Origin of the sequence: Sphingomonas sp. TX0543 (assembly GCF_048565505.1) — a bacterium.
GTDB lineage: Bacteria > Pseudomonadota > Alphaproteobacteria > Sphingomonadales > Sphingomonadaceae > Sphingomonas.
The window spans coordinates 276179-329067 of the sequence record NZ_JBLZUS010000003.1 but is presented as its reverse complement, the minus strand read 5'-3'; the positions used below and the strand labels follow the sequence as shown (position 1 = coordinate 329067).

Annotated in this window: 65 protein-coding genes and 4 pseudogenes (2 of these 69 running past the window's edge); 53 read left to right on the top strand and 16 right to left on the bottom strand. The window is 65.8% G+C overall.

Annotated features, from left to right (window positions below):
• A protein-coding gene (locus ACM61V_RS19465) for a hypothetical protein (RefSeq protein WP_419714559.1) crosses the window boundary here: on the bottom strand, nt 1-811 show its beginning. It extends 1541 nt beyond the left edge of the window; 811 of the gene's 2352 nt are visible here — the first part of the coding sequence; it begins with the start codon at nt 809-811; its stop codon lies beyond the left edge, outside the window.
• A gap of 186 nt (nt 812-997) precedes the next feature.
• On the opposite strand from ACM61V_RS19465, the gene ACM61V_RS19460 reads away from it, so the two are divergent.
• From ACM61V_RS19460 to ACM61V_RS19430, 7 genes and pseudogenes are all read left to right on the top strand, one after another.
• Nucleotides 998-3067: a ParB/RepB/Spo0J family partition protein gene (locus ACM61V_RS19460; protein ID WP_419714558.1), complete on the top strand. Its 2070-nt coding sequence runs from the start codon at nt 998-1000 to the stop codon at nt 3065-3067.
• An 84-nt stretch (nt 3068-3151) separates the two neighbouring features.
• Nucleotides 3152-4102: an ArdC family protein gene (locus ACM61V_RS19455; RefSeq protein ID WP_419714557.1), complete on the top strand. Its 951-nt coding sequence runs from the start codon at nt 3152-3154 to the stop codon at nt 4100-4102.
• Nucleotides 4103-4133: 31 nt separating this feature from the next.
• Nucleotides 4134-4400: pseudogene (locus tag ACM61V_RS19450) on the top strand (hypothetical protein); the annotation flags it as partial.
• Between the two features lie 612 nt (nt 4401-5012).
• Complete coding sequence (locus tag ACM61V_RS19445; protein ID WP_419714556.1) at nt 5013-6935, top strand: reverse transcriptase domain-containing protein; 1923 nt, start codon at nt 5013-5015, stop codon at nt 6933-6935.
• 20 nt (nt 6936-6955) lie between these two features.
• Nucleotides 6956-7297 (top strand): annotated as a pseudogene (locus ACM61V_RS19440) (DUF6927 domain-containing protein); the annotation flags it as partial.
• Nucleotides 7298-7337: 40 nt separating this feature from the next.
• Nucleotides 7338-7544, top strand: a complete 207-nt coding sequence (locus ACM61V_RS19435; protein WP_419714555.1) for a hypothetical protein — start codon at nt 7338-7340, stop codon at nt 7542-7544.
• Nucleotides 7541-8047 (top strand): thermonuclease family protein, encoded by a 507-nt coding sequence (locus ACM61V_RS19430; RefSeq protein WP_419714554.1) that lies wholly within the window; start codon nt 7541-7543, stop codon nt 8045-8047. Before ACM61V_RS19435 ends, ACM61V_RS19430 begins: the two co-directional genes overlap by 4 nt.
• Nucleotides 8048-8065: 18 nt before the next feature.
• On the opposite strand, the gene ACM61V_RS19425 is transcribed toward ACM61V_RS19430, so the two are convergent.
• Nucleotides 8066-8704 (bottom strand): cation transporter, encoded by a 639-nt coding sequence (locus tag ACM61V_RS19425; RefSeq protein ID WP_419714553.1) that lies wholly within the window; start codon nt 8702-8704, stop codon nt 8066-8068.
• Nucleotides 8705-8861: 157 nt separating this feature from the next.
• Nucleotides 8862-9356: a hypothetical protein gene (locus ACM61V_RS19420; RefSeq protein ID WP_419714552.1), complete on the bottom strand. Its 495-nt coding sequence runs from the start codon at nt 9354-9356 to the stop codon at nt 8862-8864.
• 29 nt (nt 9357-9385) lie between these two features.
• On the opposite strand from ACM61V_RS19420, the gene ACM61V_RS19415 reads away from it, so the two are divergent.
• From ACM61V_RS19415 to ACM61V_RS19350, 14 genes are all read left to right on the top strand, one after another.
• A complete protein-coding gene (locus ACM61V_RS19415) occupies nt 9386-10420 on the top strand; it encodes a DUF7221 family queuine tRNA-ribosyltransferase-like protein (protein ID WP_419714551.1) in 1035 nt (344 codons plus the stop codon).
• A gap of 123 nt (nt 10421-10543) precedes the next feature.
• The gene (locus tag ACM61V_RS19410; protein ID WP_419714550.1) at nt 10544-10852 is read left to right on the top strand and encodes a hypothetical protein; all 309 of its coding nucleotides are present in this window, start codon (nt 10544-10546) and stop codon (nt 10850-10852) included.
• Nucleotides 10853-10942: 90 nt separating this feature from the next.
• Complete coding sequence (locus ACM61V_RS19405) at nt 10943-11587, top strand: hypothetical protein (protein ID WP_419714549.1); 645 nt, start codon at nt 10943-10945, stop codon at nt 11585-11587.
• Between the two features lie 12 nt (nt 11588-11599).
• Nucleotides 11600-12052, top strand: a complete 453-nt coding sequence (locus ACM61V_RS19400) for a hypothetical protein (RefSeq protein ID WP_419714548.1) — start codon at nt 11600-11602, stop codon at nt 12050-12052.
• Nucleotides 12049-13383: a hypothetical protein gene (locus tag ACM61V_RS19395; protein ID WP_419714547.1), complete on the top strand. Its 1335-nt coding sequence runs from the start codon at nt 12049-12051 to the stop codon at nt 13381-13383. The genes ACM61V_RS19400 and ACM61V_RS19395 overlap by 4 nt, the downstream gene beginning before the upstream one ends.
• 96 nt (nt 13384-13479) lie before the next feature.
• A complete protein-coding gene (locus ACM61V_RS19390) occupies nt 13480-14013 on the top strand; it encodes a hypothetical protein (protein ID WP_419714546.1) in 534 nt (177 codons plus the stop codon).
• Nucleotides 14014-14041: 28 nt separating this feature from the next.
• A complete protein-coding gene (locus ACM61V_RS19385; RefSeq protein ID WP_419714545.1) occupies nt 14042-14476 on the top strand; it encodes a DUF4262 domain-containing protein in 435 nt (144 codons plus the stop codon).
• An 80-nt stretch (nt 14477-14556) separates the two neighbouring features.
• Nucleotides 14557-14883: a hypothetical protein gene (locus ACM61V_RS19380; RefSeq protein ID WP_419714544.1), complete on the top strand. Its 327-nt coding sequence runs from the start codon at nt 14557-14559 to the stop codon at nt 14881-14883.
• A gap of 94 nt (nt 14884-14977) precedes the next feature.
• Complete coding sequence (locus tag ACM61V_RS19375) at nt 14978-15271, top strand: hypothetical protein (RefSeq protein WP_419714543.1); 294 nt, start codon at nt 14978-14980, stop codon at nt 15269-15271.
• 298 nt (nt 15272-15569) lie between these two features.
• Entirely contained in the window at nt 15570-15830 is a 261-nt protein-coding gene (locus tag ACM61V_RS19370; RefSeq protein ID WP_379501374.1) for a type II toxin-antitoxin system Phd/YefM family antitoxin, read from the top strand.
• Between the two features lie 467 nt (nt 15831-16297).
• Entirely contained in the window at nt 16298-17131 is an 834-nt protein-coding gene (locus tag ACM61V_RS19365; protein WP_107396241.1) for an NYN domain-containing protein, read from the top strand.
• A gap of 101 nt (nt 17132-17232) precedes the next feature.
• Complete coding sequence (locus tag ACM61V_RS19360) at nt 17233-18444, top strand: helicase HerA domain-containing protein (RefSeq protein WP_107396242.1); 1212 nt, start codon at nt 17233-17235, stop codon at nt 18442-18444.
• Complete coding sequence (locus ACM61V_RS19355) at nt 18441-19652, top strand: hypothetical protein (RefSeq protein ID WP_419714542.1); 1212 nt, start codon at nt 18441-18443, stop codon at nt 19650-19652. The genes ACM61V_RS19360 and ACM61V_RS19355 overlap by 4 nt, the downstream gene beginning before the upstream one ends.
• A gap of 88 nt (nt 19653-19740) precedes the next feature.
• The gene (locus ACM61V_RS19350; protein ID WP_419714541.1) at nt 19741-20559 is read left to right on the top strand and encodes an N-6 DNA methylase; all 819 of its coding nucleotides are present in this window, start codon (nt 19741-19743) and stop codon (nt 20557-20559) included.
• On the opposite strand, the gene ACM61V_RS19345 is transcribed toward ACM61V_RS19350, so the two are convergent.
• The 3 genes from ACM61V_RS19345 to ACM61V_RS19335 are packed head-to-tail and all read right to left on the bottom strand — an operon-like array spanning nt 20556 to nt 22178.
• Nucleotides 20556-21365, bottom strand: coding sequence for a sulfite exporter TauE/SafE family protein (locus ACM61V_RS19345; protein WP_419714540.1), 810 nt, complete (start codon nt 21363-21365; stop codon nt 20556-20558). The two genes, ACM61V_RS19350 and ACM61V_RS19345, sit on opposite strands and share 4 nt — an antisense overlap.
• Nucleotides 21344-21859 (bottom strand): rhodanese-like domain-containing protein, encoded by a 516-nt coding sequence (locus ACM61V_RS19340; protein ID WP_107396244.1) that lies wholly within the window; start codon nt 21857-21859, stop codon nt 21344-21346. Before ACM61V_RS19340 ends, ACM61V_RS19345 begins: the two co-directional genes overlap by 22 nt.
• A 4-nt stretch (nt 21860-21863) precedes the next feature.
• Nucleotides 21864-22178 carry an ArsR/SmtB family transcription factor gene (locus tag ACM61V_RS19335; protein ID WP_107396245.1) on the bottom strand — a complete coding sequence of 105 codons (315 nt, stop codon included), beginning with the start codon at nt 22176-22178 and terminating at the stop codon, nt 21864-21866.
• A gap of 72 nt (nt 22179-22250) precedes the next feature.
• On the opposite strand from ACM61V_RS19335, the gene ACM61V_RS19330 reads away from it, so the two are divergent.
• From ACM61V_RS19330 to ACM61V_RS19320, 3 genes are all read left to right on the top strand, one after another.
• Nucleotides 22251-23138, top strand: coding sequence for an MBL fold metallo-hydrolase (locus tag ACM61V_RS19330; protein WP_419714539.1), 888 nt, complete (start codon nt 22251-22253; stop codon nt 23136-23138).
• A 117-nt stretch (nt 23139-23255) separates the two neighbouring features.
• Complete coding sequence (locus tag ACM61V_RS19325) at nt 23256-24125, top strand: helix-turn-helix domain-containing protein (protein ID WP_107396247.1); 870 nt, start codon at nt 23256-23258, stop codon at nt 24123-24125.
• 36 nt (nt 24126-24161) lie between these two features.
• Entirely contained in the window at nt 24162-25298 is a 1137-nt protein-coding gene (locus ACM61V_RS19320; protein ID WP_419714538.1) for a GGDEF domain-containing protein, read from the top strand.
• A 14-nt stretch (nt 25299-25312) separates the two neighbouring features.
• On the opposite strand, the gene ACM61V_RS19315 is transcribed toward ACM61V_RS19320, so the two are convergent.
• Both ACM61V_RS19315 and ACM61V_RS19310 read right to left on the bottom strand, forming a co-directional pair.
• Nucleotides 25313-25804 carry a MucR family transcriptional regulator gene (locus ACM61V_RS19315; RefSeq protein WP_419714537.1) on the bottom strand — a complete coding sequence of 164 codons (492 nt, stop codon included), beginning with the start codon at nt 25802-25804 and terminating at the stop codon, nt 25313-25315.
• Between the two features lie 181 nt (nt 25805-25985).
• Nucleotides 25986-26495, bottom strand: a complete 510-nt coding sequence (locus ACM61V_RS19310) for a hypothetical protein (RefSeq protein ID WP_419714536.1) — start codon at nt 26493-26495, stop codon at nt 25986-25988.
• Nucleotides 26496-26553: 58 nt separating this feature from the next.
• On the opposite strand from ACM61V_RS19310, the gene ACM61V_RS19305 reads away from it, so the two are divergent.
• A complete protein-coding gene (locus tag ACM61V_RS19305; RefSeq protein WP_419714535.1) occupies nt 26554-26844 on the top strand; it encodes a hypothetical protein in 291 nt (96 codons plus the stop codon).
• A 21-nt stretch (nt 26845-26865) separates the two neighbouring features.
• Here ACM61V_RS19305 and ACM61V_RS19300 read toward each other — a convergent pair whose 3' ends face one another.
• Nucleotides 26866-27102, bottom strand: a complete 237-nt coding sequence (locus tag ACM61V_RS19300; protein WP_419714534.1) for an acyl carrier protein — start codon at nt 27100-27102, stop codon at nt 26866-26868.
• A gap of 239 nt (nt 27103-27341) precedes the next feature.
• Here ACM61V_RS19300 and ACM61V_RS19295 point away from each other — a divergent pair, with 239 nt between their 5' ends.
• The 3 genes and pseudogenes from ACM61V_RS19295 to ACM61V_RS19285 all read left to right on the top strand — a co-directional run bounded on the left by ACM61V_RS19295 (nt 27342) and on the right by ACM61V_RS19285 (nt 28921).
• Nucleotides 27342-27584 carry a hypothetical protein gene (locus tag ACM61V_RS19295; RefSeq protein ID WP_419714533.1) on the top strand — a complete coding sequence of 81 codons (243 nt, stop codon included), beginning with the start codon at nt 27342-27344 and terminating at the stop codon, nt 27582-27584.
• 86 nt (nt 27585-27670) lie between these two features.
• Nucleotides 27671-28616 (top strand): annotated as a pseudogene (locus ACM61V_RS19290) (hypothetical protein).
• The gene (locus ACM61V_RS19285; protein WP_419714532.1) at nt 28613-28921 is read left to right on the top strand and encodes a DUF3768 domain-containing protein; all 309 of its coding nucleotides are present in this window, start codon (nt 28613-28615) and stop codon (nt 28919-28921) included. Before ACM61V_RS19290 ends, ACM61V_RS19285 begins: the two are co-directional and overlap by 4 nt.
• Nucleotides 28922-29177: 256 nt before the next feature.
• On the opposite strand, the gene ACM61V_RS19280 is transcribed toward ACM61V_RS19285, so the two are convergent.
• Nucleotides 29178-30329 (bottom strand): IS110 family transposase, encoded by a 1152-nt coding sequence (locus ACM61V_RS19280; protein ID WP_022684655.1) that lies wholly within the window; start codon nt 30327-30329, stop codon nt 29178-29180.
• Nucleotides 30330-30390: 61 nt separating this feature from the next.
• Between ACM61V_RS19280 and ACM61V_RS19275 the strand changes: the two are divergent.
• The 16 genes and pseudogenes from ACM61V_RS19275 to ACM61V_RS19200 form a co-directional block, all read left to right on the top strand.
• Nucleotides 30391-30486: pseudogene (locus ACM61V_RS19275) on the top strand (DUF3768 domain-containing protein); the annotation flags it as partial.
• A 168-nt stretch (nt 30487-30654) separates the two neighbouring features.
• Nucleotides 30655-32298 (top strand): PRTRC system ParB family protein, encoded by a 1644-nt coding sequence (locus ACM61V_RS19270; protein ID WP_419714531.1) that lies wholly within the window; start codon nt 30655-30657, stop codon nt 32296-32298.
• A gap of 36 nt (nt 32299-32334) precedes the next feature.
• Complete coding sequence (locus tag ACM61V_RS19265) at nt 32335-32760, top strand: PRTRC system protein E (RefSeq protein WP_419714530.1); 426 nt, start codon at nt 32335-32337, stop codon at nt 32758-32760.
• Nucleotides 32761-32807: 47 nt separating this feature from the next.
• Complete coding sequence (locus ACM61V_RS19260; RefSeq protein WP_107396143.1) at nt 32808-33014, top strand: PRTRC system protein C; 207 nt, start codon at nt 32808-32810, stop codon at nt 33012-33014.
• Nucleotides 33015-33146: 132 nt separating this feature from the next.
• Nucleotides 33147-34181, top strand: a complete 1035-nt coding sequence (locus ACM61V_RS19255) for a hypothetical protein (protein ID WP_419714529.1) — start codon at nt 33147-33149, stop codon at nt 34179-34181.
• A gap of 7 nt (nt 34182-34188) precedes the next feature.
• Nucleotides 34189-35010, top strand: a complete 822-nt coding sequence (locus ACM61V_RS19250; RefSeq protein WP_419714528.1) for a PRTRC system protein B — start codon at nt 34189-34191, stop codon at nt 35008-35010.
• The gene (locus ACM61V_RS19245; protein WP_419714527.1) at nt 35007-35666 is read left to right on the top strand and encodes a PRTRC system protein A; all 660 of its coding nucleotides are present in this window, start codon (nt 35007-35009) and stop codon (nt 35664-35666) included. The genes ACM61V_RS19250 and ACM61V_RS19245 overlap by 4 nt, the downstream gene beginning before the upstream one ends.
• Nucleotides 35656-36414: a PRTRC system ThiF family protein gene (locus ACM61V_RS19240; protein WP_419714526.1), complete on the top strand. Its 759-nt coding sequence runs from the start codon at nt 35656-35658 to the stop codon at nt 36412-36414. The genes ACM61V_RS19245 and ACM61V_RS19240 overlap by 11 nt, the downstream gene beginning before the upstream one ends.
• A gap of 62 nt (nt 36415-36476) precedes the next feature.
• The gene (locus ACM61V_RS19235; protein ID WP_419714525.1) at nt 36477-36956 is read left to right on the top strand and encodes a hypothetical protein; all 480 of its coding nucleotides are present in this window, start codon (nt 36477-36479) and stop codon (nt 36954-36956) included.
• A 120-nt stretch (nt 36957-37076) separates the two neighbouring features.
• The gene (locus tag ACM61V_RS19230) at nt 37077-38738 is read left to right on the top strand and encodes an ATP-binding protein (protein ID WP_419714524.1); all 1662 of its coding nucleotides are present in this window, start codon (nt 37077-37079) and stop codon (nt 38736-38738) included.
• Between the two features lie 25 nt (nt 38739-38763).
• Nucleotides 38764-38958 carry a hypothetical protein gene (locus ACM61V_RS19225; protein ID WP_419714523.1) on the top strand — a complete coding sequence of 65 codons (195 nt, stop codon included), beginning with the start codon at nt 38764-38766 and terminating at the stop codon, nt 38956-38958.
• Nucleotides 38955-39281: a hypothetical protein gene (locus tag ACM61V_RS19220; RefSeq protein WP_419714522.1), complete on the top strand. Its 327-nt coding sequence runs from the start codon at nt 38955-38957 to the stop codon at nt 39279-39281. The genes ACM61V_RS19225 and ACM61V_RS19220 overlap by 4 nt, the downstream gene beginning before the upstream one ends.
• Nucleotides 39282-39641: 360 nt before the next feature.
• Complete coding sequence (locus tag ACM61V_RS19215; protein WP_419714521.1) at nt 39642-39920, top strand: hypothetical protein; 279 nt, start codon at nt 39642-39644, stop codon at nt 39918-39920.
• A gap of 127 nt (nt 39921-40047) precedes the next feature.
• Complete coding sequence (locus ACM61V_RS19210) at nt 40048-40371, top strand: hypothetical protein (RefSeq protein WP_419714520.1); 324 nt, start codon at nt 40048-40050, stop codon at nt 40369-40371.
• An 11-nt stretch (nt 40372-40382) separates the two neighbouring features.
• A complete protein-coding gene (locus ACM61V_RS19205; RefSeq protein WP_419714519.1) occupies nt 40383-40691 on the top strand; it encodes a hypothetical protein in 309 nt (102 codons plus the stop codon).
• Between the two features lie 141 nt (nt 40692-40832).
• The gene (locus ACM61V_RS19200; protein WP_107396160.1) at nt 40833-41375 is read left to right on the top strand and encodes a DUF736 domain-containing protein; all 543 of its coding nucleotides are present in this window, start codon (nt 40833-40835) and stop codon (nt 41373-41375) included.
• A gap of 102 nt (nt 41376-41477) precedes the next feature.
• Here the strand turns inward: ACM61V_RS19200 and ACM61V_RS19195 are convergent, their stop codons facing one another.
• The 4 genes from ACM61V_RS19195 to ACM61V_RS19180 all read right to left on the bottom strand — a co-directional run bounded on the left by ACM61V_RS19195 (nt 41478) and on the right by ACM61V_RS19180 (nt 43850).
• A complete protein-coding gene (locus ACM61V_RS19195) occupies nt 41478-41801 on the bottom strand; it encodes a c-type cytochrome (protein ID WP_419714518.1) in 324 nt (107 codons plus the stop codon).
• Nucleotides 41802-41841: 40 nt separating this feature from the next.
• The gene (locus ACM61V_RS19190; RefSeq protein ID WP_419714517.1) at nt 41842-42234 is read right to left on the bottom strand and encodes a UrcA family protein; all 393 of its coding nucleotides are present in this window, start codon (nt 42232-42234) and stop codon (nt 41842-41844) included.
• Nucleotides 42235-42353: 119 nt separating this feature from the next.
• Nucleotides 42354-43415 (bottom strand): tyrosine-protein phosphatase, encoded by a 1062-nt coding sequence (locus ACM61V_RS19185; RefSeq protein ID WP_419714516.1) that lies wholly within the window; start codon nt 43413-43415, stop codon nt 42354-42356.
• A gap of 135 nt (nt 43416-43550) precedes the next feature.
• Complete coding sequence (locus ACM61V_RS19180) at nt 43551-43850, bottom strand: DUF1153 domain-containing protein (RefSeq protein WP_419714515.1); 300 nt, start codon at nt 43848-43850, stop codon at nt 43551-43553.
• A gap of 717 nt (nt 43851-44567) precedes the next feature.
• Here ACM61V_RS19180 and ACM61V_RS19175 point away from each other — a divergent pair.
• The 5 genes from ACM61V_RS19175 (at nt 44568) to ACM61V_RS19155 (ending at nt 48691) form a co-directional block, all read left to right on the top strand.
• On the top strand, nt 44568-44897 hold the full coding sequence (locus ACM61V_RS19175) for a single-stranded DNA-binding protein (protein WP_107396164.1): 330 nt from the start codon (nt 44568-44570) through the stop codon (nt 44895-44897).
• A gap of 53 nt (nt 44898-44950) precedes the next feature.
• Nucleotides 44951-45346: a hypothetical protein gene (locus ACM61V_RS19170; RefSeq protein ID WP_419714514.1), complete on the top strand. Its 396-nt coding sequence runs from the start codon at nt 44951-44953 to the stop codon at nt 45344-45346.
• On the top strand, nt 45312-45914 hold the full coding sequence (locus ACM61V_RS19165; RefSeq protein WP_419714513.1) for a hypothetical protein: 603 nt from the start codon (nt 45312-45314) through the stop codon (nt 45912-45914). The genes ACM61V_RS19170 and ACM61V_RS19165 overlap by 35 nt, the downstream gene beginning before the upstream one ends.
• A 1013-nt stretch (nt 45915-46927) precedes the next feature.
• Nucleotides 46928-47929 carry a DUF2493 domain-containing protein gene (locus tag ACM61V_RS19160; protein ID WP_107396168.1) on the top strand — a complete coding sequence of 334 codons (1002 nt, stop codon included), beginning with the start codon at nt 46928-46930 and terminating at the stop codon, nt 47927-47929.
• Between the two features lie 195 nt (nt 47930-48124).
• Nucleotides 48125-48691: a hypothetical protein gene (locus ACM61V_RS19155; protein ID WP_419714512.1), complete on the top strand. Its 567-nt coding sequence runs from the start codon at nt 48125-48127 to the stop codon at nt 48689-48691.
• A gap of 37 nt (nt 48692-48728) precedes the next feature.
• On the opposite strand, the gene ACM61V_RS19150 is transcribed toward ACM61V_RS19155, so the two are convergent.
• Entirely contained in the window at nt 48729-48920 is a 192-nt protein-coding gene (locus ACM61V_RS19150) for a hypothetical protein (RefSeq protein ID WP_419714511.1), read from the bottom strand.
• Nucleotides 48921-49482: 562 nt separating this feature from the next.
• Here ACM61V_RS19150 and ACM61V_RS19145 point away from each other — a divergent pair.
• Nucleotides 49483-49974, top strand: coding sequence for a hypothetical protein (locus ACM61V_RS19145; protein ID WP_419714510.1), 492 nt, complete (start codon nt 49483-49485; stop codon nt 49972-49974).
• Nucleotides 49975-50350: 376 nt separating this feature from the next.
• Nucleotides 50351-50575, top strand: a complete 225-nt coding sequence (locus ACM61V_RS19140; RefSeq protein WP_419714509.1) for a hypothetical protein — start codon at nt 50351-50353, stop codon at nt 50573-50575.
• A 121-nt stretch (nt 50576-50696) separates the two neighbouring features.
• Here ACM61V_RS19140 and ACM61V_RS19135 read toward each other — a convergent pair whose 3' ends face one another.
• Nucleotides 50697-50915, bottom strand: a complete 219-nt coding sequence (locus ACM61V_RS19135; RefSeq protein ID WP_419714508.1) for a hypothetical protein — start codon at nt 50913-50915, stop codon at nt 50697-50699.
• Nucleotides 50916-51406: 491 nt separating this feature from the next.
• Here ACM61V_RS19135 and ACM61V_RS19130 point away from each other — a divergent pair, with 491 nt between their 5' ends.
• Together ACM61V_RS19130 and ACM61V_RS19125 are read left to right on the top strand one after the other, a co-directional pair.
• Nucleotides 51407-51697: a hypothetical protein gene (locus ACM61V_RS19130; RefSeq protein ID WP_419714507.1), complete on the top strand. Its 291-nt coding sequence runs from the start codon at nt 51407-51409 to the stop codon at nt 51695-51697.
• On the top strand, nt 51687-52889 hold the 5' portion of the coding sequence (locus tag ACM61V_RS19125) for a type IV secretion system DNA-binding domain-containing protein (protein WP_419714506.1). Its footprint extends 1104 nt past the window's final position; only the first 1203 of its 2307 coding nucleotides appear in the window; its start codon is at nt 51687-51689; its stop codon lies beyond the right edge, outside the window. The genes ACM61V_RS19130 and ACM61V_RS19125 overlap by 11 nt, the downstream gene beginning before the upstream one ends.

The following is a 52889-nucleotide window of genomic DNA, read 5'->3' as shown; positions in this document are numbered from 1 at the left end:
TCGACTTGGCATGGAGCGGTCTGTCATCGTGGCCGAACACATCAACGACATCGACCGGCTGCCACTTGGGTCCGCCCTCGAAGGGCCAGGCATTCGAGCCCGGACCGCGGACCGTTCCTGCGGGATGGGCATGGAGATGCGCTTTTTCGATACCCAACAGTGTCGCGAGCGCATCCAGGCCGTCGGCGCGTAGATCGTAATAGGGCGAGACCGCCGTAAGACGGGTCACACCGCCAAGATCCTCGGCATAGAGCGCCAGCTGTTCCGCGATCGGCGCATCGAGGCTGTGCACCATGTGGATATTCCCCGCCCGCGGCTGGCCCTGCGCCGATCGTCGCAGGGAACCGGCAATGGTCTCGCAGGCAGGCCCTGCCGCGATGATGATCTGAGCCGACGCGGCGAGCTGTTCGAAAAACGCCGCCGCATCGTCGAAGGCGTCCGCGGCGAAGCTCGGATGCAGATGCTCGACCAGCTCGAGATTGCCGCCCCAGCCAGCGAAAGTCAGGTTGCCCGATCCGACGAGAAGATGGGCATCGTCATCGCCGAACAGCGCGCCCACTTTTGCGTGGAACACCCCGTGATTTGCGCATGCCACGGCTTCGATCTCATAGTCGCGGCCGACCCTGCGCGCGCCTTCCTCGCTCAGGCCGGCGCGCACACCTTCCGGATCGGCCAGGATGAGGGCATTGCGACCACCCCCGCGAAGCAGCGCGTCGAGAAGCACCGCCTCGAAGAACGACAGCGAAAGCGCATAGGTCGTGAAGGCAGCGCGCTTCCACGGCGCTGCCGAGATCAGATCAAGCGGATTCACACGCACCCCCTTGGTTCAAGCCTAATCGCTCGCCAGTTCACCGACAGTAAAAATCGAGGCTTGCCCGAAAGGCGATCGCTCGGCGGCTCAGCCGCCCGCAGGTTCGCCGCAAGCCAATCGGGGAAAGGGAAGGGGGGACGGAGCTGGTGTCCGGGATGATCCGGACGCCAGATGGAGCTCCTTCCCATGACCGCATCCGTTAAGCTCGCCAAGCTCACGCTTTCGCCCATCAACGTCCGCAAGCGACCCGACGAACTGCTCGAAATCCCGCAGATGGCGGCCGATCTCGAAGCGCGCGGCGTCCTGCAGAACCTGCTCGTCACACCCGTCCGGAAACCGCGCGGCACCTTCGAGGTGTTTGACGGCGGTCGCCGCCTGCGCGGCCTGCGCCTGCTCGCCGAGCGCGGCGTGATCGACCCCGAGACCTATGACGTTCCCGTGAAGGTCCTGGTCGGTGACGAGGCGACCCTGTCCGAGACGTCGACGGCGGCCAACTTCCACCAGCTCAAGATGACCCCGGCCGAGGAATGCCGGGCGTTCCAGTATTTCATCGGGCTGACGGGCGACATCGACGGCGTCGCCAAGCGCTTCGGCCTCACCCGCCGCTTCGTCGAGGGCCGCCTGCGCCTTGCGACGCTCGCCGAACCGATCTTCGAGGCGCTGAGCGAAGGCACGATCACGCTCGACGTCGCCAAGGCCTATGCGTCGACCGAGAACCAGGAGAAGCAGCTGCTCGTCTGGAACAGCTACGGGACCAGCTACTCCAACGCCGACACCATCCGCCGTGTCATCGCCAACGAGACCATGAACTCGACGGATCCTGTCGCCATCCTGGTCGGCGAGGACCGCTATGCGGACGCGGGCGGCAAGGTCGACCGCGACCTCTTCAGCGACAGCGGCGACAAGTGGGTCAACCCCGAGATCGCGCAGCGGCTCGCCGCGGACATCATGGAGGCGGAAGCCAAGCGCGTCGGTGAGGAACTGGGCCTCGGCTGGATCCGTCCGATCGCGTCCAACTATACCCACAGCGCCGCCGCCGGCCTCTATCGCGTCATCCTGCCCGCCGCGGACCTGACCGAGGAACAGCAGGCCCGGCTCGAGGCGATCGCGGAACGCCAGCAGGTGATTTCCGTGGCGATGGACGACGAAGCCATCGGCGAGGACGCCTATAAGGCGCTGGACCAGGAATATGACGCGCTCAGCGCCGAGGAGCATGCGATCCGTAACGTCGCGCCGGTCCTGCCGGACGAACTGCGGCCGCTGGTCGGCGCCTTCCTCAAGCTGACGCCCAAGGGCGAAATGGTGCTCGACGCCGAATATTACAGCGAGGAGCCGATCCGGATCGGCGGCACCGAGGACGAGACGGGCGACACCCCGGACAAAGGCTCGCGCAGCCGGCCGAGCGGGGCCGGCAGGGAATCCGCGACCCCGGCCTCCCGGCCGGAAGCGGTGGCACCGGGCGGCAAGCCGCTCAGCGCCCGGCTTTACGACGAACTCGCGATGCAGCGGCGCGACGTCCTGGCAGCGACGCTCCTCAGCCACCCGGCCCTCGCGCTCGACTATGCGCTCTTCGTCATGATCGACGATCGCATGACCGCCGAAAGCGCCTATGGCTCGACAATTCGCGCGCGCTCGCCCCAGGACCCGGTCACCGGCGAGCAGCCTGCGACCCGCGCCCGTAGCTATCTCGCCGAAGCCCATGACGGGCTCGATGCCGGCTGGACCGAGTACCAATCGCAGGTCGACCGGTTCGAGGCCTTCCGCGGTCTCGACGACGACGCCAAGGCAGCCTGGCTCGCCTATATCGTCGCGATGTCGCTCGAAGCGCCGAATTCCCGCGCCGAGCAGTCCCCGCTGCACAACCGGCTTGCGACCATCATGGAAATCGATGTCGCAAGCTGGTGGCGGCCGACCTCGGAGAACTTCTTCGACCGGGTCAGCAAGGGTTCGATCCTGACCTTGCTCGCCGATGTCGGCGGTGCGGCGCTCACGGCGCGTCACGCAACGATGAAGAAGACCGAAATCTCGGAATCGTGCACCAAGCTCTTCGCCGGGGAGGCGATCGTCGAGCCGGAGGTTCGCGACGCGGCGCTCGCCTGGGTCCCGAACGCGATGAAGTTCCTCGATTCTGCGCCCGCCGACGATCTCGATGTCGACGACGAGCCCGAGGACCAGGGCGGCGATCAGGAGACGGTCGCGGTGAACGACGCCGATGGCGAACCTCAGCTGGACGATCAGGACGCGCTCGCGGCCTGACGCCTCTCACCTCCTGGAGTGCTGACCGCCGGCGCGCAGACACGCGTCGGCGGTTTCCTTCTCGTCCGCACGGGAGTTCCCAACATGTCAGCTTCACGTCGATCCAGCCGCGACGTCGCCGCGGAAATCACGGACCTCATCATCCGCAAGCTCGAGGAAGGCGTTCCGCCCTGGTCGAGACCCTGGCGGTGCAGCGGCGCCGGCGGCCGCCCGCTCCGGCACTGCGGGACGCCTTACACCGGGATCAACACGCTCTATCTCTGGGCGCTCGGCGATGCGATGGGCTACCGCTCGCGCTTCTGGATGACCTATCGCCAGGCCGAGGCGCTCGGCGCCAATGTCCGGCGCGGCGAGACGGGCGCGATCTCGGTCTATTATTCCTCGTTCAAGAAAACCGAGGAGCATCCCGAAACCGGCAAGGAGGTCGAGAAGAACATCCGCTTCCTTCGCCACTACGTCGTCTTCAATGCCGACCAGATCGACGCGCTCCCCGCCTATTTCTACGCGCCCGAAGAGCCGGAAACGCCGGTTGAACCCTCCACGCGGCAAGCGGCGATCGACGCCTTCTTCGACGCGATACCTGCCGACGTCCGCCATGGCGGCAACCAGGCTTACTTCACGCCGACCTTCGACCATATCCAGATGCCGAGCCGCACCTCGTTTCGCAGCATGGACCTGTACGCGTCGACGAGATGTCACGAGACCGTCCATTGGTCGGGCCACTCCGACAGGCTGGCCCGCACCTTCGGCAAGCGCTTCGGCGACAAGGCCTATGCGTTCGAGGAGCTCGTCGCCGAAATCGGGGCGGGGCTCTGCTGCGCAGATCTGGGCCTGCCGAATGTGCTGCACGACAGCCATGCGAGCTATGTCGGGCATTGGCTCGGCATCCTGCGCGACGACAAGACCGCGATCATTCACGCGGCATCCAAGGCCGAGCAGGCCTTCAATTATCTGTGCGGGTTTGCGGACGACCAGATCAGTCCGGCCGAGTCCGCGCCCCTCGAGGCCGTCGAGCCGCTGGCCGAAGCCGCCTGACCCCACTTCCTCTTCGCCAAGGAGACCAGCCATGGGATGGCTGACCATGCCGTTCGCCTCGATGGGCGGACATCCGACTGCCAAGGCCTATCTCGACGCGCAATTCACCTACACGCGCGATGTCGAGGGCGGGACGAAGGGACTGAGGATCCTCGCCTCGTCCTGCCCCAAGAACCGCACCTATTACGCCGCTGCCCAAGTCCTGACGAATGGCATCGGGGGCGAGATCTTCGCGATCGTCTGCAAGGTCCTCTGGAGCCCCAACAGCAAGACCGGCGAAAATTTCGGCTACAAAGACAGTGCGCCGTTGCGGCGCTGAAATGGAGTATCAGTGATGATGAGGTAAGTTGAGAATGCCTCTGCTCGCCGGACTAACCTCGGGCCTCACAAGGTCTGAAATCCCGAAAGGGACGGGGAACAATAGCATGTTCGGAAAAGGCCAGATGCGTCTTAGTCGCAAATGGAGGCGATGACGGTCAGGGCAAGGTGCGTATGGTGAAGGCTACACTGCTTAAATCCCAGTCTGCAGCAATCTATATAGCGATACTGGCGAAAGCGACTGTCACGCCAGGTCCGGATGATGACAGCGGTCTCATGTCTTGGCCGCCTGTTTCTCAGCCCATCCGGTGCGCCTCTCGTCGAGGGGTTTAGTGGACGAACGGGACACCTAACCGCGCCGCATCTCCATTCAGCGTAACTACGGGATGCCCTAAACAGGCGGCTTCTGCCGGCCTGCATGGGTACGGAGCCGCCATATTACTCAAATGCCCGGGGTAATGCCCGGGACATCGACCTCTTCGGAGGCGGCGGTGCAACTGTATAAGGTCTCGAGCGATCGGGCCGAAAGCGGGGAAGACCGGGGGAAGGGCGGCAGCTGTGATTCTTCAACCACCGATCATGGGGTGTGCTGATGCTGCCAGAAACTGTGAAAGGCCGGTTGGAGGCCATTCCGGCGCTCGTTGCGTCGGGCAAAAGGGTGAATGGACTCTATCGTCTGATGGGGTCTCGCCTCCTTTGGGAGGAGGGGCTCCAGAAGATCGGATCCAACAAGGGTGCGATGACGCCGGGTATTGACGGCGAGACCTTCGCGGACTTCGGACCGGAAGACCTCGACCCGATTATCGCCAGCGTGACGGCAGGGACCTATGATCCCAAACCAGTGCGTCGGGTGTTTATCCCGAAAGGCAAGGGCAAACGGCGTCCGCTGGGCATTCCCACGCGCGACGACCGCCTCGTTCAGGAAGTGGCGCGGCAACTGCTCGAACGGATCTATGAACCGGTGTTCTCGAACGCCTCCCATGGATTCCGGCCGGGCCGGTCGTGTCATACGGCGCTTGAACACGTCAAAGCCGTATGGACGGGGGTGAAATGGCTCGTAGATGTGGATGTCGCGGGGTTCTTCGAGAACATCGACCACGACATCCTCCTGCGGCTGTTGCGGAAAAGGATCGATGACGAGAAATTCATCGGCTTGATCGGCAGCATGCTTAAGGCGGGTGTTATGGAAGACCGGGTTCACACCCGGACCTACAGCGGCACTCCGCAGGGCGGTATCGTCTCTCCAATCTTGGCCAACATCTACCTCCATGAACTCGATATGTTCATGGCGGAACGGATCGCGGCTTTCGAGAGGGGGAAGGTCCGTGCCACGAACCCGGAATATGGGCGACTGGCTGGGCGCATCCAGAAACAACGGAAGCGCGTCACCATGCTGCGGGCCAAAGACAATGTCGACGAGGTGAAGGTTGCGGCCTCCTTGGCCAAAATCCAAACCTTACTGCCGCAAAAGCGGTCCATCCCGTCGAGAGACGCGATGGACCCCGGTTATCGCCGACTTCGTTACTGTCGCTACGCGGACGACTTCATGATTGGGGTTATCGGTAGCAAGGAGGATGCACGAAGCGTGTTCGCCGAAGTCAGGGCATTCCTGACCGAGGCGCTGGCGCTCACGGTGTCCGAGGAGAAAAGCGGTATCCGCAAGGCGAGCGATGGAGCCGCCTTCCTTGGATATGAGGTCCGCACATATACGACACGCCAACGGGTTGTCCGGAGCCGACAAGGTTCCGTCAGCTTCCTTCGTAGGCCGCCGTCGGAAGTGATGCAGCTGCATGTCCCTTGGGAGAAGGTCCACGCGTTCGCTTCTGCAAAAGGTTATGGTGATCTGTCGGTGTTGAAGCCGCGTCATCGTAGCCTGCTGCTCAGCTGCAGCGACGTTGAGATCGTCCTAGCTTACAACGCCGAATTGCGGGGTTTTGCGAACTACTATGCTCTCGCCAAGGATGTGAGCTTCAAGCTGAACAGGCTTGAGTTTCTCCAGCGGTGGAGCTTGTTCAAGACCTTGGCCAGCAAGCACAAAACCAATGTGCGAGCGGTCGTGGCCGGCATGAGGACGGGGCAGGAATTCACCATCGGCTACGACGTCGATGGCCAGCCCCGATCGGTCAAAGTCTGGAAACTGGCTCATCTGAAACGTGATCCGGCCACCTCGTCCAGGATTGATATCCAGCCTTGGACGCAGGTGTTCACCCACTCACGTACGGACTGGGTTGATCGTCAGAATGCCAAGCAATGCGAGGCTTGCGGTCGATCCGATGTTCCGTGTCAGGTGCACCATATCCGGGGGATGGCCGATGTTTCGCACCGCGGTTTTGTCGTGAGAATGAAGGTGGCACGCGCCCGCAGGACGGTGGTCCTGTGCGAGCAATGCCACTGGGATACTCACAGAGGCCGCCTGCCCGATCTACGGCAAAGTGATGGTTCGTCACAGTGGAGAGCCGCATGCGGTGAAAGCTGCACGTGCGGTTCGGCGGGGGGATCAGGGCTGACTCCATGAGCAGCACCAATCCTACCCGACTGAGCGAAAACATGGGACCGTGCGAAGCCGACTGTCCCGCTTCCATCCTCGACCTCCTGTCGCCGACCGACAACAAGCATGCGCTCGACTGGCGCGAACGGTGCCGCGCCAACATCGCCCGGCGCACGCGCAAGCTCTCGGACGGCGACCGCATCCGGCTCGAGCAGCCGGTCACCTTCACCGACGGCCACGTCGCGCAGGAGTTCGTCGTCTGCAAACGCCAACGCAGCCTCATGCTGCGCGACCCGGAAACCGGCTGCTTCTATCGGATCAGCCGCCTGATGGAGCGGGCCTGGTCGATCGTGCCCGTCACCAAAATCCACAAGACGGTGTTCGCCTGAGCATCAATCCGTATATCCTCGTGATGAAGTGGATCATGTCATGACAATCGCCATCGAAAGGAACAGCCTGTCGTCCAAGCGCGGATTGCTCTGCAGCCGCGAGAACGCCATGCGCGTCGCGGGCCGGATTTTCGATCATTCGCACGAACGGGTAAGCATCCTGCGCACCGCGGACCCGCTGCAACCCTTCCGTGTGTCGACCGACCCGGCTCCGCCGGGCCTCATCGTACTCGAAATGGTCGCATGAACCGCCTTGTCGTCCTGGCGCTCCTGCTGTCAGCCGCCTGCACGCCCAGCGATGCCGCCGAGGACACCTCGTTCAGCGCCAAGGCGCGCGCCCTCGATGGCGATACCGTCGCCACCGACTTCCGCCTGCTCGGCGTCGATGCCTTCGAGCGGCATCAGCTATGCGAACGCGCCGGCGCCTGCTGGGAATGCGGGAAGGCCGCGCAGGATCTCGCCGCGCGCACCTTGCGAGGCGGCGACGCGCAAATCCATCTCTCTTCGCGCTCGAGCTATGGCCGCCCGGTTGCCACCGTCTCGATAGATGGGCGAGACCTCGGCGAAGTCATGATCTCCGCCGGGCTCGCCATTCCGCAGCCGCAGTATCTGCGATCCGATCCCGCACGCTCGGCGCGCTATACGGCCGCGTTCACCGAAGCGCAGCGGCGGCGCGCCGGTGCCTTCGCCGGAAGCTGGCTGGAACCCGCCCGGTGGCGGCGAGGCGAGCGGCTAACCTGCGAACGCTGAGGGCCGGCTACGCTCGCTTCATTCAGCCGCGACCACCTCTGCAGCCGTCTTGAGCTCGCGCATGGCGTGACCAATGATCTGCCAGCCGCCGCTGACGCCGAGACCGGCCAGGATGATGGCGACGCCGATGTCGGGCCAAGCGGTCCCTGTTCCGAACACGCCGCCCGCGGCGGCGACGACAGCCACGTTGCCGATCGCATCATTTCGCGAGCAGATCCACACCGAGCGGCGGTTCGCGTCACCCTTGCGGTGACCCCACAGCAGTAGCGCGCACCAAAGATTGGCGACAAGGGCCATCACTCCGATTACGCCCATCGTCTCGGCCTGGGGGAGGCTTCCGGCATAGGCCATCCAGAGCGTGCCCCCGAGCACCCAAAGTCCGACAAGGAGAAGGGTCAATCCTTTCAGCAAGGCTGCCCGCGCGCGCCAGCGCAAGGCGAGCCCCGCGACGACAAGGCTGATCAGATAATTTGCGGCGTCCCCCAGGAAATCGAGCGCGTCGGCCATAAGCGACGCAGACTGGGCGGAAACGCCGGCGATCATCTCGATCGCGAACATGCCGGCGTTGATCCCGAGCGCGATCAGCAGGACGCGTTCCCACCTTTCGTCCCTGGAGCGGTCCGAGCCACATCCGCCACCGCAGCAATCACCGGCCATCGCGCCAACCTCGATTCGACTGACGCCGTCATTATGCACCCGGCACCCGTCAAAGGGTCAAGCAAAGCCTATGGGCCGGTCGGCAGCACGTGCCTCCGGCGCGAAATTTGACCCTGGATCGACCGGACAGCCACATTCTGCCCGATCGATCCGAATTTCAGGCACGCAGGCCGGGATCGGCCCACCATGACTGGCCCTGCTGGAAATCGTCGGATGTGGACACGACCGGGCCATCCGGCTCGTCCGCAACATAGGGCCGAACAAGCGGGCGGGCCTTGACCTTGCGGCGATGCATCTCCCCCGCGATCCGGCCGCGCGCCTCGAGCAGCTCTTCCAGCCACAGCAGATCGTCGATCATCTCGACCACGCCGCGGCCCGCAAGGCAGAAATAGATACAGCGCTGGAAGTCATCGCCGGCCGGATTGCTGAGGATCGAGGCCAGCTTGCGCTTGCCGCCCTGTTCGCCCTCATGGATCCAGCTCACCGCCTCGCGAAGTTCGCGGACCGAATAAAAGGCGTCCTCGACATGCATGCCGATCGCCGCATTGGCGATCATCCGCCGGGTCGGGCGGTTCTGCTCGTCCAGGGCCGCATCGCGCAGCGTCACGTCGAGATCGAAATGGTCAAGATAGCGGGCGGCGGAATCGGTCATCGGGAATCTCCTTTCGCAGGGAACATAATATGAACACGGTGAGGGTCAAGCCGAGTACGATCGCGGTCATGATCGGGCTGCCCCATCTGTCCGAGGGCAAGCTGCTCGATCGGGCAAGGCGGCTCCAGCAACCCGTCCTGATTTCGGCGAACGCCCTGTCGCGCTGGTCGAGGCGCCGCGGCTGGCGGGAATGGACCGGCTGGTCGCTTCGCCCGCTCGGCAACGCGGCGGGCCTTCACAGCCTGTGCCTCGACAGCGCCGGGTTCAGCGCGATGGTCACCTATGGCGGCTATCCGTGGACCGTGGACGATTATATCCGCCTTGCGGCGGCGTATCCGTTCGGCTGGTGGGCCAGCCTCGACTATTGCGTCGAGCATCAGGTCGCCGGCGACCGCGACGAGGTGCTCGACCGCATTTCGCGCACCGTCCGGGCCAATATCGAGTGCCGGCTGCGCGGCGACAACGAAGGAATTCTCGACACCTTCATGCCAGTCATCCAGGGGCGCCTGCCGTCCGACTATGAGCGCTGCGCCGAGGCCCTGTCCCTGACGATCGAGCGGGCAGGACTGATCGGCGTCGGATCCATGTGCAGGCGGCCTATCCATGGGCCTGAAGGTCTGATGGCCGTCGTCGATCATCTCGACCGCGTGCTCCCGCGCCTTACGCGGCTGCACCTTTTCGGCGTGAAAGGGGAAGCGCTCCCCTATCTTTCAGCCTTCCGCCACCGCGTCGTCTCGATCGACAGCCAGGCTTACGGGGTCGCAGCCAGGACTGCGGCAAGGCGCCATAACCTCGCGAAGACCGACGCCGTCGTCGCCGATCATATGGAACACTGGGTCCACACCCAACATGCGCGCCTGCGCCAGCCGCAGCGCCAGATTCCCATGCAGCCGCCGACGCCGGATGCCGGGCCGCCCGACGATCCCTGGGAGGCCGCGATTGCCGAAGCGCGGCAGCAAATCCGCGAACTCATCGAATCCGGTGACCTCGATCATGACGAGACAACCGCCCCGTGGATCGAGCAATGGGCTGCCGACATCTATCGCGAGCGCATGACGGGCTGAGCATGCCCCGACGGCCGATGCGCACGATGCCTGCCGAGACGACCGCCGCGCAGCCAAAGAAAAGACGGAAAAGGGGAAGGGCGATCGACAGGCGCGTGAGCACCTGCAGCCCGAGGAGCCACAATGCCCCAACCCTTCATCGTCACCGAGCGGGTTACCGCACGCTCGAACCGCGCCGAAGTGCGCAATCCGATCCTCACATTGCCTGCGGTCGCCAAGCTGCGGGCGCTCGATCCTGAAACACGCCGCGTGCTGCACGACCTGCTCCTCGAACTCCAGCAGGATGCGAGGCAGCGTGCCGAGGCGAGCTGGCGCAGCCGCAAACCTCCACTCGCATCATATTGGGCGGCCTGCGGTGTCTATGCCGGCCATGTTGCGCGCGCGATCGGGCCGCGCGCCTGTCGGCGGACTGGGCGTGAGCGACCGCGCTGAGCCCCAACCTTCGCGGCGACACGGACGGGGAGAGGGAAGGGGGGCCGGAGACGCGAGCGGAGGAACCGCTCGAGATTCCCGGAGAACCCCATGACCTATGATGTGGCATTTCGCTACGGCCAGGCGCTCGACCCGAGTGCCCTGTCCACCATCGGCACCACGCTCCACGCCATCCACGCGGCGATCACCGATTGCCGCAACGCCGGCATCGAGGTCGAAACCGACCCCGCCGTCATCCTGCTGGCCCGCCACCTCATGCAGGTCTGTTCCGATCGGCCCGCCGATGCCGAACTGCGCCGCGAATGCATGGCCCGGATCGCGGACCTTCGAAACCGGCCCATGCTCAAGACGCTCGCCCTGCGCGGGGTCGCCTATGACGAACCCGCCAAGCGCCTCTTCCACTCCGAAGGCCGCGCCGCGATGCGGCGCCTTGCCGACGCGCTCGGCCTCGAAGAAGGCAGCTTCGACATCCGCTCCAACAAGGCGGGGCCCGCCGTGTCGGGCGAGATCACGCTCCACGCCGATATGCTCTGGGTCCAGTTCTCGCTCGGGCCGTTCGGACCCGACCGCGAGGTCTGTTTCCGCAAGGTCCGTGACCGCCAGGACCATATCGGCGAGCGCAACCATTGGGCGTCTGTCCGCGAACTGGTCGAGCCCGACCGCTTCGCCGAGCGCATCCGCCGCGATCTCAAACTTCCCGCATCCGTTCCCGCCGCCCCGCGGCTGGTTGCCTGACAGGAGAGTTCGATGCGCATATTGCTCACGCGCACCCGGATCGGCGTCGAAGCGCCGAGCTATTCGTATCGGGTGCAAGTCCCCTTCACCGAAATCTCGCTCGAGCGGCAGGCGCTCATCGCGATGCATTCGGACTATGGCCTTGGCGCCGGACTGCTCGCCCGGCTCCCGGACGTCATCGCGCCGATGACCCACCTCGAAGCCGCGCCCGGGCTCGACAAGCATCGGATCGGCAAGCTCGTCGATGGCGTCGCCGACCGCGTCGGCGCGATTCTGCTCGGCGCGGTATTCCCCGAGATGGCGGAGCGCACGGTTCCGTTCCGTCTGGATGTGCCGTCGGCGCCGCCCAACGCGCGGATCATCGGCGAAATCGAGAATCTCTCGGGCCGCTACGAAGCCCTCGCGCGCGAGATCGACAGCCTGGCCGCCTCCGACCTCGGCTTTCGCGCGGAGGGGGACCGATGATCTCCGAGCCCTTCGACCCCGCCGACGCGGCCACCTGGGTCGCGCGCGGCCGGCGGCCGGATCATGCGGAAATTCTGGCTGACGCCTGGCGGCGCTTTCCGGACCTGCCGAATCCGGCCGACGCGCAAGCGAGAATGGCGCGCATGCGCGAGCGCGCTTTGGCGCTCCGCCCGGTCATGGAAGCCATGTCGAAAGCGTCGGATGAGGAACGCCAGCTCCGCAATTTCGCCTTCACCGAGGCGCGCGTCGGCCGCGGCGAGGGCGACGCTCGCGATGCGGCGATCCTGCGGGGGCGCGCGGTCCACGGCTATGACTGGGACCGCGCCGTTCGGTACGCCTCGGGATGGTATGCGGCCCATGCCGGATGGGAGCCGGAAGTCCGGCGGCCCGGGTGCGCGACGCCCGGATCTCTCGCCTACGAGCAGGGCTTCTCCGATGGCGGCGGCAATCGCGACGACCTTTTCGATACCGCGCGCCGCGCCTTCGAAGCGGCACCGCCACCTGACGACCCGCCGGTGCCGACAGCCGGCCGACCCCTCCCGAGCGCCTGGCCCAGACCGACCGACGAGCCGCTCCCCGCCCGATGGACGCGGCGGCTCCTCATTCTCGGCGCGCCCGAAGCCGGATTGCTCGGCGCGAGTGCAACGCTGCAAACCGATGCCGCTCTGCTTCTCCCGGCCCTGCGCGACTGTCCCGGATCGGACGAGCTCACCGTCATCGTGATCACCGGAGCCGGATTTCATGCACTTGGCGACATCGGTGCGCCAAGGCCGGCGAGCGAGCCCCTGTGCGGCGTCGACCTGCCGATGGATCCACGGTTTGGCGTCCAGCTGCGCGCCCTCATCGCGGGCCGCGATTTCGACGATATCCTTGTCGCGGCCCAGCACGGCTACCTCTCGCTGCTCGATGCCCATGCGAGCGCGCTGCCGCTGTGCCGGACCATGGAGCGCACCCGAAACACCGTTCTTCAGCAGCGCGGACATTTCCGCATCTGGCTCGACCGCGGACTCGTGGCGGGCGAGAGCCTCGGCGCCGGACACATCCGCTGGGGCAAGGCGACGAAGGGCCTCACCGGCAAACTCGGCGAGTTCACCGCGCGCTATGCCGGAAAGCAGCCGGGCGGAGGCCATCGTATCATTGTCGAGACACCGGACGGCCGCCCAGCCACGGGCTATGTGACGGTCCAGGGCGAAGCGCTGCCCCCCGAAACCGTGATCGGCAACCGCGCCCATCTTCGCAAGGCAATGGCGGTCCGCCTGCGCGCCTTCGGCGGCGCCACCCGGCTCACGGCACAGCCTGCTCCCGATCTTCTCGACCTCGCGGCGGCCTGATCCAGCGCGCGTGCGAGGAGAGGAGGGTGTCCGGGACATGTGCCGGACGATTGAGCAGCCGGCGCTCCTTCTTCTTCCACCTATGGGAACCCCTTCATGCCTGAAACCTCCGTCATCTCGCGTCTTCCCGCTGCCGGCGATGCCGACCTCGTCCGGCAACTCCCCCACCTTTCCATCGCGCTTGGCGAGAGCGAATATCATGCCGCGACGATCCTCGCGTTCGACCCGGACGCCCATATCTCGGCCGGGCAGCTCGCCGGGCATGACGAGGAGCGTGACCGCCTGCTCGCCGGCGATGCGATGGGACCTCGCGCCTGGACGATGCTCGCCCGCGCCTGCCGCCCCCAGCCGGACAGGCTGGATGACACGGCGTGCCTGGCACAGTTCCTCGCCGAGCGTGCTGTACCGGCCGAACCAATCCTCGCGCACCGGATCGGATCGCGCGTCCGCATCGGGCCCCGCCAGCGCATCGGCGGGGACCGCTACGCCGGCCGCGAGGGCGTGATTGTGAAAACGCATTTCGCGGGCTTCTACGTGAAGCTCGACATGACGCCGCGTGAGCGCAGCCAGAAGACCGAGCTGGTCGAGACAGACTATCTCGAAGTCCTGACTCAGCCCGCGACCGCTTGAATTCGCTCCCGTCGCGGAGGAGGATCTCATGATCGATTCTTCAGACTTCTACGCCGCCATCGAGCGCAACATCGCGCGGAGCGGTCAGCATCTCTTCCTGATCTTCGCCGACGGCGAGACGCCCGCCTTCGCCTACAGCATCGGGAACGCGCTGCAGGGCCTGCCGGAACTCCTGCTCATCGGCAACTTCTCGCCCCGCTTCGCCGGCTCGATCATCAACGAGCTCGGCCGGAAAATGCGCGAAGCGCGCAGACCGCTCGAAGGCGACATCGACGTTGGCGGCCGCTTTCCTGCCCGCGTGCGGCAAGCCTCGGCCCAGGCCCGCCAGCGCTTTACGCTCCAGGTGGGGCGCTACCTTCGCCACGAGGAATATGACGTGCTGCAGGTTCTGCTATGCGATCCGGACGGGGTCTATCCAGACGAACCGGGCTGCGTGCCCGCCTACGACGTGCCGCTGGCCTGAGGTTCGCCGCTCGGCACCCCCCAACTATTGGCCGAGGATCTACAGGAATCCGTCGGTGCAAATGCGAAGGAGCTTCGCTCTTGAACCCCGCTCTCGCCAATGAACTGGCCGCCCGCGCCGCCGATGGCTGGCATCCCATCACGCTCATCGAAATCAAAGCGCAATTGCGCGGTCTGGGCTATGCGCTCGATCGCACGCTGGACTGCCGGTCCACGGCCCAGATCATGACCGGTCCACGTGCCGGCAAGACCTACCCCACGTTCTCGACCGGCATCAAGGAGGCCGACACCGGCCGCAGCGCGTTCCATGTCGAGGCTCGGCGCGACGCCAAGTTTCGAGCCCTGCAGAACCTTCGCTTTGAGGTCGGCCTTTATACCGTTCTGCGCGGCGCAATCATGGATCTCTGATCCTGGGCCGATCAGTGCAGAATTACCGGGACGAGGTTCGTCGAACGCTTCGACCCTGCTGGCCCACACCCCCCAAATCCTCAGCTGGAGACCAATGATGTCGGAGCCCACCCATTTCGTTCACGTCTATGCGACCGTTCGCGTCAAGATGGCCGTCACGGCAGCGAACCACGAAGACGCCATGCGCGCCGCCGACGAGGCCCTGTTCGCAAGGGGGTTCGGCGTGCGGTTGATCCCGACCGCCGAGGGCGCGCTCGACGCGGACTATGCCGAGGAAGTGACCGGCTATCTCGTCGACGAGGCCGGCGACACGGAATATCTGCGCAGCGCGAACTATGGCCAGGACTATGCGCCCGACTGGGGCATGCGCAGCCGCTCGAGCGGATGACCAGAAAGCTGCAACATTCTCCCGCCAAAGCGGCGGGCAGGTTCCACAAACCCGCATCTTGACGATTTCCCGGATTTTCCCTATGTTCCATATTACCGGGCAAATACGAGCCCTCATGATCCGGGAAAATCGTAAAACATAGTCGGGACGGTAAAATCAGTACGAAGGCGCGACAGGTATCCCAAGCGGTGGATCAGAAAATTCGGCCTAAATCGTTGGTAGTTATATCCGAACCTATTTTCGCACAGGCATCACTTCCGGACGTAGAGATTGGAGCCCAAAGCTTATGGCGAAGAGCATGGAAATCGTTCCTTCAGGTGAATTGCAGAAACAATTCGGCCGCTACTCTGACGAGGCGATGATCCGTCCCGTCGGCGTCAGCAGGAACGGGCGGTTGCGTTTCGTCATGGTTCCTATTGACGACTATGAGCGCCTGCGTCGCCGTGAACGAGTTGCAGGCCGTGCGGAGGATTTGGATGAAGAAACCCTCGACGCGATCCGGGCCGTCGAGCCCGCGCCCGAGTGCGACGAAGCGGAAGCTCGACTTAGCGCTTCCTAAGCCGGGCGAGGTTATCAATTACAGCTATCTTTGGGAGTACGAATACAAGGACGGTCGCGACGAGGGCGTCAAAGATCGCCCCGTTGCCGTCGTGCTAGTCACCCAATCCGACGATGGGTTCGATCAAGTTCATGTCGTGCCCATGACGACCCGGCCTCCCACCCGTGGTCAGCAAGCGGTGGAAGTTCCCCAGGCAGTAAGACGTCAGCTTGGTCTCTCGGGCGAACGCTCATGGGTCATCGTCACCGAATGGAACAGGTTCACTTGGCCTGGTTACGACATACGGCCGGTGCGCGGCCGAGAGCCGTCGATAAGTCATGGCTTTCTCCCCTCGGGACTCTTTCGACAGATCCGCGATGCCCTGATCGCTGCGGCGATCGGACGACCTGTCGATCGAGATCTCTGAGGCCGTGCGCCGCGCACGACGATGAAAGGCTGCAAAGAAGCGAATTGGGGAGGTACTGAACGTGGACAATGAGGATCGCGCACGCGGCACATCGGATCGGCGCATCGCGCTTCTCATCGATGCGGATAATGTCTCCCACACGAAGATCGCGGCAATGCTCGCGGAGCTCTCCAAATATGGCACCGCGAATATTCGGCGTGCCTATGGCGACTGGGCCAAGCCGGGCCTCAAGGGCTGGACCGACAAGCTGCACGATTTCGCGATCCGGCCGATCCAGCAGTTCAGCTATTCGACGGGCAAGAACGCGACCGACATCGCGCTCGTCATCGACGCGATGGAACTGCTTTATACGCAGAAGCCCGACGCGTTCTGTATCGCATCGAGCGATGGTGATTTCACACCGCTGGTCATGCAGCTCAAGGCCAATGGTCATGAGGTCTATGGCTTCGGCGAGCGCAAGACGCCCACGCCCTTCGTCAACGCCTGTACCACGTTCCTCTATCTCGATGGTCTCGAGGATCCGAGCCAGCCAGCGGCACCTGGCGAAGCCCCCGACACGCCTGTCGCGGCCAAAACCGAGACCAAAGCCAAGGCTAAGCCCAAGCCTTCGGCCGCCAAGGCCGCGGAAAAGACCCTGGCACAGAATACCAAGCTCGTGACGATCCTGCGCGGTGCCGTCGAAGCTTCCGCGCGCGAGGATGGCTGGGCGCTCATGTCCGCGGCGGGCAGCGCTGCGAAGCGCCAGGCCCCCATCGATCCTCGCAACTACGGCGTGAAGAACTTCACGGCGCTCTTCACCGCGACCGGGCTGTTTGAGATCCTCAAAGGCGAGAACGGACAGAGCTACGTCGCCGACAAGCGCAACAAGGATCGCACGCCACGTCCCGGCGGGTGATGCTCCCGGCGCGCCGATAGCGAACACAGGCGCCGGACGAGCAAAGGGAAGGGGGATCGAGTGGGCGGTGGCCAGACAGGCCGAGCCCAGGAGATCCCATCATGGCAACAGTCGTTTCGATCGACCCTTCCGCCGATCAATGGTCCGTGCCGATTGGCAAGCACAGCCGCGGCGCGCTCATGCTCAATCTCGAACGCCTGCTCGCGGGCCGCTTGCTGATCCAGGGCAGCAGCGGCGCGGGCAAGAGCCGAACCTTGCGCAAGATCATCGAGGAGGCCTTCGACTTCACGACCATCGTCCTGGTCGATCCCGAGGGCGAATTCGGCAATCTCGCCGCGCATATCGGCGCGACGTCGCTCAAGGGCTGCGAACTGACGTCGGACGGCCTGACGGCGGCCGCCGCGCGCGCCCGGCAACACCGGCTCTCGCTCCACGTAGATCTCACCGATCTCGACCCCGACCAGCGCATCATCAAGGCGGCCGCCCTGTTCGCCGGGCTGATCGGCGCGCCGCGCGAGCATTGGAGCCACACCGTCCTCGTCTGCATCGACGAGGGCCATCTGCTCGCGCCGCATCATGCGGGATCGGCCCGTGACGCGGAGACCCGCCGCCTCGGCGTCGCCACGCTCACCGACCTGTGCGCCCGCGGCCGCAAGCGCGGGATCGCGCCGGTCATCGCCACCCAGCGCCTCGCCAAGCTCTCCTCCTCGGTGATTTCCGAGCTGCAAAACTTCCTGGTCGGCCTCAACGTCTTCGACCGCGACATCGCGCGCGCCGCCGACCTGCTCGGATTCTCCGCCAAGGAAGCCGACCGGCTGCGCAAGCTCGCGCCCGGCGAATTCTTCGCCATGGGTCCGGCCATGTCGCCGCTCCCCGTCCTGGCCCACATGGAAGAGACGATCACCGAGCATCTCGGGGCGACACCCCGGCTGACCGCCGCCGCCGCGATCGACAGCGACGAAGCCGAAAGACTGCTCGACCTCTCCGCCCTGCGCGAGGTTTCGAGCGGCGGCCGTGACACCACGCTGACCCTCAAGGGCACGCGGGCGCTCGACGCGTTCCTCCTCGATCCATCCGCGCCGCACGCGGCCTCGATCATCGGCGCGCTCAAGCGCATCGCCCCCAACGCAACCACGGCAGACGACCTCTCCGGCCACCTCGGCTGCCCACGCGAGGCCATCGACAATGCGCTCGACATGCTGGCTGCGATCGCGGCAGTCGATACCATGCCGCGCGGGGAGGACCGCATCGCCCGGCTGCACGCACGGCTCAGGGCCAAGATCAGCGACATACCCGTGGTGGCGCTCGCATGAAGCCGCTCGATCTGGGCGCCGATGTCGTCGAGCTCGCCGCCGCGCCAGGCCCATTCACCCGACCCCAGCCGCTGCGCGAAATGGCCTGTCGTGCCGATGCCTGGACGCCGGCCGAGACCGAACGGCTCCGGACGCTCTTTCTCGACGACACCGCGATCGCCGACATGGCGCTTGCGCTTGGCCGGGGCAGGGCGGCGGTCGCCGAACGGATCGCTCTGCTCGGGCTTCGTCGCAACTCGGCAAGGGCCTGGACCGAACTCGACGACGGCGAGCTGACCCGCCGCTATGGCGGCGAACCGACCGCGACCATCGCTTCCGATCTCGGGCGGTCCTGTTCGGCGGTCTATGCCCGTGCGCGGATTCTCGACCTGACCGAGGGCAATCCTCCCGAATGGTCGCCCTGGGAAGATGCCCAACTCGTCGAAGGGTATCGCCGCGGCGTGCCGCTTGCCCAGATCGCGACGCTGATCGGCCGACCCTTTGGCGGCCTGTCGAGCCGGGCCGGCACCCTCGGGATCGTCCATGCGAACCATCCGCCCGATTGGTCCGCACAGGAAACGGCGCGCGCGCTGGAGCTCGCCGAAGCAGGCCACCGCTATACCGCGATCGTTGACATGCTTGCCGGTGAGGGCTTCCCGCCGCGCACCATCCGGGGCTTCGGGCTCGCGATCCGCAAGCTCGGATACGGCCGGGGCTGGGGTCGGGCCTGGACGCCCGAAGAAGACGCACTCCTCCAGAAAGCCTATGGCGAGGGCACCAGCCTGACGCCGCTGCGGCGGCAGCTCGGCCGCACATCCGGCTCGCTGCGCCACCGCGCCGAATATCTGGAGCTGCGCGGTCGTCATGCCAACCGCAACGGATGGCGCATCGGTCCGGACTGGACGGATGCCGAGGAGGCGCGGCTGCGCGAGGACTATGGCCGTGTTCCGACCAGGGTTCTTGCCGCGCGCATGGGCCGGACCAAGGCTGCGCTCACCTCGCGGGCAAACAGCCTCGGGCTCGTCCATGGCTACATCCGGCCGTTCAGCGACGAGGAAACGCGCGCCCTCGAGATCGCTTTCCGCACCGGGGTTTCGATCGCGGATCTCGCCGTCGCTCTCGACCGCAAAGCCATGTCGCTCAGCAAATATGCGACCAACCACGGCTACCAGTTCGGGCGCAGGCCGAGACGCACCGTGACGCTGGAGGCCCTGCTCGCCGCGGCGTGATTCCGCCGCCGCCAGCCGGCTTTCTCGGACCATTCATTCAGACAAAACGCATCCGCTTGCCCAGCGGGCCTGCGCTCGGGAAATCCTCATGCCGCCCCAGGATGGATACATCAGGAACGTCCTCAAGCTGTTCGAGGCCCATGGCCATCGCCACGATCGCTACACGCTGTTCTCCGATTGCATGGAGCTCATCGCGATCAGCATCTCGAACAGCGTCGACATCCGTTCGCGCGACCATCGGGAGGCACGCTATCTCGAGATCGTCGGCCGCTATGATCGCCCTACGGTCGAGATGTTCCCGCGTATCCTGGGCGAGATCACCATGGCGCTGGAAACCGCGCCGGGCGATGTTCTGGGCAGCATCTTCACCGCGCTCGAGATCCACAACAAGAACCGGGGCCAGTTTTTCACGCCCTATCCGGTCTGCCAGATGATGGCCGAGGTCACGCTTGGCGATGCCCAGAGCGCCCGGGCGTTGATCGCCGACAAGGGCTATGTCCGCGCGATGGAGCCCGCCTGCGGCGCCGGCGCCATGGTCATCGCGCTCGCCCAGGCGATGCTCGCCGCCGATATCAACTACCAGCGCCATCTTCACGTAACCGCAGTCGATATCGACCCGCGTGCGGTCCACATGGCCTATTCCCAGCTCTCGCTGCTCCACATTCCGGCCCACGTCATGGTCGGCAATTCGCTCAGCAACGAAGTCCGCGAGCACTGGTTCACCCCGGCCCATATCCTGGGCGGCTGGGGTGCCCGGCTTGCCAGCCAGCAGCCTTCCCGAAACGAGCCGATATCGGGAGCTCCGGTGGAACCGCGCGCCGGCCCGCCGCCTCGCTTGCCGCCCCCGCAGCCCCCCGCACCTGTAGCCGCGGCACCAGTCCGTGCCGAGCAGCTCAGCCTGTTCTAGCCCCAGGCGTTCTTCGCCGCCACATAGCTGCCAACGACGATCACGACCGCGGCGAAGACCTTTTCGAGCAGGCCCTTGTGCGCCGACAGGCCACGGCCGGCGGCGATGCCGACCGCCGAGCCGGCCATCCCGCCCACGACGAGCAAAGCCGCGATCCGCCAATCGACGAGGCCGGACAGCGCGTAGGACGCCGCCGTGGTCAGCCCGAGCGCGGAAACGACCACCAGCGACGTGCCGACCGCGATCTCGACCGGCATGGCGGTCGCGGCGATCAGGGCGGGAACGATCAGGAACCCGCCGCCGATCCCGAAAAAACCTGCGGCCAGGCCCACGCCGAGCCCGGCCGGAACGAGCCGCGGCAGGAGTTCACGCGCGCTGGCGCGCGTCAATCGCACCCCTGGGAACTCCGGTCGTCGCCGCCTGCGCAGCATCGACAACCCGACCCCGATCATCACCAGCCCGAACAGAGTCAGCAAGCGCCCCCCGTCGAACGCCTTCCCGGCCTCGGCGCCGATCGCCGCGCCAACGACGCCGGCCGCCGCGAAGACACCGGCGCAGCGCCATTTCACATTTCGCGCCCAGGCATGACCGGCGAGGCTCGCCAGCGCATTCGCCGTCACTCCGACCGCCGCGGTGCCGATCGCCATGTGCGGCGAGCGAAGCCCGACCGCGTAGACGAGGAGCGGCAGTGCGAGGATCGAGCCTCCGCCTCCGACCAGTCCCAGAACGAGGCCGATCAGAACACCCGAGCCGAGCGCGGCAAGGTCGCCAAGTCCCACGAGGATCAGGCCAGTCCGCGGTTCCACGGCATCCGCCGGAAGAGATGGGCGAGCCCGCACCAGCCCGTCGCTCCGGCGAACATCAGTCCGGTGCCGACGAAAGCGGACAGCAGCAGGAAAGCCGGTATGACGAACACCCCCAGCACGACCCCGAGCAAGACGAGGCTGCCGGCGGCAAGCTGCACCTGGCGTCCGATCTCCAGGGGCTGCCCGCGATCGATCACGGTCTCGAAGCCGCTCGCCTTCCACGCGTCGAGCCCGCCATCGAGCACATGGCAAGGCGCGCCCTTTGCCGCGGCCTCCAGGGCCGGTCCGCAGCCCTTCGTTCGCATTCCCGACCGGCAGTGGAAGATCAGCGGTCCGCTTGGCAGGGCCTGCGCGCCGAGGTCGGCGAGCGGAAGGTTGACGGCGCCCTCAATGCGCTCGCGCGCATATTCGTCCCTGCCTCGCACATCGATCAGCGTGGCTCCGCCCTGCAGGGCGGCACGCGCCTCAGCGGGGGTCATCGATCCGACGGCCATGGTCTCACTCCTTGCAATATAGGTCGTAGAGGCTCGCGAGCAGCGCCTGGACGCGCGGATCGGCGATCCGGTACCAGAGCGTCTGGCTCTCGCGCCGGAAGCTCACCAACCCCTCGTCGCGCATCCTCGCGAGATGTTGGGACAGCGCGGACTGCGACAGCCCGACATCGACCGCCAGATCGCCGACGGTCCGCTCGTCATGCTCGACGAGCTTGCATAGGACCATGAGCCGGCGACCGTTGCCGATCGCCTTCAGCACATTGGCTACGCCCTCCGCCTTTCGCTCGAAGCTGGCGAGATCCATCGGCGCTTTCAGCATCGCAGCTCACTCCATTAGGAGTTGCTAATGTAGCAGATGCTTATATATTAGCAACAGCTAATGGAGGTCCGAATGCACGTCGATCCCGTCATCGAAGCCTTTTTCGACGAGGCGACCAACACGGTCAGCTATCTCGTGGCCGACTCCGGGACCGGCATGGCTGCCGTGATCGATCCGGTGCTCGATTTCGACATGGCGAGCGGGGAGGGCGATGTCCGATCGGCCCAGCGGATTCTCGATCGAGTGCATGAGAAGGGCTGGCGGATCATCGCGGTGCTCGAGACCCACGCGCATGCCGATCATCTCTCGGCGGCGCCTTTCATCAAGGCCCGCACCGGCGCGTGGGTCGGAATCGGCGAGCATATCCGCGACGTCCAGCATATCTTCCGGCCGGTCTTCGCACTGGACGATCTCGTCCCGGACGGTCGCGACTTCGACCGGCTGCTGCGCGACGGCGAAACCTTCGCCGTCGGCGATCTCACCATCGAGGTGCTCCACGTCCCCGGCCATACGCCTGCCGATCTCGCCTATCGGATCGGCCCCAACCTGTTCGTCGGCGACACGCTGTTCATGCCCGACTACGGCACGGCGCGCGCCGATTTTCCCGGCGGCGATGCCCGCACCCTCTATCGCTCGATCCGCCGCGTGCTGACCCTCCCCGACCAAACCCGCCTGTTCATGTGCCACGACTATAAGGCGCCCGGCCGCGACGACTATCGTTGGGAGACGACGGTTGGCGAGCAACGCCGGGCCAACGTCCATGTTCACGACGGCGTCGATGAAGACGCATTTGTCGCGATGCGCGAGGCGCGCGATGCCACCCTGGCGGTGCCCCGGCTGCTCCTCCCTTCGATCCAGGTCAACATTCGGGCCGGCCGCTTTCCAAAGGCGGATGCCAACGGCGTCAGCTTCCTGCGCATCCCGGTGAAAGACCCGCGTCACGTCCTGACGCTCGTGTGAACACCGGCCTGTGGCGCTGCTCGAAACACCCTCCGACTTGTCCGCCACTATGTTCAATAGTGCTCACTTTGGCCGCAATTTTTGTAGCTTTCCGCAATAATCGCGCTATGGGGCCGCATGAATTCCAAGGACACGCTTCAGCTTGATTTCACGCGGTCGCACCGGCGACCCGTGAGCCCGGAACCGCGCTCTTGGCGCGGGTTTCGGGCCGAGCGGATCGTGCTCGATTCCGACGAGCCCTATGAGTTCCGGACGCTCGGCGCGACCCACTATCTCGCCCTCCACGACATGCGGCTCGACGACGGCGAACTCTACATCGATGGCCTGTCGCCCGTGCGCCGGACCGATCTCCGCGACACGCTCACATACGCGCCGCGCGGCTGCACCCTCGCGGGCTGGGCCAAGCCGCGCCCCGGCCCGAACAGCTTCACAGCTTTCTATTTTGAGCCGGAACAGGCGGCCGACGGCCTCGACGCGCGATATGCGCGGCTCGACCCGCGCCCCTTCGCCTATGCGCGCAACGCCGCGCTCTGCGCGACCATGAACAAGATCAAGGACGTCGTCTCTTCCCCCGATGCCGACAGCCTCTATGCCGAGGCGCTCTGCCTGACGGCCGCAATCGAGATACTCGGGGTCGAACAGCCCGCGACGCTGGGTCAGTTGACCAAGACCCAATTGGGCCGGGTGACCGACTATGTCGGCGCCAATCTCCACAGGCCGATCAGCCTCGACGAACTGGCCGGCGCGGCCGGCCTCAGCCGATCGCACTTCTCGCGCGCGTTCAAGGCGACGACCGGGTTGGGGCCTTACCGCTTCGTCACCGGCCGGCGGATCGACCGCGCACGAGCCCTGCTGGCGCATAGGGACGGGCCGGGCATCGGGGCGATCGGCCAGGCGGTCGGCTTCGCGAATGCCGGCGTCTTTCGCCGCGCCTTTCTGCAATCCATCGGCATGACACCCCAGCAATATCGCAAGGAGCGATGCTGACCGGGGGGCATCCAGTTACGCGTTCAAGGGGGGACAGTGGCCACAGACAGTTCATCAGGCTCATTGCTCGGCTGGCTCGGCTTTCGCGGTTCGCGCGCCGGGGACAAGGGGGGCGCCGCGGGGGCAGGGCGCGGCGGCAATCCCGCCACCAACATATTCCAGCAGGCACGAGCGCATCTGCTCGACGAGATCGGGTCATTCCTGCTTGCCTACGAGCTCGACATCACGCCGAATAATCTGATGGCCGCGCATGGGGCCTTCTCCGGATCCAATCCGGGCTTGGCCCGCCAGATCGCGCATCAGGTCGCCTCCGGCATAGGGATTACCCAGCAGTGGCTCGATGAGGTCACCGCCGCCGACCAGGTGGTCGACAAGCATGACGGAATCGAATTCCTGATGACCAAGCTCGAGACGACGCTGGAGAATTTCTCGAAGAACACGACCGCCGCTCGAAGCGCCACCTCGGACTATAGCGACGAACTCGAGCAGCATGTCGCCGAACTGGTTCAGGTCCAGGAAACCGGCCACATCATTTCGAGCCTTGCCGATCTCGCCAAGGCGATGCTCGAACGCACCCGTCACCTCGAGGCGGACATGCGTCGCAGCGAGGACGAGGCAAAGACGCTGCGCCGCAACCTCGAAAAAGCCAAGCGCGACGCCGAGGTCGACCATCTCACCGGCCTGCCCAATCGCCGCGCCTTCGAAACCGTGCTCGATCGCGAGCACAAGGAGGCCAGGGCCGCGCTAGACCCGCTCGTCGTCGCCTTCTGCGACATCGACCATTTCAAGCTGGTCAACGACACCCATCGCCACGACGCCGGCGACCGGGTCCTGCGGCTCATCGCCGAAATGCTCTCGGAGATCTCCGACGACAATTGCCATGTGGCTCGCCATGGCGGCGAAGAGTTCGTCATGCTCTTTCGCGGCGCGACCCTCAGCGAGGCCAGATCGCGGCTCGACGATGTCCGCGAAAATCTCGCGGACCGCAAGTTGGTCAACCGCAAGACCGACGAACCCTTCGGGCAGATCACTTTCTCCGCCGGTGTCGCCGACGTGTTCGACTTTCCCGATCCGCGATCCGCGCTCAAGGCCGCCGATGAGGCGCTCTACGCGGCCAAGCAGGGCGGCCGCAACCAGATCTGCCTTGCCGAAAAGCCCGCCCAGGCGGCCTGACGGCCGCCAGTTGCCTATTTCGGGGGCTGATCCTCGCCAGCCTTCGGGCGGCCACGCCGAGCTGGCGCCCCCTTGGTAGCCTTTGCTGGAGCCGACGCCGTCCTGGGCTTGCGTCCGAGCCCGATGCTCTTGGCGAGCGTGCGCCGCTGTTCGGCATAGTTGGGCGCGACCATCGGATAGTCCGCGGGAAGGTTCCACTTCGTGCGATAGTCGGCCGGCGTCATCTGATAGTGCGTCATCAGGTGACGCTTGAGCATCTTCAGCTTCTTGCCGTCTTCGAGGCAGACGATGTAGTCAGGCTTGATCGAAGCGCGCACCGAAACGGCCGGTTCCTGCCTCGTTTCCGCTGGTGCATCGGTCTTGCCAAGACCGCTCAGTGCCTCGTGAACATTCCTGATCAGGGATGGAAGATCCGATACCGCCACGCTGTTGTTCGTCACATGCGCGGCGACGATGTCGGCGGTCAGGGTAATCAGCGTGCTGTCGGTTTCGGACGCGTCGGTCATGTTGATCTGCTTTCTTCGAAGTCAGGAAAGCCCCGGACGCGCACTCGCTACCGGGATCGCGGCGTCTTGTGAAGCACGCAGGCCCTTAAAACATCGTTCGCCTCTCCCAAAGGACTTGCGGAAACGATTTATCGGTGGCGGCGACACCGGCAACATCTCCCAGCCCGAAATAATTGCGCGATCACAGGAAAGAAGAGGGGAATGGGTCGGGATGACAAGTCGGGGGGCGAAGCACCCCCGACACCCCCTCATCTCCGAGGCCTGCATGGACACCTCGCGCAGCCAGCGCTGGCGGGAACGGCGCGCCCTCTGGGCCACCGATTTCCGCCTCATCAATCCCCGAGCCTATTGCGCCGACATCATCGATCACGGCCTGGCGCGCGCCTTTATCGCCGAGCATCACTATCTTCCCACTTATCCCGCAGCGCAGGTCGCCGTCGGCCTCTTCGGGCGCTGCGCGCGGCTCGAAGGCGTCGCCGTCTTCGCCGTGCCCGCGACCGCTGCCGTCATCGCTCGCCACACCGGGTTCACCGACCCCACCAGTGGCACCGTGCTCGCCCGGCTGATCCTGCTCGACAGTGTCCCGCAAAATGGCGAGAGCTTCTTTTGCGCGCGCGCCTTCCGGCTGCTGCGCCAGGCCCGGCCCGGGATCGAGGCCGTCGTGTCCTATAGCGACCCCGAAGCAGGCCATATCGGCCGCGTCTATGCCGCCTTGTCCGGCGCACCGGGGTACCACGCGGCCGCGCATCGTGCTTCGTGTCGGCACTCGCACCATATCCGATCGCACGCTCTCGAAGATCAGGCTGCGCGAGCGCGGCATGGACGGCGCGATCGACCAGCTGGTCCGGCTCGGCCTTCCCGGTCCAGGCCTCCGCGAGGATCCTGCCGCGTGGCTCCGGCGCCTGCAGACCGAACAGCTGCTGACCCGACACCGGCACGCGGGCCTCTACACCTACTGCTTCGAGCTCACCCGCGACGCGCGCCGACGTGGCCTGACGCTGCCGAGGCTGCCCTATCCTAAGATCCTCCCGGCGGCGTGATTCTAGCGCGGCACCCTGGTCTCAGGCCTTGGCTTTCTCGAGATAGGCGATCGCCTCGCCGACGGTCTGAATCGTCTCCGCGTCACCGTCTGGTATCGAGACCCCGAACTCTTCCTCGATCCGCATGACCAGCTCGACGACGTCGAGGCTGTCGGCGCCCAGATCGTCGATGAAATGGGCATCGGGAACGACCTTCTCGCGATCGGCACCGAGCTGATCCGCCACAAGCTCGGTCACCTGATCGGCTATGTCACTCATCAGCTTGGTCTCCATGGTCTGCGCGCTCCGAGGTTCGAGGTCCGGGATGCCGGTGATCCATCGATTCCGGCATCGTTTCGTACACCGCGAACCACACGGTAGCGCTACGTAGAGTTACGGTTCCGCCCCGAGCGATCGCCCGGTTTCGTGCCCTTCAGGGAGACCTCTCCGCGCTCATCCTTGCCGCCATCTCGCCACGCGGCCCGGCGGCTATCCATCGCATAAGCAGGAGCATTGTGATGCATGTCGATTTCGAAATCCACGGAAGTTTCGAGGTGCCCGGCGGAACCCAGCCGGTCGAAGGACTGCCGAACCTCTTTCGCCTGCCGACCGGTGAGATCGTGTCGGTTCATCCGATGATAGAAATGGCCAGCGCCGATACCAGCGACGACCATCACGATCTGACCACCTCCGAGGCGGCCTCGTTTGGGGTCCACCTCCATCTCTACGATCGTGAGTCCAGCCTGCAGGACGCCGACTGACGCCGCGACATTGGCGACAAGTGACTGGGAGGAGAGGGGGAGGGCGTTCGGCGCGCAGATGGACTGCGCGAGAACGGAGCACCGCCATGCCCGCTGCCCAACCCCGCGACATCGACTATATACGCGTCGCCGAACCAGCGCCGGTCGTGCTCGCCTATGGCATCGGCGTCGACAGCACCGCGCTGCTCGTCGAGCTGGAGAGCTGCGGCACCCCGCCCGACCTCGTCCTCACCGGCGACCCGGGCGTCGAGAAGCCAGAAACCTACGCCTATCAGCGGATGATCGCCGCCTGGATGGCCGCCCGCGGCATCCCTTACGAAACGGTGCGCTACACGCCGCGCCGCTTCAAGCACTGGCCGCCCTATTACGACCTGCTGGCCAACGTCCTCACCAACGCGACGCTGCCGAGCATCTCGCTCGGGCGCCATTCGTTCTCTCAAATGGAAGGTGGCGCCCCAGGACGCCTTTCTCAAGCAATGGGAGCCCGCCAAGGCGGCCTGGGCACGTGGCCAGAAGGTAATCCGCCTGATCGGCTACGATGCATCGCCCGCCGATACGCGGCGCCATGCCCATGCTTCCGCGATCGAGCACGATCTCTTCGAATGCCGCTACCCCTTGCGCGAATGGGGATGGGACCGCGCTCGCTGCATCGCCCGGATCGAAGCCGCCGGACTTCCCGTCCCGCCAAAATCGAGCTGCTTCATATGCGGAGCCATGAAACCGGACGAGGTCCGGGCGCTGCCCGTCTGGTGCCTGCGTCTCATCGTGCTTGTCGAAGCGCGCGCGGCGCCGCGGCTGCGCACCGTCGAGGGGCTCTGGCGGCGATCGACCTCGACGCGCCCGGGCCGGATGACCGACTTCATCCGCGCCGAAGAACTGCTCTCCGCAGCCGACATCGACGCGATCATCCGCGACGCGCCCGCTGACCTCATCCGGTTCCAGGACGTCGCCGCCCATATTCCGCTCCCCGAACGGCCGGCGATGGCGGAGTGGCTCGAAACCTTCAACGCCGGCTTGCTGGAGGCAGCATGACAATCCCCACCACCGAACGCATCGCCCGGCTCAACGACCGCTGCCGGCAAGGTCTCGATCCCAGTGCCCGCATCATGGTCACCCGCAATTGCCTCGCCCGGCTTTCCGGCGAAGGCGAGGGAATCGCCGAGGTGCTCGCTCAGGCCGAACTGCTCGCAGCGGTCCGCCGCTATGCCTTCAAGCCCGGCGACGGACCCGAGCGCGACTTCGGCGCCTTCGACCTGCAGGACCAGCGGATCCTCTTCAAGATCGATTTGTATGATCCGGGCCTTGTCAAGATCGCATTGAACGGTTCCTTCTGTTGACGGGTTGGGAGCCCCCACACGCAATGCTCAAGGATTGGCTTCATTCGTTCCGAGGTCAGCTGATGCACTATCCGTGCATAGACTTGTATCCGGTCGCGGCCGTGCCCGCGCACCATAATCCGTATTCACATCCCCGGATCGAGCAAAGGCGGATGCGGACCAAACTACTACTGGGCGTTTTCAGGCGCCATCAACTTTCCCGGTCACACATCACACCAATCCGCGTCGCCTTATCGAGCCTGTTGCAACATAAGCATCAGGCGGCGCGGAGCTCGGCACCTTGAGGGACCAGACCGGTCTCCACAAAGCGCCAAAGCGCGATTAACAATTTTCGGGCGAGCGCAACGATCCCCACCTTTGCCGCGCGAGCGCCGTTGCCTTTGAACCGGTTGCGATACCAAACGGTCAGTTCGCTACTTGGCTGATATTTCAACCAACACCAGGCAAGTTCCACCATCTGCACACGTGTGCTTCGGTTACCGGCTTTGCTGATGCCCTGATCACGCGACACGTCGCCGCTGGCGAAGGGCGCCGGAGCTAACCCAAGGAAGGCCGCGACGTGTCGTCGGCTTTCGAACTTTCGGCAAAAAACCTCTGCAACCAACATTGCCGCGCTGTTCGGACCAATGCCCTTCAGCTGCTCAAGGCGAACCGCTTTCTCTCGGCATGGGAAGGTAGACTCCTCATGGAGCACAACTTCAGCGCGGTTCCGCTCGATGTCCTTGATCTGATCGTTGAGCAACGCGAGCCGTTCGAAACAGCGCTCAATTTGTCGACGAAGGTTTGGTGGCAAAGGCCGCCCATCGCCGGTGCGCGTGTCGTCGAGCTGTTTTGACCAGTCACCACCCTTGATGGCCTTGACAGTTCGTATGCCCTGTAATGCAAGTAGCCCCCTGATCCGAGAGATAATTCGGGTGCGCTCGTGCACGAGATCGCCGCGCTCCCGCATTACTCTGCGTGCGTCCTCTTCTTCGGGGGAGGGCACGTCCACGACCCGGCACACGCTTTTGTCGCCAGCGAGATAGGCTTTGAGGATCCCGATCATGGCTTCGGCGTCGATGCGGTCGGTTTTTGCGCGCCTGCCTCGCCGCGACACGAGGAAGCTGGCGGGATCCAGCACATATGTATCGATGTCGTTCGACCGCAGTAGCCTTGCGAGCCAGAAGCCATCATATCCAATCTCGAAGCACAGGCGAATGGCGGCAGGTTCACCGATACGATCAGCGGCCTTGCACTCAAGATTGCGAAGGTGACTGATCAGTTCCGCGCTGTTCCCGGCAGGAATTGTCCGTAGCGAAGGCTTCGCCGCTCCTGGCGAGAGCGAAGCAACAAGCCAGTTGCGCTTGCTGAGCTCAACGCTGACAATGACAGAAGTCTTGGGGCAGTAATCTGACGACGAGTTCTCCATGTAGCGTTCTCCGTGAGGTTTGACGGAACAACGGCATAGCCGATCCGGCCTGCATAGGATCTATTACGACATGGCCCTCGAGTTCGGGTCCGAGGACCCGGCCGACGCGTCGATCACGCGGCGCGTGCTCACGGTCATGCTCGCCGAGGACTACTGAACGCCGCCCGGCGTCCCCCGCACTCTGCCCCTTCGCAAACGAACGCAGCGGCTCCCCAGCCCTCCGGGCAGCGAGAGGGGAGAGGGAAGAGAGCATCAGGCTCGCCGAACCGAAGGCGCGCGGGCCCCGACGGATCTTCGCCTTCCCCATTCCACGAGGAGATCAGCCATGACCATAGCAGACCCCATCCGCGCCACGCTGCCACTCTCCCTCATCACGAAGGGGGACAATCCGCGCCGCTATTTCGACCGCAAGAAGCATGCTGAGCTTGTGGCGTCGATCCGCTTGCGCGGCATCCTGCAGCCTATCCTGCTGCGTCCGAAGGGCGAGGTCTACGCGATCGTCGCCGGCGAGCGCCGCTACCGGGCCGGCCTCGAAGCCTACGGACCCGATGGCGAAGTGCCCGTCATCATCCGCGAGATGACCGACCAGGAAGCGCTCGACGCCGCGATCGCTGAAAATGACGACCGCGACGATCCTTCGGAAACCGAACAGGCCGACGCCGCCGTCCGCTACCTCGCCGCATGCCAGAACGATCGCGCCGAGGCCGCCCGGCGGCTCGGCTGGTCACGGACCAAGCTCGATCGCCGTCTGGCGCTCGCGGAGCTGTCCGAAACCGTAAAGCTCGCGCTCGACGAACGCCGGATCAAGGTCGGGCATGCCGAGCTGCTGGCGGCCGTCCCTGCGGACAAGCAGGACAAGGCCCTGGAGACGATCCTCGCTTCGGGGCTCGACGTCGGCAAGACGCGCGAGCTGCTCATGCGGGTCACGCAAAATCTCGCCACCGCGTGCTTCGACAAGACCGAATGCACGACCTGCCCGTTCAACTCGGGCGCGCAGCGAACCCTCTTCGAGACCCATATCGACGACGGTCACTGCACCAATCCCGGATGCTTCGAGCTCAAGACCCAGACCGCCGAGGCGATCCGCTTCGAGGAACAGGAACGCGCCGAAAAAGCGGCACGGGCCGCGGCTCCGCCCGCCGATGACGATGCCGACGATGACGGCGACGAGGCGGATGATGGCGAACAGGTCGACGATCTCGACGAAGCCGGGACCGAGGTATCGCCGGGGGATCGCGCCGAGACCCCCGGCCGCAGCGAACCCCGGACTCCCGCGCCGGTCACGCCGGTCCCGTCCCCGGGCGGCGGCTCGATCGCGCAAAAGCCCACCGTCACCGTCAAATCGATCGCCGGCCGCACCAGCGACCTGCGCGAAGCGACCTGGCGCACCGCGCTGGCCCGGGCGCTCGCGGCCAACGCCGTCCATGCCCATAGCGCCATCCTCGTCGCGGCGATGTCGGGCACGCTCCCCCAGATCAAGGCCGAGACGCTGAAGGCCCGCGCCGGCCTGCTCGTCGGCGCTTCCTTCCCGGGTCTCGCCTATGCCGACAAGATCGCGGCGATCTGCGCATTGTCGGAGCCGCAGGCGGCGAACGTCCTTTCCGCCGTTGGCGCGGCCTATGCCAAGGACGTGCTGACCTTCGGCCATGTCGCCGACCTCGCCCGCGCTTTCGACGTCGATCTGCGCGATGTCTGGCAGGTCGATAAGGCCTTCCTCGAGCGCTACACCAAGGACGAGCTCAAGTTCATCGCCCAAGAATCCGGCCTGGTCGCGCATATGGGCGAAAAGGGCTTCGCCAAGCTGCTCGGCGCCAAAAAGGCGGATCTCATCGCCGGCATGCTCAACCGGCCCGGGTTCGACTGGGCCGGCCGCCTGCCCAGTTCGATGACGCTCGACGGCCAATATGGCCCGCCGCCCGTGAAGGCCGCGCCGCCGGCCGACGCCCCGGTCACGCAGCTCGCCGCCTGATCCCCCCAACGCTCACATAGACAAGGATTTGCCCCCATGCTGATCTCGAATCTGCTCCCGCTGCTCGCGCGCTACTCGCTCGGCTTCGACCTCGTCGCCGGTCCCGACGACACCGTCACCCTGACCGTGATCCCCCGCAGGCATGAGGGCGCCGCGCACAAGCTCGAAGCCGGCGAAACCCGACCGATCTCGCTTACCGCCAGCGCCGCGGAGATCGATGCCGAACTCGCCAAGGGCGAAGATGGCGCGCTCGGCCAGCTCATCGCGGCGCGCAAGACGCTCGCCGACCAGCTCGCCGAACAGCGCGAGGCCGCTGATGCCGCTCGCACCGCCGCGGCCGAAGCCGCCAAGGCCAAAGCAGCAACGCCCACGCCCAAGCCCGCCTCCACGGCTGCGAAGGTTGCCGCGCCCACCAGTCCGCCGGCCGACGCCAAGGCCGAGGAGCCTGCCAGCCTCTGGTGAGACAGGCCCTTCGAACCCCTCAACACCCATCAGCCGGGAGACCCCCAATGCAGATCAATCACCTCACCCGAACCTATCGATATGATGGCATCGACCTTCCGGTGCCGCCGCATCTCGCCGGAGAACCGGGCGCCCTGCGCGCCTATCACGCCACCCTCTATCCCCCGATCCTCAACGCCGAGATCGTCGATGCCGGCGTGTCGGGGAACGCCCACGTGATGGAATACCGGCGCGCCGTCGGCACCAAGGGCTGATCATGGCGCTCGCACGCGGTTCGGCGATCGCGCCGACGCCCCGGAAAACCCTCCTCCAATGGATCGAGTTCGACGATGGCGACCCTACCGGCTTTACCCATCCCGCCTGCAGCCCGCAGGCCCAGGCCCTCCATGCACGGATCGTCCTCGACCCGCACGAGGCAAGGGGCGATCCTTGCGAACCGCTCCAGCCGCCCAGCGGCCTCCGCCTTCCGCCCCTCGGCTGACCTCGCAGGGCGCGGCATCGCGCTCTCCCCGGATATCCCAGCGATCTTCGACGCTCCGCTCGCGGCGCATCACAAGCTGATCGGCCGCTGGGCGGTCGCGCGGCAGGACGCGTCCGGCATCTGCAGCCGTGTCGAGGCCCGCCAGCACATCGAGCGCGTTTTCGATGCCGCCGTCCTCGAGATCCTGGCTCCCGTCGACCTCGCGGATTTCAGGGTCGCGGTGCTTCACAGCGAGGAAGACGGCCCCCCGGCGATCGCTATCGTCTGCGAGAGCATGGGACAGCTCGACCTCGGCTGGATCGAGACCGGCGATGCGCCGAGCGGCTGGCGCGCCGCAGCCTATCGCGTGCTCGAGCAATGCCTGAACCAGGCGCTGCCGGTCTTTGGCTATGGCGATCTCTTCGATGAAATCGCGATGTATTATTGGGACGGCGAAACCGACGACGAAGCCGCCCGTCAGAGCCTGATCGACTATCACGGCGCCGAACCGGACGAGCTCGACGAGCAGGTGCTGCCATCCGAGATGAACGCACGTCGGCCCGACTGGATGATCGCGGCCAATGCGGCACCTGCGCGTCGGCTCCCTGCCGAGCTGCGGCGCCGGCTCGCGGCGCTCCGGGACGCGCACAAGGCGCTCGCTGCCATCCCGACCGATCTCGACGCCTGGCACTTCGATTTCCAGGTCGCCTGCGAATATCTCCCGGGCATCGAGGAGTGCGCCTCATTGCCCCCGCTCACCCTCGTCCCCTTCGAGCAGTTTGCGCGCGAGCTGGACGATGTCGCACGCCACGGCATGGAGATGGGCTTCATGGACCTCGCCGGCATCTGTCCGATCCCCGACGCGGGCCGCATCGACGACTGGTTCGCCTCGCTCCGCCTCGGGGCCGACTTCCTGATCGCCGCCCAGAACATCCTCCAGTTCGACCCCGCCAATCCGTGAGGCCACGATGTCCGACCACAGCACCCATTTCGAAGCCAGCGGCGGCGGTCTTGTCCTGACCAACGCCATCCTCCTCTACCGCAACCAGGCGCCCCGCAATCTCAAGCCCTACGGCGCCTCGCACGAAGACGCGCCGGCGTTCGCCAGCATCCATGCGGTCGATCACGACCGCGAGGGCCAGCCGATGATAGCAGCCGGCACGCCCCTGTCGCGCGCGCATCTTCGCCAATGGACCGAGGCGCTCGGCCGCAATGTCGTGCCGGAGCTCCTGCCCGACAATATCCTCGTCGCTCATCCCGACATGCTCGCCTGGTGGGTGCCGGCACAGGTGCGCGCCGCCTATTTCGCGCTGTCCTCTCCGCCGGAAGGGCTCCGCGCCTTGTCCGCGCGAACGACCGTGATGGTCCCCTATCCGGCGCATCTGTTCATCGCGACCCGCTCCGGCCTCGGCGTCTATGCCCTTGCGGCAAGCGAGCGCCCGGCCGCCGACACCCGGGTCCTGCACTCGCCCATCCTCAATGTCTTCATCGATGGCAGGCTTTGCTGGGGCAACGTCCCGAGGCCGAAGACCCTCGGTATTGCCGCCATCCCGGAATTCGAGCGGGCCGTGTTCGACAGCTGGTCGACGCATCCCAATCCGGGGCAGGAGCTGACCGTCAGCGGCAAGGGCGGGCTCGTGAGGCTCTGGGACGATCTGGCTGCGCGCAGTGCAATCCGCTTTCCGGCCAGCCGTCTGAAACCCTTCGGCTCGTCGGGCCGGCGGCAGACCCGGCGACCGGCGAGCGCGATCACTCTCGGTCGGCTGATCGCGGCGAGCGCCAGGGCATGACCATGCTCACCGACGATCCGACCGCCGCCGCGGTGCTCGCCGCCGTGCCCTGCTATCCCGTCCCGCCCCACGGCCGCTCGCCCGCCCTCGACGCGCTGCGCGGCGCGCGTTCCGGCCACGGGCTTGCCGTGGGGAACGACGGCGTGATGCTCATCCTGCGCCGGCCCTGGCTCGCGCTCGACGTGCCGATCAGCGGGCCGATCACTGCCTATCTGCCCTATGGCGGCATGGGCGCACCAAGGGCCGATCTGCGTTGCGGCCTCATTCCAGCCGTCCATCTCGCCGGGATCCTCGACCATTTTCGTGCCGCGCTTCCCAACGAGGCTGCGGCGTTCCTGCTGTGGAACGAGGCGACCGGGGAATTCGCGGTGAACCTGCCCGTGATCGACGAGGCCACGCCGACGCGGCTCGTCTATCGCACCCCGGCGCTACCGCCAGACTGGCACCTCGTCTGCGACATCCACAGCCACGGCCACAGTTCGGCTTTCTTCAGCGCCACCGACGATGCCGACGACGCCCATGCAACCAAGATATCGCTCGTCTTCGGCCGGCTCGACGCTTCCGATGGTCCCGTAATGGCCTCCCGCCTGTGCGCCGGCGGCATGTTCCTGCCTTTGCCGCGCAGCCCATTTTCAGGAGAGTGCGATGCAGCCTGACACCCAGGAACGTCATTATCTTCCCGCCGGCCTCGACAACCGTGCGATCAGGATCCTGCTGGTCGGTTGCGGCGGGAACGGCGCGCAGATGCTGATGGGCCTCGCCTCGCTCGATACGGCGCTGCGTGCCATCTCCTCGCGCTCGCTCCATGTCACCGTGGTCGACGACGACATCGTAACCGAGGCCAATCTCGGCCGGCAGCCCTTTTACCGCTGCGACATCGGCCATTCGAAGGCCCGCACGCTGACCGAGCGGATCAACCTCGCGCATGGCCTTGCCTGGAAGGCGGTCCACGGCAGCGCCCCCAAAGCGATCGGGCTCGACGGCATCGATATCCTGATCAGCTGCGTCGACACGGCCTCGGCGCGCCGCGCGCTCGGCGCTGCCATCGCCGAGGGAAAGTCCTCGCCCGCCTATTGGATGGATCTCGGCAACCGCGCGCGCGACGGACAATATCTGATCGGCTGTCCGGACAGGGACGCGGCCCCGCACCAGTCCCGCCTTCCGACCGTCCTCGAAGCTTTTCCCGAACTCGCCGATGAAGCCCAGGCCGACGACGACGCTCCGTCCTGCTCGGTGGCAGAGGCGCTCGAGCGGCAATCGCTGTTCGTCAATCGCGTCCTCGCGAGCCATGCGCTGGCGCTGCTGTTCGATCTGCTCGGACGCGGCTCCATCGGACACGCCGGGGCCTTCCTCAATATCGCGAGCGGCCAGACCGTGCCGATCCCGCTGCCGCGCGATCGCTGAGCCACAGCCATCAACACCGCGCTCGCCTCATCGGCACCGCGCGCCCAGCAGGAGAAACTGCCATGACCGTCATCGGCCATAACCGCATCTGCCGCGTCGATAACTTCGACGGCTACGAGGTCCTCGCGCATCCGCTGCCGGATCGCGAGGACCGCGTCTTCCAACGCGGTCAGCCGGGAGCTTCCCATGTTGCGGTGACCTACGGCTCGCACGATATCCAGATCGCACGCCCGACAGGTCCCGGGAGCGCCGGACTCCTGGCGATCCTCATGCATCATGGCGGCGGCCGTCATATCCTCGAATTCTACGAGGGAGCCTTGCCCGTCACCGCGACGCTGCTCGGCCTGCCCGAGCGCGCCCAATATGCGCTCGCCTATGCGTTGTTCAAACAGGCTGACGAATGCGCCGTGGCCGCCCGCGTGGACGAAGCCAGCCGGTGGGCCCAGGCCTTCGTCGATGGTCGCATCCGCAAACGCCGCAGGGGCGGCAAGCGTTTCGTCAACATCGAAACGCCGGCCGAGAAGGAGCGCCGCTGCGCGTAGCATGGGTTTCGCGGACGTTTCACTCCTTTGCGCCGACGCTGGCCGCGCGAGCGCGAGCCCCAGCGAAAGAGGAGGAGGGCGGGGGAGGTGAGCCTGTTCGCTCTTGCCCAGGAGACCCCGATGCCCCTTCCCACCGCCATCCACAGCCAGGTCGATCCGGCCGCGATCACCAAGGTGACGCGCCTGTTCAACAATACGCTCGGTTCCATACTGACCGAACTCATCCAGAATGCACGCAGGGCCGGCGCGACGACCATCGACCTCAATGTCGCCGAGGCCGACGACGGGCAATGGCTCGTAATCGCAGACGACGGCGCCGGCATCGCCGATCCTGCGGTGACGCTCGCGCTCGGGCGCTCCGGATGGGACGACGACGTCGCCGTCCGCGAAGACCCCGCCGGCATGGGCGTGTTCAGTCTCGCAGGCCGTCGTGTCGAAATCCGGTCCCGCCCGCGACCCTCCGGCGACGCCTGGCGGATCGCCATCGCGCCCGGCGACTGGGAATCGGGAGCCCCGATCGCTGTCACCGCCTGCGATCATCCGTTCGGCACCGAAATCCGGCTGCTGCTCGACGACGAATGGGCGAAGACGCTGGAAGCTGCGGCCATCAGCGCGGCCCGCTATTGCCCGACGCCGATCCGATTCAAAGGCTCACCGCTGGTGCAATCGGACTGGCTCGCCGACGCAGCCGTCATCGTCGAGACCGACGGGGTCCGGATCGGCCTCTTCAACGCGCCGCGCGCCGCCCATCATCAACCGCGCATCAACTTCCACGGCCTCACCGTTCCCTGCACCTTGCCTTCGGTCGACGAAAAGGACCGGAGCTGGTGGGCGCGGGTCGACATCGTCGACGCACCCGCCCTGCAGTTGGTGCTCCCAGCCCGAGGCGAAATGGTCGAGAACGATGCTCTCGATGCGCTTCGCGATACCGTCCGGAAGGCTATCTACAGCCATATCGCCTCGCTCGGCAGCCATCGCTTGTCCTTCGTCCAGTGGACCGAGGCCCGGCAGCTCGGCGTCGATCTGCCCGAGGCGACGCCGCTCCTGCGAGGATGGACCCCGGCCAAGGCCGATCTCAACAGCGTAAGCGATGGTCCCGGCCTGATACCCGCCGGCGAGCTCGTCCTGATGGAGCATTTCGGCGCACCGCTCGAGCAATGCGCCGCCTTCGCGCTCGCCCGCGACGGACGCCTGGAGGGCGCCCTCGCCGATCCCGACGATGCGATGGCGGGGTATGGCTGGTACGACGCTCTCCCCCGGATCACAGCGCTGAGGTTCGAGATCGAGCGCGAGGGCGCCGCCCATGTCTTCGACAGCGAGATATTGACGGGCCTGGAGAGCGGGATGGTCGACCGGCTCGATCTCGTGATCGAGATCGGCGGCGCGCGGCCCGAGACGCTCATCGTCTCCGCCCCCGTTGTCGTCGAATATGACGACGCGCATCACTGGGGCTTCGAGGAGGCGAATGTCCTGCTCGCCTCGCGCGACGCGCTCTCCCCCGACGAACTCGTCGACCTGCTCGAGGCGTCCTGCTTCTGCGCGAGCGACGATCGCGAGGCCGACAGCTGGGACACGCAGAACGACCGCTTCCTGCTCGATGCACGGGAAATGGCGACCCGCCTGCTGCTCGGCGACGATGCGGCGCTGGTCGAACGGCTGCGCGCGATCATTTCCTACAGGGCGCAGTGGTTCGTGCCGGAGGGGCGGCAGTTCGCGGCCGTCATCGGCCGCAGCGCCATCGACATCCGCATCGAGCCCGTCAGCCCAGCGCCTGCATCCTGACCGCAGCTTTCGAAAGGACCAGCCCATGCGATCGATCAAGCCCGCGGCGCCGGCAGACCGGGTGGCGGTACGGACCGCGATTGACCATCTACGCCGCGCGCGTCACCTTCTCGCCAGCAGCGGTGCGCCGCGTGCCGCCGCGGCGGTTCGCAAGGCGCTGCGCAGCGCCGAAGGCGCCGCCCGCCATATCGACCACCGTATCCGCAGGAGCCAGCGATGAGCCGTTACGAACTGAAGCCGAGGCCGGGAAACGGCGTCATCAAGGCCGTGATCGGCTGGGACCGTCCCCTCCAGACCTTCTTCGCGCAGGTATTCACGCCCACCGAGGAAGATCCCGAGGAAGGCGAGGCAACGATCTGGCTCGGAACCGAGCCGGGCGAGCTGCCGAGCCCCGAGGCCGCCATCCGCGTGGTCGAAGCCTATGCCGACATACCCGAGACGCTCGCCGCCGATCTCGCGGCCGACAGGGACGCCACCATCGGCGTCAAGGACGGCGCACACCAGGCCGAGGCCAAGCAGCGCCTGTTCGGCTCGCTCCACTAGCTAGTTCAGCCCGGACTGGCGATGCGGAAACGCGGCAATTTTGAAGTCGGCGCCATGTAAAGACTTGTAAAATTATCGGTCGGTCTCACCACCACGCAATGCCGGACAAGTTACGCCGACATCTTTGCTCGATCGATACTGCGGCGGTCCGATAGTCACCTCCCATCGCGCAAAAAGCTCGGAAAACCGCGCCTTTTCCTGCAGTCGGAGCCTGGTGGCACCTTCGCTCATTATCCGCATCTTTCAGACAAACGCGGCGGACATGCCTCCCGACAAGGACTGTGGATCCGTGGGCACCGCAGGATTTCGTTAACCATGACGTGGCGATAGTCGCAGCGACGCATTTCAGGGACAAATCCGATGTTCGACGGCCTCAAGTTCAAGCGCATCGCACGCGAAGCCGCGCCCGGCTGGGCCGACGAGGCGATCGCGCTTTTCGGCTATAATGCCGAGGATGTGATCGCCCAGCAGCTCGCCCATCATCGCTATCCCGAGCGCTATTCCTTCGAGTTCTGCCTGAAGGAGATCCGCAAGCGCCGCAAAGCCGGAGCGCCGCCTTCGCGGTGGTCGCTGCGCGGCTTCATCGCCGCCGTTCGGACACGCAGTGCGACCGAGCACGCCGCTCCGGCTGAGGCTTGAACCGATCGCCTGCAAATCAGCGGACGTAAAACCGTGTAAATTCTTGCTGCAACTGCGAGGCTATTAACCATCCATTTGCCGCCGCATGTTGAAATCAGGCCTCTATTAGGAAGTCGGGGCCTCTTTTATGGCAATACACTACGCGAAACGCACATTCGATCTTGAAAGACATCTGCGCGAAGCCGCCGCCGGCGACGCGGAAGCGCGCCACGCGCTCGGTGTCGTCTATTCCTGCGGATCCTTCGGTATCGCCATCGATCTCATCGAGGCGCACAAATGGTTCAATCTCGCCGCGCTCGCCGGCAGCGAGGAAGGACAGGTATCGCGCGCTGAAATCTCCGAGGAGATGACCGCCCGCGAGATCGCCGAGGCGCAGCGCGCCGCCAGGGCCTGGCTCCGGGAAACCGGCACCGCGAAGCCCGAGGCCTCCAGCCTTCGCCTCGCGGCTTGACGGTGCCCAATATGACCGCCGAACCCAATCAGACCGACCAGCTCCTCAAGGGGCTCGGCTTCAAGTCCGAGCACTGGATCGAAGCCCATAAGCTCGTTGCGACGCATGGGCGCCGCGCCCAGCAACATGTCGTCGATCTGATGCAGGCGGCGCTCCGCGCAGACGACGAAGAGACCGCGCGCGGTTACGACACGCTGCTCAAGCTCATGCAGATGCGCGACCGCTTCCTGCGTGAAAAACAGGTTGCGACCAAGGCGGCCGGGCGCCTCACGATTGCCCCGGTCGGGATCACGCCTCCCGATACGTCGACCTCCGGCTGAGCCGGACGTCCCGAGGCCGCGAATGCGGGCCTCGGATGGGGCGCTTTCGCGCCTGCTCGGCCGAACGGCCGAGGAGAGGAGTGGGGAAGGGGAAGATGGCTCGGACACGGTGTTCGAGACCAGCTTCCAGGAGACTTTCCCATGAACATCGGTTCGATCAAGCAGAATGAGGCCGGCATTTTCGTCGGCCGGATCGCGACGCTGACGATTGCCATGACGATCGCGCTGCGCGAGGTGCACTCGGCCAATCCGAAGGCGCCGAAATACGAGGTGCTGGCGCTGTCGGCGGCACGGGCGTGGGTGCAGGTTGGCGCGCTCTTCGAGCTCTTCTCGAACGGCACCGGCGAGGCGTTCCTCAACGGCAAGATCGAGGATCCAAGCCTGGCCGCGCCGCTCTACATCTCGGCGTTCCGCCAGGAGGACGGCAGCTTCAACGTCGTCTGGTCGCGCCCGACGCGCCGCCGCGACCTCGCCTCGGAGATGGCGCCCAAGACCGACGACAGCCTGCCGCCGCTGCCCGGCGCCGACGAGACCGCCGGCCCCGCCACCCAGGGCACCGAGGCCGGCCTCGGCGCTTCCTCCGCCGAACACGCCTTCGGTGGCGGCGAGCCGCAGGAAGGCGGACGCCGGCAGCGTCGCCAGCGCGCGTCCGAGCAGGTGGAGGAGCCCGAAACCGTCAGCTGACCCCCCGCTGTGCCCGGTCCCACGCCTCCAGGCCGGGCACGCACCCTGCAGGGCTCGCTTCGCTCTCTCGCGAAGCGGGCCCTGTTTCTGTTCGAATGGGCGTTACCGCCGCCGCGTCGGGGGCGGGCGCAGCGTCAGCATATAGGCGGACAGGTCATCGACCTGATCGTCGGCGACCTCGAAATTCATGATTTCGGGAAAATTGTGCGAGTGGCGCAGCCAATAGGTCAGCGTCTCGCCCGTCAGCCCTTCCTTGGCAACCACATTCTCGAACGGCGGCGCGTCGGGATTGGGCGAGAACCGGTCGGGCAAGACCGCGTGGCAGCCCGAGCAATGCGCCTGCGCAAATGCCTTGCCGCTCGCGACCGAGGCCGTGGAGCCGGACGCAGGCGCTGCCCCGGCGGCAAGCGCCCCGTAGGATCCCATGCCTGCCGCCAGCAGGGCCGCGGCGCCCAGGAGGAGACGGCTAATGCCCACGCGCCGCCGCGATGACGGCTTGCCCAAGCGGCGCTGCATTTTCCACGGTCCTGTCCACGCAATTCTCATCCGGGTTCAATGGATAGAGCCGATCGAGCTGCTTGCAAGCATCGCGCGCGACGTTGCGGATCCGCAGCATCAGCCGATCGCTGTCGCGCTGCGTCGTCAGATCGAGGTCGCCGTAGAGCACCGACATGCGCACCGTCGTCGTCGCGATCGCCGCGCCCGTGTAGGGATTACGCTCGACCGGAATCGGCACGGTTCGGGGCGCCTCGACGGTGATCTCGTCGCCGGCATCCGGCGGGGCCGCGACACCAGCGCTGCCCAAGGCCGCGAGCGCGATCGCCGCCAGCGCCAGCCCCGATGCCGATATGATCCTCACTGTCATCGATCCCTCGCCGAACGGGCCCGAGCCGGGCTCCCGCAGGCACAGTGCGATGACATGCGGGGTCGCCGCTTTGACGAGACTCAAAACCTGGCGAATCTAACGGCAGCCGTGCCTCATTCGAGATAGGCGGCGCGCAGCGTCGCCAAATCGGCCGAGCTGAGCCCGACCACCTGGCGAAGATACCCCTCGGGCGAACCCCATTTGCTGTCGATCTCCTCGAATGCGCCCAGCAGGAACGCGTGACCCCCGGCATCGACGAGCGGCTGCGCCTGCCGCGCCGCGCCGTTGCTGGCGAACACCTTGGCCACCGGATTGTCCGGGAACATCGCGGGATCGATCGGCGGCATCTCCCACTGCGGCCGCCGATAGGTCGGCGACAGCAGATAGTCCCGCACGATCACATCGCGCGGCGTGCCGAGCGCCGAAAGGATCATCGCCGTCGCGAAGCCGGTCCGGTCCTGCCCCGCCGAGCAATTATATTCGATCGCGCCCTGCTTGCTCAGCAAGGCCGCGAACAGCAGCTTCATCTGCGGCGCCAGCAGAAGCGGCAACCCGTGATAGAGCGCGCTCCCGTTCTGCGGCGCGCCGGCAGGCGCACGCATCCCCTCGAAGATGCGCTGCATCGAATAGCCATAGGCCGTATAGGTGACGCCATCAATCCTGGTGGGCGCGAGCACGCGTTCTTCGTCCGAACGCAGATCGATCAGCTGCTTCAAGTGAAGTCCGCTCACGGTTTCCCGGTCCTGCGCCGTCAGCATCGGGGTCGCGCCCGAACGATAGATGAGGCCCCAGCGGACATGCTTGCCGCCGGCTCCCTGATAGCCGCCGATGTCCCGGAAGTTCGACCCCTGCTGGAGCGGAACCAGTCGTTCCGCGACCCGCGTCACCGAGCCGTCCTTCGTGTCCCTCAGGAGAAAATAGCGACGCTCGCTCGGCCCGGCACGCACCGTGGCGGTGCCGTCGGCGTCGCGCATCGAGACCGGGGTCGCCGCGGCGATGCGCGCGTCCGCCGTGCTCGCCTGGAGGACATCGACGGGACCGCTGGCACTCCAGCGAAGCGTCAGTTGCCCATCCTCGCCGCGAAGGACCGCGGCGTCCGAAACCTTCGCGACCGCCGACCCGGCTATGCCGCCGAACAGAATGATGCCCAAGGCGGCTGCAAACGCTTTTGCCATTATCGTTATCCTCTCCTTCGCCCCGCCGAAATTCTGTCGGCGGCACTTCCGCCCGTCAACGACGAAGGGGGAAGGATCGTCCTGGCGGTGAGGATATCGTCGTCACTTTGGAGGCGCGCTGTGTCGTGCCAGCGCTCAATAGCGCTGCTGCCGCTCGTAGAGATCGCGATAATGCTGGGTACGGGTGACCCGCAGGCCCTGCATGCCCGAGCGATCGACCGCACGCTGCCAGCCCGCAAACTCCTCGAGCGTCAGGCCGTAACGCTCGCAGACGTCATCAATGGTCAAAAGGCCGCCATTCACGGCCGCCACGACCTCGGCCTTGCGCCGCACGACCCAACGCCGCGTGTCCGGCGCGGGAAGCGCCTCCATCGTCAGCGGTTCGCCGAGCGGTCCAATGACGTGCGCCGGCCGGAATGTCTGGTTCTCGATCATGTCGCGTCTCGTGCGGGCTCGCCAACAGGAACGCGCGGCACCGCTGCCGATGCTTATGGCCATGTCATGGTTTTCGCCGGCTGAAGCATCAGGGTTAACGCGCAGGCGTTGATCGCGCCCGTGCCCCGGCCCGCCTCACCGGCATGACCGTCCACTGCCTTTCGCAAAGCGACGGGCGAGAGCGGCCGAGGCTGCGTGGGATCGCTTCCCCGTCGCTGCAGTGCACGGCGAAGCCCCGGCGCGCGCCACTTCAGACGTCCTCCGCCGACGAATGGCATTGCCCTTCCATGGTCGCGCCGCACGCCCACCCGCCCCGGCGACGTGCAGCTGTCGTAGCGGCAGCGCCGCGCCATCCTCCCGGCCTTCCGGCCGATCGGACGACCCGCAACGCTCACTTCGGGCAAGAAACGCCGCTGACTGCATGTCCGAGCGAGAGGTCCGGCGATCGGTCCCGAACGACCTAGTGTCCGGCGACGGCTTTTCGCAGCCCCACCTGGCCACCCGCTTGATGGAATGAACGCTACGCCCGTGCGGGGTCACCGCAACCCGCCATTTTGCGACCGTGTTGAGGCCTGGCGGCCTCTGCCCGCACCACTCGAAAAATGGGGGTTCCCCCGCGCTGACGCGCGGGTGCGGCGATCCCTCAATCACGGGCTTTCGCGATTGTTCATCCCAGCGGGATCGGCCCGCTGGCGTGAGATGCGAAAGGTTACGCACATGAACAAGGTTTTCCTCTCGGGCCGCATCACCTCGGACATCAGCCGCTTCGGCACCGACAGCAAGGGCGGCGTCAGCTTCAGCCTCGTCACCTCCAAGCCGGTGATCAAGGACGGCCAGGTCCAGAAGGACGACAACGGCTACACCGAGACCTACGACGAGTTCCATCAGATCAAGGCCTTCAACGGTCTCGGCAAGTCGGTCGCCAACCACAAGAAGAAGGGCGACAAGCTCATGGTCGTCGGCGAGATCCGCTACAGCCGCAACGAGCGCGACGGGCGCACCTACTACAACACCGACATCGTCGCCGAGGAAATCGAGTTCCTCTGACCCCTCCGGGCGGCCTTCGGGCCGCCCTTCTCATTTTTGCGAAAGGCAGCACAATGTTCCATCTCGCCAGCTTCGATGAGATCGCCGGGGTCGCCCACGGGATCGAAGTCACCAACCCCAACATGGTCGCCCGTATTCGCCGGGCCGCCGACAGTCTCAACCGCTATGAGATCGCCGCCCGCCTGGGCCAGGCGATCACCGAGGCCGCCGACGCGGCGCACCTCCGTGATTTCGAGGAGGCCGAGTTCGGCGAAGCCAGCGCCGACGCCATCGTCGATTGCGAATATCAGGACGAGCTCGCCGCCGCCTGGTCGCTGGTCGCCGCCGAGCATCAGCTCATCAGCCCCGAAACGATCATCGCGCACGACGGGTCGGTCACTGACCCGTCGCTTCCTCAAGGCAAGGACCTCGCCCATGCACACCCATTCTTCCGCGCGTCGCCCGGCTGACCACAGCTACGGCATCATCATCCATCATCGCCTCGCCTGGTGGCTGGTTGACTTCCCCGACCTCGACGCCATGCCTCTGCGCGCGCGCAAGCTCTCGGGCCGGCTCACGCCGGCCCTCGCCGACTGGCTGCGCAGCGAAACCGGCGATCCGGGCGTCGGCGACGATGTCGCCGCACTCAATCCCGAGAGCCGCTGCTGGTCCGGCGAATTCTCCACCGTGCCGAGCAGCACCGACGCCGCTCTCTTCGATATAGACGCCCATCCCTGGGGCTCGGAAGCCGGCGAACTCGAGACCCGGCTCGCGCGCACGATGATCGATGCGACATTGCATCCGGTCCCCGCCGGCTTCGTCTCGGTCTTCTCGGCGCTCCCGCCCGAGAACCAGCCGGTGCTCGCGATCCGGCTCAGCGGCTACACCTGCGCGGGCTACGAGGTGCTGACCGCCCGGCACATGCCGACCTATCGCCCCCGCTCGCCCTGGCGGGACATCTCGGGCGATGCTGTCGGCGACAACGGCAGCGACATCATCGGCTGGCGCGAGGGCGGCGAATGGATCGCGCCCACCTGAGCGCGCGGCGAACGGCTCCCAACCCTGCCTCGAATCCGGCCGCCTCCGACCTCGAGGCCTGGCCTTCGAACCCATGCGTCCTCATCGCGCATTCCGCGCCGCCCCGCGCACCAGCCCTGGCCGGAGAAAGGGCAAAGAGGGGCTTTCCCTTCGTTCACGCGATGGAGGGAAGTCCCTATGTGCAGACCCGATGAAGAGACCCGGCCTTCACGCCAATGGGTGCGCGGGAGCGCGGTCTTTCATGGCCATCATGGCTATGGCCTCGTCGAAAACCCGTGCGATCCGGACGGCTGGGTCCTGGTCTCGTTCGCCGGCGCCCCAGGGATCAAATGCGCCCATGACCTGCTGACCCCCGACCTTCGCTCGATCGGCGCTGCGGAGATCTCGCGGAGAGCTGACCGGAGCCGCGAGGGTATCTCCCTCGCTCGGATCGGCGAACCTCTCCCTGCGGAACAGAGACTTCTCAGGACGGCATCATGATGCTTCACAGTTGTGTCGCACTATGTGCCGCGCTTTGTGCCGCGCCCGTGGCAGATGCCGATCGAATGCTCTTTTCGGGATGATGAGGCAGGTTCGGCGCATCCCGCCCGCGCCGTTCGCGCGAGCGGGACCGGGGCTCTATTCGCTAAGCCGCCGCCCGCGCGGGCGCGGGCCCCGGCCAAGCTCACGGAGCCAGGCCTTCGGCCCGTCTCCGCCCGTTCGGGTCACGATCCCGCTTGCGGGGGATGACGCCCGGGAGGTTTTACACCCCTATTCCTCTCTTGTGTCTGCCTAGTGTGGCATGCGGGGTTGGCGGTCCGTCGAGCATGAGCGGTCCCCCCCATTTTTGCGCGCGGCCGCTACGCGCCCACCCGAAAAAATCGGCTCCCCCGCTCCCCGCGCGGCGGCGTTAACCGGGGTCCGGCCGCGAGCGGCCGGCTTCCCGGTTAACGTGCCCGACCTCCCTGACCACCGCATGCCCTGAGCAAGGCCTCATCGCGTGGATGAGACATCCAAAAGCCATGGAGGCTCACATGACCAAGACTTTCTCGAACTTCGCCGACTTCGCCAGCTTCATCGCCAGCGAAACCGGAACCGACGAGCGCAGCCCCCTCTACGAAAGCGCGTTCATCGAGCATGACGAGCGCGCCAAGCTGTCGCCGGTCGACGAGAGCGAGCAGCTCGAAATGCCCGATCCGGAGCAGGCCCGAGCCGCCGTCGAGATGGTGATGGCGACGCTGTTCGACGTGTTCCGCGACACCCGCCTGGAACCCTTCGCGAGCGATCTCGCCTGGGGCTTCGTCAACAGCTTCCATGTCGTGGCGAAGCGGATCAGCGACCGCGAGGACGACGCCGCCAAGGAGCTTGGCGAACTCGCGCGCAGCTTCGACCCGAGCGAGATCTACGCGACGCAGATCGAAGACGCGCAGCTGCTCTGCCAGACGCTGCAAGGGTGCCGCGATGCGATGGAGTGCATGCGCGACCATGCCGCCGAAGTCTATCGCGTCGAAACTGGACGGCCCTATTCGCCGACGCGCGGCAGCCGGGTCTCGCACGGCGTCACCGCATCGATGATCGACGCTCGCGACTATCTGGCCGCAAGGGGACGTGAGCGCCGCGAGCAGTTCACGCCCGAAGGCCCCGTCGTCGCCTTCTCGGGCGGTCAGGTCTGGGAAGATCACGACATGCTCTGGAAGGGCCTCGACACGATCAAGGCCCGCATTCCGGAGATGATCCTCGCCACGACCGCCCAGACCAAGGGCTGCGATGCGATCGCGCAGGCATGGGCGGCGGCGCGCGGCGTCAAGGTCATCATGTTCCGGCTCGACCGCCGGCTGGGAGCCAAGGCGGCCTTCGTCCGCAACGATCGCCTGCTGGCCCTGAAGCCGGTGGAAGCCGTGGTCTGCGAAGGCTCCGGCATCCAGATGAACCTCGCGCAGAAGCTGCGGCAGGCCGGCGTTCCGCTCCATGTCGTGAAGCTCGATCAGCAGCGCGCGGCAGCGCCCGCACCCCAGCGCATGGCGCGCCGGGGCTGAGCATCGTGCACCCGAGAGGCTCCGGCAACCGCCGGGGCCTCTCTCCCTTTTCTGCCGATGATGCGGTGCGCGGGGGCATCGAACCCCCGCGCACCGCGGGGACGCTTGCGCCCGGTTGCGCCGCGTACGCGCAATTCCTCGGACCCAAGAAGAGAGGGGGAGGAAACAGGCGGTTTGCTCAAGGAGTCAAAAGCCATGTCCGTCCTCTTCCGCATCGCTGTTCCCGCCGACGACACGACCGACCCGCAGGCGGTCATCACCGCGCGCCAGCTTGCCGCCTTCCGGCGCTATCTCCGCTCGGAAGGAGACCGGATCGGCATCGCGCTCATCGAACCCGACGAGTATCTCGGGGACAGCTTCGAAGCGCGCGTCTGCCCGCTGGCCCTTGCCGCCGTGACGGCGCAGTTCCACCACGATCCCGCCGTCATCAGCGTCGTCGAGGAGGCCCAGTTCCGGGGACGCCGCATCGCCGTCCACCACGACGCAGCCGACGCCGCGATCACCATGCGGGTCGCGCTCACATCCGACTGCGGCCTCGAACTCGACCTCGCTTATGGCAATGCCTATGCGCTGCTCGAAGCCCTCGAAATAGAAGCGGAGAGCGTCGGGGAAATCGCCCTCGACACGCTTCGCACGCGGTTGTCGGATCCGTCGACCCCGGCACGCGCGGCGGTACGCCGGGTCGACCATTATCTCCCTCGGCTCGAACGTCTGCTGGCGAGCGCGCCCGATCTCGACGATGCGCGTCTCGTATGGGCCTGAACCTCGCCGCTGCTCTGCGGAATGCAGCGCCCTGCCGTCACGACAGGGCATGTGGCGGCGTCACGGTCCCGTTCCCGGCCAGCGCGTCGATCACCGCCTGAATATGCGCTGCGGCGACCTGCTCACCCAGCGTGTCGAGCAGCGGCAGGGCCTGCCGCAGCAGGACGACCGCCAGCGCTCTTTGCACCAGCGGGTCCGCCCGCAGCGCGTCGCCCGAATGCTCGCCCATATCCCCTCCGCCGCTTGTCGCCCGCTCAAACAATGCGGTCAGCACCGGGGCGGACATATCGGACCCGGAAGCTCCCGCGCGCTGGGCGCGGGAGCCGGGGTTTCAGAACACGGTCAAGGACAGTGCGCCTACGCTTTTAGAACCGGGGTTCCTGTACATATGCGCAGGCACCCCGGCCGTGAAAGCTCACGCCGAGTGCCGTTCCTGACAGGGTTCTGAAGCCCCGGCGCCGCCGTTTTCGCAGCGCAGTCGGGCCCCTATCACAGAGCCGCATAGGCACCAAGAAGAGGCTTTGTCCCCAAGCTCACGCGCTCTCGCATCTCGGTATCAGACGAGCCTTATCGCCAAAGCATGACGCTGGGTGTTCCTCGGCCGTCAAGGATCAGCGGTCCCCCCGATTTTGCCGCCGCTCCACTCCGCTTCCCGGCGACAAAACCGGCTCCCCCGCTGCCCGCTTCGCGGCGGCATTTGCCGTCCCTGACCGCCTCAACACCGCGTCCGGATGCGCCCATCCTCATCGATTGGAGATGGGGAGCACGGCATCATCCTGATGGAGGCTCTTATGAACAATCTTACCGACGATCTCCGGGCGCTGTTCAACGCTCCGATCTGCCCGCACTGCGCGACGCTCTACGATCCTGAGCAATATGACGAGGTCGATGAATGCGCCCGCTGTTCGAACTGCGGCAGGGCATACAAGGTCTCGGCCGAGCACCGCCCGCAGCAGCCGGACATTCCGCCGGACGACCCGCTGTCCGCAGCCGCCCAATCAGATAGTCTGGCGCAGTTTCGGGAAGAGGCGGACCGCATCTCGAAAGTGATGATGCGCCAGACCGCCGGTGGCAGCTACGAGATGTATGAGCGCTGGTTTACCGAAGCGCTTGAACCCTCCATCGACAGGCTCGATCCGGCGCTCCGGTCACAGGCAATCGCGATCGCCACCGAGCTTGGCTATATCGACGATCCCGAGGCCATGGACGCTGGTTTCGGACCGGGCCTCTGCTCTATCAGCGGCATCGACGAGAACTACTGCCACTGCGGTCGTCATCCCTGACGGCATCCGGGACCGGGCCTCGCGCTCGGTCCCTGTTCTTTTGCCGCTGGCATCAAGTCCCGGCTCGCTCGCGTGCCGCGCGGACCCGTCGGTCCGCACGCCGCTACGCCTTGCCATGGTCTACAACCGAGAGGAAAAATCTCTCACAGTCTTCCCATGATGTCGGGCGGACGAGGCCGCCTCAAGGACGGCGGGGCCCCACCATTTTCTCCGGCGGATCGAGGCTCGGTGCTCATCCTTCGGCGTCCGTGGCCGCCGAAGAAAATCGTGACCCCCACCGCCGCTCACGCGGTCGCCGGCAAGCCGGCGATCCTTGACCCGACCTCGCCCGCCCGACGCGACTGCCCCTGTCATTCAAGACAGACAGGAGCACATCATGCAGACGATCACGAACGCCGCCGCCGCCGACAACGCCGCCTACTTCGCCGCCGTCGCGTGCGCCGAGCGCCGGGCGCTTCACAGCTACTTCGACCAGCACGTCATCCAGGATGCGGAGCTTGGGTATCTCGCCATCGATGAAGGCGACTACGGCGCGCTGTCGACCACGATGATCGACCAGATCGTCTACACCGCGCACGGCGGGATGCTCGACGAATATTGACACCCGATGAGGGGAGGGGCGCACGCCGCCTCTCCCTTTTTTTGTTGCGAGGATGATACGGGCAAGAGGGGCATCGAGCCCCCCTTGCCCGTGCCGCGAGCAGGCTCGCGGCGGGGTCTGATCACGCCGTCAGGCGCTTTTCCACTTCGTCGATGCCGAGGCTGCGAATGCGCGTCAGAAGGGCGCTCAACCGCTTCGCGTCGAGCTTGAGCAGGCCAGCCTTTTCGACCGCCTGCACCGCGGCCTCACGCTCCTTTTCCTCGAGCCGTTGCCGTCGTTCCTCGAGTTTGCGCTCATCCTCTGCGATCGCTGCTCTTTCCTGTTCCAATGTGCGTGCCATGAAGGGCCTCTTGGTTCACGCTGATCGGGCTATGAACCCGTTCCTTATAGGCGCAGGTCCACGCCACCGGAAGCGCAACTTGGACGGCAGGTATCCCGGTCCCGGTTCCCGCGCATCCGTCCGACCGCTGCGCCATGGTTCCGTCCGAAGGACGGCCTGGCGCCTCGCCGGAAGCGCTTTCCCCTCCACATCGACCGCGTCACAAGACGCCCCGGGGACTGGAACAGCCCTGGTGCAGAGAAGCACACCGAACGCACCTCGGTGCATTGGAATCCTGGCGGAAATCAGGATGTTACGAGGAAACGTAGCTGTGGGACAATGTGGGACAGATATTTGGGCCATCTAAAAGGCTGAAATACCAATGCCTTGACTGTCCCACGATGAACACGGTTGATTGGTCCCCCAGCTTCGAGTTGCTCCCGGCCTCTCGCTCCGGTATAGAGATGGTCGGTTTCTGAGACCCCACCAGCCTCCCTGCTAGGAGGCTGACATTGAAAACCCCCACAAGGCACTGCACGGTCAGACTCGACCTTGCGCACTATAATGGGCTCGCGGCGATCGCGGCGGAGCGCGGATGCAAGCCGTCCGATGTCATCCGAACCGCGGTTCAGGGCTTTCTCGCCTCCTCCAATCTGATCAGCGCAAGCCAGCGCCGGATCGCGCGCATCAGCGAGTTCCAGCAGCTCGCGCTCGACATCATCATCCGCGAGCAATTTCCCGAATATCGCGACCGCATCATTGCCGAAACCGACAAGCGCCTGGAGCAATATCATGGCGCGTGAGGACATCCGCACGGACGGGCGCCCGGTCCCGCTCACCCATCATTCCGCGCGTGGCCGCGTCCAGCGCAACGCCGGCAATTTCACCCGCGGCAGTCAGCTCCTCACCCACGAGATGATGATGTGGTTCTCGGGCGCGAAGCTGCCTTTCATCCTCTGGTTCTTCGCCTTCATGGGCGCCTGGTTCATCATCATGTCGATCAAGCTCGACGAGCATGGTTTCCAGCTCGTCTGCATGAAGCTCTATGCGACCATCTGGAACTGGGTCGACCTCAATCCGAACAAGCGCGTCAACGTCACGCTGCCCAATGGCGAGCTCTTGCGGACCGTGATGAAAGCGGTCCCCTATATCCCCGAGGTTATCAAGGCCTGGGCCGTCGCGATGCGGGGCCTGCTCGGCGCCTTTCTGGTCTCGATCTTCATCACCATTCCGGCGGCCATCTGGTTCGTCGACATCTCCCACCGGCGCGGCCGTTCGATCCTTCAGGAACGCCATGAACGCGGCGCCATGCTCGTCGATCGCGGCGTTCTGCTCGCGGAAATCAACGAGCACAACCGCATCAAGTTCGAGGAGGAAGCCGCCGATCTTTTCCCCGGCATGCCGTCGCGGCAAGTGCTGGCCATGCCGTTTCGCGCGCGCAAGGAAGCCGGCATCCATCATCCCTACACGCTCGCCGGCATCCCCTTTCCGCATCGCACCGAGCAGTCGCATGCGATGCTCATCGGTACCACCGGCTCGGGCAAGACGACCGAACTGAGGAGCCTCGTCACCCAGATGCGCGAGCGTCAGGACACCGCCGTCATCTTCGACCTGACCGGTGCCTATGTCGAAGCCTTCTACGATCCCACGCGCGACACGATCCTCAATCCCATGGACGCGCGTTGCCCCGCCTGGTCGATCTTCAACGACTGCCGCACGCACAGCGAGTTCACCGCAGCCGCGGCCGCACTGATCCCTTCGGACGGCGGTTCCTCCGAACCCTTCTGGGCGCTTGCGGCGCGCACCCTGTTCATCGAAATGTGCGTGCGGCTTCAGGAACGGGGTCAGACCAGCAATCTCGCTCTGTCCGAGAACCTGATGACCGCGGACCTCAAGCGCGTCCACCGCTTCCTCGCAAACACGATCGCCGACCCGCTCACCGCGCCGGAAGCGGCGCGCATGGCGGAATCGATCCGCGCCGTCTTCAACACCAAT

Excerpts from the sequence above, each read along its gene's own strand:
- ACM61V_RS19460 (WP_419714558.1), top strand. The coding sequence starts at position 998 with ATGACCGCATCCGTTAAGCTCGCCAAGCTCACGCTTTCGCCCATCAAC.
- ACM61V_RS19455 (WP_419714557.1), top strand. The coding sequence starts at position 3,152 with ATGTCAGCTTCACGTCGATCCAGCCGCGACGTCGCCGCGGAAATCACG.
- ACM61V_RS19445 (WP_419714556.1), top strand. The coding sequence starts at position 5,013 with ATGCTGCCAGAAACTGTGAAAGGCCGGTTGGAGGCCATTCCGGCGCTC.
- ACM61V_RS19435 (WP_419714555.1), top strand. The coding sequence starts at position 7,338 with ATGACAATCGCCATCGAAAGGAACAGCCTGTCGTCCAAGCGCGGATTG.
- ACM61V_RS19430 (WP_419714554.1), top strand. The coding sequence starts at position 7,541 with ATGAACCGCCTTGTCGTCCTGGCGCTCCTGCTGTCAGCCGCCTGCACG.
- ACM61V_RS19425 (WP_419714553.1), bottom strand. The coding sequence starts at position 8,704 with ATGGCCGGTGATTGCTGCGGTGGCGGATGTGGCTCGGACCGCTCCAGG.
- ACM61V_RS19420 (WP_419714552.1), bottom strand. The coding sequence starts at position 9,356 with ATGACCGATTCCGCCGCCCGCTATCTTGACCATTTCGATCTCGACGTG.
- ACM61V_RS19415 (WP_419714551.1), top strand. The coding sequence starts at position 9,386 with ATGAACACGGTGAGGGTCAAGCCGAGTACGATCGCGGTCATGATCGGG.
- ACM61V_RS19410 (WP_419714550.1), top strand. The coding sequence starts at position 10,544 with ATGCCCCAACCCTTCATCGTCACCGAGCGGGTTACCGCACGCTCGAAC.
- ACM61V_RS19405 (WP_419714549.1), top strand. The coding sequence starts at position 10,943 with ATGACCTATGATGTGGCATTTCGCTACGGCCAGGCGCTCGACCCGAGT.
- ACM61V_RS19400 (WP_419714548.1), top strand. The coding sequence starts at position 11,600 with ATGCGCATATTGCTCACGCGCACCCGGATCGGCGTCGAAGCGCCGAGC.
- ACM61V_RS19395 (WP_419714547.1), top strand. The coding sequence starts at position 12,049 with ATGATCTCCGAGCCCTTCGACCCCGCCGACGCGGCCACCTGGGTCGCG.
- ACM61V_RS19390 (WP_419714546.1), top strand. The coding sequence starts at position 13,480 with ATGCCTGAAACCTCCGTCATCTCGCGTCTTCCCGCTGCCGGCGATGCC.
- ACM61V_RS19385 (WP_419714545.1), top strand. The coding sequence starts at position 14,042 with ATGATCGATTCTTCAGACTTCTACGCCGCCATCGAGCGCAACATCGCG.
- ACM61V_RS19375 (WP_419714543.1), top strand. The coding sequence starts at position 14,978 with ATGATGTCGGAGCCCACCCATTTCGTTCACGTCTATGCGACCGTTCGC.
- ACM61V_RS19370 (WP_379501374.1), top strand. The coding sequence starts at position 15,570 with ATGGAAATCGTTCCTTCAGGTGAATTGCAGAAACAATTCGGCCGCTAC.
- ACM61V_RS19360 (WP_107396242.1), top strand. The coding sequence starts at position 17,233 with ATGGCAACAGTCGTTTCGATCGACCCTTCCGCCGATCAATGGTCCGTG.
- ACM61V_RS19355 (WP_419714542.1), top strand. The coding sequence starts at position 18,441 with ATGAAGCCGCTCGATCTGGGCGCCGATGTCGTCGAGCTCGCCGCCGCG.
- ACM61V_RS19350 (WP_419714541.1), top strand. The coding sequence starts at position 19,741 with ATGCCGCCCCAGGATGGATACATCAGGAACGTCCTCAAGCTGTTCGAG.
- ACM61V_RS19340 (WP_107396244.1), bottom strand. The coding sequence starts at position 21,859 with ATGGCCGTCGGATCGATGACCCCCGCTGAGGCGCGTGCCGCCCTGCAG.
- ACM61V_RS19335 (WP_107396245.1), bottom strand. The coding sequence starts at position 22,178 with ATGCTGAAAGCGCCGATGGATCTCGCCAGCTTCGAGCGAAAGGCGGAG.
- ACM61V_RS19330 (WP_419714539.1), top strand. The coding sequence starts at position 22,251 with ATGCACGTCGATCCCGTCATCGAAGCCTTTTTCGACGAGGCGACCAAC.
- ACM61V_RS19325 (WP_107396247.1), top strand. The coding sequence starts at position 23,256 with ATGAATTCCAAGGACACGCTTCAGCTTGATTTCACGCGGTCGCACCGG.
- ACM61V_RS19315 (WP_419714537.1), bottom strand. The coding sequence starts at position 25,804 with ATGACCGACGCGTCCGAAACCGACAGCACGCTGATTACCCTGACCGCC.
- ACM61V_RS19310 (WP_419714536.1), bottom strand. The coding sequence starts at position 26,495 with ATGGCCTGCTTCGGGGTCGCTATAGGACACGACGGCCTCGATCCCGGG.
- ACM61V_RS19300 (WP_419714534.1), bottom strand. The coding sequence starts at position 27,102 with ATGAGTGACATAGCCGATCAGGTGACCGAGCTTGTGGCGGATCAGCTC.
- ACM61V_RS19295 (WP_419714533.1), top strand. The coding sequence starts at position 27,342 with ATGCATGTCGATTTCGAAATCCACGGAAGTTTCGAGGTGCCCGGCGGA.
- ACM61V_RS19285 (WP_419714532.1), top strand. The coding sequence starts at position 28,613 with ATGACAATCCCCACCACCGAACGCATCGCCCGGCTCAACGACCGCTGC.
- ACM61V_RS19280 (WP_022684655.1), bottom strand. The coding sequence starts at position 30,329 with ATGGAGAACTCGTCGTCAGATTACTGCCCCAAGACTTCTGTCATTGTC.
- ACM61V_RS19270 (WP_419714531.1), top strand. The coding sequence starts at position 30,655 with ATGACCATAGCAGACCCCATCCGCGCCACGCTGCCACTCTCCCTCATC.
- ACM61V_RS19265 (WP_419714530.1), top strand. The coding sequence starts at position 32,335 with ATGCTGATCTCGAATCTGCTCCCGCTGCTCGCGCGCTACTCGCTCGGC.
- ACM61V_RS19260 (WP_107396143.1), top strand. The coding sequence starts at position 32,808 with ATGCAGATCAATCACCTCACCCGAACCTATCGATATGATGGCATCGAC.
- ACM61V_RS19255 (WP_419714529.1), top strand. The coding sequence starts at position 33,147 with ATGCACGGATCGTCCTCGACCCGCACGAGGCAAGGGGCGATCCTTGCG.
- ACM61V_RS19250 (WP_419714528.1), top strand. The coding sequence starts at position 34,189 with ATGTCCGACCACAGCACCCATTTCGAAGCCAGCGGCGGCGGTCTTGTC.
- ACM61V_RS19245 (WP_419714527.1), top strand. The coding sequence starts at position 35,007 with ATGACCATGCTCACCGACGATCCGACCGCCGCCGCGGTGCTCGCCGCC.
- ACM61V_RS19240 (WP_419714526.1), top strand. The coding sequence starts at position 35,656 with ATGCAGCCTGACACCCAGGAACGTCATTATCTTCCCGCCGGCCTCGAC.
- ACM61V_RS19235 (WP_419714525.1), top strand. The coding sequence starts at position 36,477 with ATGACCGTCATCGGCCATAACCGCATCTGCCGCGTCGATAACTTCGAC.
- ACM61V_RS19230 (WP_419714524.1), top strand. The coding sequence starts at position 37,077 with ATGCCCCTTCCCACCGCCATCCACAGCCAGGTCGATCCGGCCGCGATC.
- ACM61V_RS19225 (WP_419714523.1), top strand. The coding sequence starts at position 38,764 with ATGCGATCGATCAAGCCCGCGGCGCCGGCAGACCGGGTGGCGGTACGG.
- ACM61V_RS19220 (WP_419714522.1), top strand. The coding sequence starts at position 38,955 with ATGAGCCGTTACGAACTGAAGCCGAGGCCGGGAAACGGCGTCATCAAG.
- ACM61V_RS19215 (WP_419714521.1), top strand. The coding sequence starts at position 39,642 with ATGTTCGACGGCCTCAAGTTCAAGCGCATCGCACGCGAAGCCGCGCCC.
- ACM61V_RS19210 (WP_419714520.1), top strand. The coding sequence starts at position 40,048 with ATGGCAATACACTACGCGAAACGCACATTCGATCTTGAAAGACATCTG.
- ACM61V_RS19205 (WP_419714519.1), top strand. The coding sequence starts at position 40,383 with ATGACCGCCGAACCCAATCAGACCGACCAGCTCCTCAAGGGGCTCGGC.
- ACM61V_RS19200 (WP_107396160.1), top strand. The coding sequence starts at position 40,833 with ATGAACATCGGTTCGATCAAGCAGAATGAGGCCGGCATTTTCGTCGGC.
- ACM61V_RS19195 (WP_419714518.1), bottom strand. The coding sequence starts at position 41,801 with ATGGGATCCTACGGGGCGCTTGCCGCCGGGGCAGCGCCTGCGTCCGGC.
- ACM61V_RS19185 (WP_419714516.1), bottom strand. The coding sequence starts at position 43,415 with ATGGCAAAAGCGTTTGCAGCCGCCTTGGGCATCATTCTGTTCGGCGGC.
- ACM61V_RS19180 (WP_419714515.1), bottom strand. The coding sequence starts at position 43,850 with ATGATCGAGAACCAGACATTCCGGCCGGCGCACGTCATTGGACCGCTC.
- ACM61V_RS19175 (WP_107396164.1), top strand. The coding sequence starts at position 44,568 with ATGAACAAGGTTTTCCTCTCGGGCCGCATCACCTCGGACATCAGCCGC.
- ACM61V_RS19170 (WP_419714514.1), top strand. The coding sequence starts at position 44,951 with ATGTTCCATCTCGCCAGCTTCGATGAGATCGCCGGGGTCGCCCACGGG.
- ACM61V_RS19165 (WP_419714513.1), top strand. The coding sequence starts at position 45,312 with ATGCACACCCATTCTTCCGCGCGTCGCCCGGCTGACCACAGCTACGGC.
- ACM61V_RS19160 (WP_107396168.1), top strand. The coding sequence starts at position 46,928 with ATGACCAAGACTTTCTCGAACTTCGCCGACTTCGCCAGCTTCATCGCC.
- ACM61V_RS19155 (WP_419714512.1), top strand. The coding sequence starts at position 48,125 with ATGTCCGTCCTCTTCCGCATCGCTGTTCCCGCCGACGACACGACCGAC.
- ACM61V_RS19150 (WP_419714511.1), bottom strand. The coding sequence starts at position 48,920 with ATGGGCGAGCATTCGGGCGACGCGCTGCGGGCGGACCCGCTGGTGCAA.
- ACM61V_RS19145 (WP_419714510.1), top strand. The coding sequence starts at position 49,483 with ATGAACAATCTTACCGACGATCTCCGGGCGCTGTTCAACGCTCCGATC.
- ACM61V_RS19140 (WP_419714509.1), top strand. The coding sequence starts at position 50,351 with ATGCAGACGATCACGAACGCCGCCGCCGCCGACAACGCCGCCTACTTC.
- ACM61V_RS19135 (WP_419714508.1), bottom strand. The coding sequence starts at position 50,915 with ATGGCACGCACATTGGAACAGGAAAGAGCAGCGATCGCAGAGGATGAG.